The 54,342-nt window shown below is 70.0% G+C and carries 58 protein-coding genes and 1 tRNA gene (1 of these 59 cut by a window edge); 26 read left to right on the top strand and 33 right to left on the bottom strand.

All coding sequences use genetic code 11. The features are described from left to right. From ABSL23_RS13195 to ABSL23_RS13220, 6 genes are all read right to left on the bottom strand, one after another. On the bottom strand, positions 1–9 hold the 5' portion of the coding sequence (locus ABSL23_RS13195) for a DUF63 family protein (protein WP_353634068.1). 1,128 nt of this gene lie to the left of the window's left edge; 9 of the gene's 1,137 nt are visible here — the first part of the coding sequence; the start codon lies at positions 7–9; its stop codon lies beyond the left edge, outside the window. Between the two features lie 54 nt (positions 10–63). Further along, positions 64–513 (bottom strand): Lrp/AsnC family transcriptional regulator, encoded by a 450-nt coding sequence (locus ABSL23_RS13200; RefSeq protein WP_059057098.1) that lies wholly within the window; start codon positions 511–513, stop codon positions 64–66. Positions 514–572: 59 nt separating this feature from the next. Beyond that, on the bottom strand, positions 573–1,361 hold the full coding sequence (locus ABSL23_RS13205; RefSeq protein WP_353634069.1) for an inositol monophosphatase: 789 nt from the start codon (positions 1,359–1,361) through the stop codon (positions 573–575). Positions 1,362–1,505: 144 nt separating this feature from the next. After that, positions 1,506–1,590, bottom strand: a tRNA-Leu gene (locus ABSL23_RS13210). A gap of 58 nt (positions 1,591–1,648) precedes the next feature. Beyond that, the gene (locus tag ABSL23_RS13215; protein WP_353634070.1) at positions 1,649–3,937 is read right to left on the bottom strand and encodes a cbb3-type cytochrome c oxidase subunit I; all 2,289 of its coding nucleotides are present in this window, start codon (positions 3,935–3,937) and stop codon (positions 1,649–1,651) included. A 107-nt stretch (positions 3,938–4,044) separates the two neighbouring features. After that, positions 4,045–5,190: an acyl-CoA dehydrogenase family protein gene (locus tag ABSL23_RS13220; RefSeq protein ID WP_353634071.1), complete on the bottom strand. Its 1,146-nt coding sequence runs from the start codon at positions 5,188–5,190 to the stop codon at positions 4,045–4,047. A 111-nt stretch (positions 5,191–5,301) separates the two neighbouring features. On the opposite strand from ABSL23_RS13220, the gene ABSL23_RS13225 reads away from it, so the two are divergent. The 3 genes from ABSL23_RS13225 to ABSL23_RS13235 all read left to right on the top strand — a co-directional run bounded on the left by ABSL23_RS13225 (position 5,302) and on the right by ABSL23_RS13235 (position 7,658). Then, positions 5,302–6,303, top strand: coding sequence for a pyridoxal-phosphate dependent enzyme (locus tag ABSL23_RS13225; RefSeq protein WP_353634072.1), 1,002 nt, complete (start codon positions 5,302–5,304; stop codon positions 6,301–6,303). 68 nt (positions 6,304–6,371) lie between these two features. Next, entirely contained in the window at positions 6,372–6,974 is a 603-nt protein-coding gene (gene sod, locus ABSL23_RS13230) for a superoxide dismutase (RefSeq protein ID WP_353634073.1), read from the top strand. Positions 6,975–7,058: 84 nt separating this feature from the next. Then, positions 7,059–7,658 carry a hypothetical protein gene (locus ABSL23_RS13235; protein ID WP_353634074.1) on the top strand — a complete coding sequence of 200 codons (600 nt, stop codon included), beginning with the start codon at positions 7,059–7,061 and terminating at the stop codon, positions 7,656–7,658. A 2-nt stretch (positions 7,659–7,660) separates the two neighbouring features. Here the strand turns inward: ABSL23_RS13235 and ABSL23_RS13240 are convergent, their stop codons facing one another. The 3 genes from ABSL23_RS13240 to ABSL23_RS13250 are packed head-to-tail and all read right to left on the bottom strand — an operon-like array spanning position 7,661 to position 10,116. Continuing rightward, positions 7,661–7,888 carry a hypothetical protein gene (locus ABSL23_RS13240; protein ID WP_353634075.1) on the bottom strand — a complete coding sequence of 76 codons (228 nt, stop codon included), beginning with the start codon at positions 7,886–7,888 and terminating at the stop codon, positions 7,661–7,663. A 50-nt stretch (positions 7,889–7,938) separates the two neighbouring features. Continuing rightward, complete coding sequence (locus ABSL23_RS13245) at positions 7,939–8,958, bottom strand: halocyanin domain-containing protein (protein ID WP_353634076.1); 1,020 nt, start codon at positions 8,956–8,958, stop codon at positions 7,939–7,941. A gap of 9 nt (positions 8,959–8,967) precedes the next feature. Beyond that, positions 8,968–10,116 (bottom strand): multicopper oxidase domain-containing protein, encoded by a 1,149-nt coding sequence (locus ABSL23_RS13250; RefSeq protein WP_353634077.1) that lies wholly within the window; start codon positions 10,114–10,116, stop codon positions 8,968–8,970. Between the two features lie 166 nt (positions 10,117–10,282). Between ABSL23_RS13250 and ABSL23_RS13255 the strand changes: the two genes are divergently transcribed. After that, a complete protein-coding gene (locus ABSL23_RS13255; protein WP_059057109.1) occupies positions 10,283–10,651 on the top strand; it encodes a helix-turn-helix domain-containing protein in 369 nt (122 codons plus the stop codon). Here ABSL23_RS13255 and ABSL23_RS13260 read toward each other — a convergent pair whose 3' ends face one another. Then, on the bottom strand, positions 10,652–11,734 hold the full coding sequence (locus tag ABSL23_RS13260; protein ID WP_353634078.1) for a TIGR04053 family radical SAM/SPASM domain-containing protein: 1,083 nt from the start codon (positions 11,732–11,734) through the stop codon (positions 10,652–10,654). A gap of 163 nt (positions 11,735–11,897) precedes the next feature. Here ABSL23_RS13260 and ABSL23_RS13265 point away from each other — a divergent pair, with 163 nt between their 5' ends. The 5 genes from ABSL23_RS13265 to ABSL23_RS13285 all read left to right on the top strand — a co-directional run bounded on the left by ABSL23_RS13265 (position 11,898) and on the right by ABSL23_RS13285 (position 15,639). Then, entirely contained in the window at positions 11,898–12,167 is a 270-nt protein-coding gene (locus ABSL23_RS13265) for an Htur_1727 family rSAM-partnered candidate RiPP (RefSeq protein ID WP_353634079.1), read from the top strand. Further along, the gene (locus ABSL23_RS13270; protein ID WP_353634080.1) at positions 12,164–13,384 is read left to right on the top strand and encodes a TIGR04347 family pseudo-SAM/SPASM protein; all 1,221 of its coding nucleotides are present in this window, start codon (positions 12,164–12,166) and stop codon (positions 13,382–13,384) included. The genes ABSL23_RS13265 and ABSL23_RS13270 overlap by 4 nt, the downstream gene beginning before the upstream one ends. A gap of 52 nt (positions 13,385–13,436) precedes the next feature. Next, positions 13,437–13,730 carry a hypothetical protein gene (locus ABSL23_RS13275; RefSeq protein ID WP_353634081.1) on the top strand — a complete coding sequence of 98 codons (294 nt, stop codon included), beginning with the start codon at positions 13,437–13,439 and terminating at the stop codon, positions 13,728–13,730. Positions 13,731–13,793: 63 nt separating this feature from the next. Further along, positions 13,794–14,525 carry an MBL fold metallo-hydrolase gene (locus ABSL23_RS13280; protein ID WP_353634082.1) on the top strand — a complete coding sequence of 244 codons (732 nt, stop codon included), beginning with the start codon at positions 13,794–13,796 and terminating at the stop codon, positions 14,523–14,525. A gap of 79 nt (positions 14,526–14,604) precedes the next feature. Beyond that, positions 14,605–15,639: a sodium:calcium antiporter gene (locus tag ABSL23_RS13285; RefSeq protein WP_353634083.1), complete on the top strand. Its 1,035-nt coding sequence runs from the start codon at positions 14,605–14,607 to the stop codon at positions 15,637–15,639. A gap of 9 nt (positions 15,640–15,648) precedes the next feature. On the opposite strand, the gene ABSL23_RS13290 is transcribed toward ABSL23_RS13285, so the two are convergent. The 4 genes from ABSL23_RS13290 to nirK form a co-directional block, all read right to left on the bottom strand. Further along, positions 15,649–15,879, bottom strand: a complete 231-nt coding sequence (locus ABSL23_RS13290) for a DUF2249 domain-containing protein (protein ID WP_353634084.1) — start codon at positions 15,877–15,879, stop codon at positions 15,649–15,651. A 50-nt stretch (positions 15,880–15,929) separates the two neighbouring features. Continuing rightward, the gene (locus ABSL23_RS13295; RefSeq protein WP_353634085.1) at positions 15,930–16,103 is read right to left on the bottom strand and encodes a hypothetical protein; all 174 of its coding nucleotides are present in this window, start codon (positions 16,101–16,103) and stop codon (positions 15,930–15,932) included. Further along, positions 16,103–16,639 carry a hypothetical protein gene (locus ABSL23_RS13300; RefSeq protein WP_059057117.1) on the bottom strand — a complete coding sequence of 179 codons (537 nt, stop codon included), beginning with the start codon at positions 16,637–16,639 and terminating at the stop codon, positions 16,103–16,105. The genes ABSL23_RS13295 and ABSL23_RS13300 overlap by 1 nt, the downstream gene beginning before the upstream one ends. Positions 16,640–16,770: 131 nt before the next feature. Then, positions 16,771–17,841 (bottom strand): copper-containing nitrite reductase, encoded by a 1,071-nt coding sequence (gene nirK, locus ABSL23_RS13305; protein WP_059057118.1) that lies wholly within the window; start codon positions 17,839–17,841, stop codon positions 16,771–16,773. Between the two features lie 189 nt (positions 17,842–18,030). Here nirK and ABSL23_RS13310 point away from each other — a divergent pair, with 189 nt between their 5' ends. Next, positions 18,031–18,333 carry a CGCGG family rSAM-modified RiPP protein gene (locus ABSL23_RS13310; RefSeq protein WP_353634086.1) on the top strand — a complete coding sequence of 101 codons (303 nt, stop codon included), beginning with the start codon at positions 18,031–18,033 and terminating at the stop codon, positions 18,331–18,333. Between the two features lie 63 nt (positions 18,334–18,396). Beyond that, on the top strand, positions 18,397–19,272 hold the full coding sequence (locus ABSL23_RS13315; RefSeq protein WP_353634087.1) for a substrate-binding domain-containing protein: 876 nt from the start codon (positions 18,397–18,399) through the stop codon (positions 19,270–19,272). A gap of 12 nt (positions 19,273–19,284) precedes the next feature. On the opposite strand, the gene ABSL23_RS13320 is transcribed toward ABSL23_RS13315, so the two are convergent. Then, entirely contained in the window at positions 19,285–20,607 is a 1,323-nt protein-coding gene (locus tag ABSL23_RS13320; protein ID WP_353634088.1) for a hypothetical protein, read from the bottom strand. Between the two features lie 110 nt (positions 20,608–20,717). On the opposite strand from ABSL23_RS13320, the gene ABSL23_RS13325 reads away from it, so the two are divergent. Both ABSL23_RS13325 and ABSL23_RS13330 read left to right on the top strand, forming a co-directional pair. Beyond that, positions 20,718–20,960: an AbrB/MazE/SpoVT family DNA-binding domain-containing protein gene (locus tag ABSL23_RS13325; RefSeq protein WP_059057122.1), complete on the top strand. Its 243-nt coding sequence runs from the start codon at positions 20,718–20,720 to the stop codon at positions 20,958–20,960. Further along, complete coding sequence (locus ABSL23_RS13330) at positions 20,961–21,392, top strand: PIN domain-containing protein (RefSeq protein WP_353634089.1); 432 nt, start codon at positions 20,961–20,963, stop codon at positions 21,390–21,392. It begins immediately after the preceding gene. 3 nt (positions 21,393–21,395) lie between these two features. Here the strand turns inward: ABSL23_RS13330 and ABSL23_RS13335 are convergent, their stop codons facing one another. Then, entirely contained in the window at positions 21,396–22,049 is a 654-nt protein-coding gene (locus ABSL23_RS13335) for a helix-turn-helix domain-containing protein (protein WP_059057124.1), read from the bottom strand. A gap of 96 nt (positions 22,050–22,145) precedes the next feature. Between ABSL23_RS13335 and ABSL23_RS13340 the strand changes: the two genes are divergently transcribed. Next, entirely contained in the window at positions 22,146–22,424 is a 279-nt protein-coding gene (locus ABSL23_RS13340) for a DUF2249 domain-containing protein (RefSeq protein ID WP_353634090.1), read from the top strand. Here the strand turns inward: ABSL23_RS13340 and ABSL23_RS13345 are convergent, their stop codons facing one another. Further along, positions 22,425–22,883: a pyridoxamine 5'-phosphate oxidase family protein gene (locus ABSL23_RS13345; protein WP_353634091.1), complete on the bottom strand. Its 459-nt coding sequence runs from the start codon at positions 22,881–22,883 to the stop codon at positions 22,425–22,427. A 179-nt stretch (positions 22,884–23,062) separates the two neighbouring features. On the opposite strand from ABSL23_RS13345, the gene ABSL23_RS13350 reads away from it, so the two are divergent. Next, on the top strand, positions 23,063–25,381 hold the full coding sequence (locus ABSL23_RS13350; protein WP_353634092.1) for a cation-translocating P-type ATPase: 2,319 nt from the start codon (positions 23,063–23,065) through the stop codon (positions 25,379–25,381). A gap of 65 nt (positions 25,382–25,446) precedes the next feature. Here the strand turns inward: ABSL23_RS13350 and ABSL23_RS13355 are convergent, their stop codons facing one another. The 10 genes from ABSL23_RS13355 to ABSL23_RS13400 all read right to left on the bottom strand — a co-directional run bounded on the left by ABSL23_RS13355 (position 25,447) and on the right by ABSL23_RS13400 (position 35,308). After that, positions 25,447–26,772, bottom strand: coding sequence for a hemolysin family protein (locus ABSL23_RS13355; RefSeq protein WP_353634093.1), 1,326 nt, complete (start codon positions 26,770–26,772; stop codon positions 25,447–25,449). Positions 26,773–26,900: 128 nt separating this feature from the next. Continuing rightward, on the bottom strand, positions 26,901–28,007 hold the full coding sequence (locus tag ABSL23_RS13360) for a substrate-binding domain-containing protein (protein WP_353634094.1): 1,107 nt from the start codon (positions 28,005–28,007) through the stop codon (positions 26,901–26,903). Between the two features lie 95 nt (positions 28,008–28,102). Then, positions 28,103–30,214: a formate dehydrogenase subunit alpha gene (gene fdhF / locus ABSL23_RS13365; protein WP_353634095.1), complete on the bottom strand. Its 2,112-nt coding sequence runs from the start codon at positions 30,212–30,214 to the stop codon at positions 28,103–28,105. A gap of 93 nt (positions 30,215–30,307) precedes the next feature. Beyond that, on the bottom strand, positions 30,308–31,057 hold the full coding sequence (locus ABSL23_RS13370) for an ABC transporter ATP-binding protein (protein WP_353634096.1): 750 nt from the start codon (positions 31,055–31,057) through the stop codon (positions 30,308–30,310). 2 nt (positions 31,058–31,059) lie between these two features. Continuing rightward, the gene (locus tag ABSL23_RS13375) at positions 31,060–31,887 is read right to left on the bottom strand and encodes an ABC transporter permease subunit (RefSeq protein ID WP_353635384.1); all 828 of its coding nucleotides are present in this window, start codon (positions 31,885–31,887) and stop codon (positions 31,060–31,062) included. Positions 31,888–31,955: 68 nt separating this feature from the next. After that, on the bottom strand, positions 31,956–32,861 hold the full coding sequence (locus ABSL23_RS13380) for an ABC transporter permease subunit (RefSeq protein ID WP_353634097.1): 906 nt from the start codon (positions 32,859–32,861) through the stop codon (positions 31,956–31,958). Beyond that, positions 32,861–33,997 (bottom strand): extracellular solute-binding protein, encoded by a 1,137-nt coding sequence (locus tag ABSL23_RS13385; RefSeq protein WP_353634098.1) that lies wholly within the window; start codon positions 33,995–33,997, stop codon positions 32,861–32,863. Before ABSL23_RS13385 ends, ABSL23_RS13380 begins: the two co-directional genes overlap by 1 nt. Before the next feature lie 108 nt (positions 33,998–34,105). Next, complete coding sequence (msrA, locus tag ABSL23_RS13390; protein ID WP_353634099.1) at positions 34,106–34,636, bottom strand: peptide-methionine (S)-S-oxide reductase MsrA; 531 nt, start codon at positions 34,634–34,636, stop codon at positions 34,106–34,108. Between the two features lie 46 nt (positions 34,637–34,682). Continuing rightward, positions 34,683–35,051 (bottom strand): hypothetical protein, encoded by a 369-nt coding sequence (locus ABSL23_RS13395; protein WP_353634100.1) that lies wholly within the window; start codon positions 35,049–35,051, stop codon positions 34,683–34,685. Positions 35,052–35,110: 59 nt separating this feature from the next. Next, the gene (locus ABSL23_RS13400; protein WP_059057134.1) at positions 35,111–35,308 is read right to left on the bottom strand and encodes a heavy metal-associated domain-containing protein; all 198 of its coding nucleotides are present in this window, start codon (positions 35,306–35,308) and stop codon (positions 35,111–35,113) included. Between the two features lie 129 nt (positions 35,309–35,437). Here ABSL23_RS13400 and ABSL23_RS13405 point away from each other — a divergent pair, with 129 nt between their 5' ends. The 8 genes from ABSL23_RS13405 to ABSL23_RS13440 all read left to right on the top strand — a co-directional run bounded on the left by ABSL23_RS13405 (position 35,438) and on the right by ABSL23_RS13440 (position 43,406). Then, positions 35,438–36,025 carry an AsnC family transcriptional regulator gene (locus tag ABSL23_RS13405; RefSeq protein WP_353634101.1) on the top strand — a complete coding sequence of 196 codons (588 nt, stop codon included), beginning with the start codon at positions 35,438–35,440 and terminating at the stop codon, positions 36,023–36,025. Positions 36,026–36,056: 31 nt separating this feature from the next. Next, on the top strand, positions 36,057–36,266 hold the full coding sequence (locus tag ABSL23_RS13410) for a hypothetical protein (RefSeq protein ID WP_353634102.1): 210 nt from the start codon (positions 36,057–36,059) through the stop codon (positions 36,264–36,266). A 60-nt stretch (positions 36,267–36,326) separates the two neighbouring features. Next, complete coding sequence (locus tag ABSL23_RS13415; protein ID WP_353634103.1) at positions 36,327–38,879, top strand: transglutaminase domain-containing protein; 2,553 nt, start codon at positions 36,327–36,329, stop codon at positions 38,877–38,879. Then, positions 38,876–39,460: a hypothetical protein gene (locus ABSL23_RS13420; protein WP_353634104.1), complete on the top strand. Its 585-nt coding sequence runs from the start codon at positions 38,876–38,878 to the stop codon at positions 39,458–39,460. Before ABSL23_RS13415 ends, ABSL23_RS13420 begins: the two co-directional genes overlap by 4 nt. Then, a complete protein-coding gene (locus ABSL23_RS13425) occupies positions 39,457–40,812 on the top strand; it encodes a DUF58 domain-containing protein (RefSeq protein WP_353634105.1) in 1,356 nt (451 codons plus the stop codon). The genes ABSL23_RS13420 and ABSL23_RS13425 overlap by 4 nt, the downstream gene beginning before the upstream one ends. Then, on the top strand, positions 40,809–42,323 hold the full coding sequence (locus tag ABSL23_RS13430) for a hypothetical protein (protein WP_353634106.1): 1,515 nt from the start codon (positions 40,809–40,811) through the stop codon (positions 42,321–42,323). Before ABSL23_RS13425 ends, ABSL23_RS13430 begins: the two co-directional genes overlap by 4 nt. 62 nt (positions 42,324–42,385) lie before the next feature. Next, positions 42,386–43,054 carry a hypothetical protein gene (locus ABSL23_RS13435; RefSeq protein WP_353634107.1) on the top strand — a complete coding sequence of 223 codons (669 nt, stop codon included), beginning with the start codon at positions 42,386–42,388 and terminating at the stop codon, positions 43,052–43,054. A 109-nt stretch (positions 43,055–43,163) separates the two neighbouring features. Continuing rightward, positions 43,164–43,406 carry a glutathione S-transferase family protein gene (locus ABSL23_RS13440; protein WP_353634108.1) on the top strand — a complete coding sequence of 81 codons (243 nt, stop codon included), beginning with the start codon at positions 43,164–43,166 and terminating at the stop codon, positions 43,404–43,406. Here the strand turns inward: ABSL23_RS13440 and ABSL23_RS13445 are convergent, their stop codons facing one another. Next, positions 43,407–44,357, bottom strand: coding sequence for an AAA family ATPase (locus ABSL23_RS13445; RefSeq protein WP_353634109.1), 951 nt, complete (start codon positions 44,355–44,357; stop codon positions 43,407–43,409). Between the two features lie 200 nt (positions 44,358–44,557). Between ABSL23_RS13445 and ABSL23_RS13450 the strand changes: the two genes are divergently transcribed. From ABSL23_RS13450 to ABSL23_RS13460, 3 genes are all read left to right on the top strand, one after another. After that, positions 44,558–45,985 (top strand): sulfatase, encoded by a 1,428-nt coding sequence (locus tag ABSL23_RS13450; RefSeq protein WP_353634110.1) that lies wholly within the window; start codon positions 44,558–44,560, stop codon positions 45,983–45,985. Continuing rightward, the gene (locus ABSL23_RS13455; RefSeq protein WP_353634111.1) at positions 45,986–46,408 is read left to right on the top strand and encodes a GtrA family protein; all 423 of its coding nucleotides are present in this window, start codon (positions 45,986–45,988) and stop codon (positions 46,406–46,408) included. A 168-nt stretch (positions 46,409–46,576) separates the two neighbouring features. Beyond that, positions 46,577–47,722, top strand: coding sequence for a hypothetical protein (locus tag ABSL23_RS13460; RefSeq protein ID WP_353634112.1), 1,146 nt, complete (start codon positions 46,577–46,579; stop codon positions 47,720–47,722). Position 47,723: 1 nt separating this feature from the next. On the opposite strand, the gene ABSL23_RS13465 is transcribed toward ABSL23_RS13460, so the two are convergent. From ABSL23_RS13465 to ABSL23_RS13485, 5 genes are all read right to left on the bottom strand, one after another. After that, entirely contained in the window at positions 47,724–48,149 is a 426-nt protein-coding gene (locus tag ABSL23_RS13465) for a GNAT family N-acetyltransferase (protein WP_353634113.1), read from the bottom strand. Positions 48,150–48,181: 32 nt separating this feature from the next. After that, positions 48,182–48,934, bottom strand: a complete 753-nt coding sequence (locus ABSL23_RS13470; protein WP_059057147.1) for a helix-turn-helix domain-containing protein — start codon at positions 48,932–48,934, stop codon at positions 48,182–48,184. After that, positions 48,931–52,518, bottom strand: a complete 3,588-nt coding sequence (locus ABSL23_RS13475) for an MMPL family transporter (protein ID WP_353634114.1) — start codon at positions 52,516–52,518, stop codon at positions 48,931–48,933. Before ABSL23_RS13475 ends, ABSL23_RS13470 begins: the two co-directional genes overlap by 4 nt. Positions 52,519–52,681: 163 nt before the next feature. Further along, positions 52,682–53,827, bottom strand: coding sequence for a galactonate dehydratase (dgoD, locus tag ABSL23_RS13480; protein WP_353634115.1), 1,146 nt, complete (start codon positions 53,825–53,827; stop codon positions 52,682–52,684). A 55-nt stretch (positions 53,828–53,882) separates the two neighbouring features. Beyond that, positions 53,883–54,302 carry a DUF5684 domain-containing protein gene (locus ABSL23_RS13485; RefSeq protein ID WP_353634116.1) on the bottom strand — a complete coding sequence of 140 codons (420 nt, stop codon included), beginning with the start codon at positions 54,300–54,302 and terminating at the stop codon, positions 53,883–53,885. Between the last annotated feature and the right edge of the window lie 40 nt (positions 54,303–54,342).

Genomic DNA, 54,342 nt, shown 5'->3' on the forward strand with positions numbered 1-54,342 from the left:
GAAGGTCATGTTCGGAGACGCGGCCGGTGGCTGTTTTATCGTTGTGGTCTGCGCCCGCGCGGGCTACAGGGGGAGTTCGTGGGACTCGTACTCGGTGGCGAGGACGACCATCGTCTGCGAGCGCGCGAACCCGTCGACGTCCGCGATCTCCTCGAACATGAGTTCGCGGAGCGTGTCGGTGTCCTCGGCGTACACGCGCAGGATGATGTCCCACTCGCCGGTCGTGAGGTGAATCTCCTGGACGCCGTCGATGTCCGCGAGGCGGTCGAGGGCGTCCTGCTCGCGGCCCTGTTCGACGCGCAGGCCGACGACCGCGGAGGTGCCGAACCCGGCGGCCTTCGGGTCGACGTCGGCGTGGTAACCGCGGATGACGCCGGCTTCCTCCATGCGGTTGACGCGGTCGTGGACGGTCGCACTCGACATCTCGATTTCGCGGGCGATTTCGCTGAACGGCTTGCGGGCGTCCGCCTGGAGCGCCCGCAGAATCTCGCGGTCCGTCTCGTCTAACTCCATACGCGAACCGTCGGGAGAGGTCCCCAATACGCTTACTGCTCGCCCGAGATTCGCGACGGCTACCCCTGAATCTCCTGTGCCGCCTCCAGAACGACGTCGTGGGCTTCGCCGTTGGACGCGACGAGCCCCTCACAGCCGGGCTCCCAGCGGTCGCCGTGGACGTCGGTGACGACGCCGCCGGCCTGCCGGACGAGGTGGACGCCGGCGACGGAGTCCCACGCGTTCACGGTGACGTTCGTGAGCGCGCCCTCCAGTTGGCCGCTGGCGACCATCGAGAGGACGGCCTGCGCGCAGCCGTACCGCCGCAGGTCCGCGAACCGCGTGACGATGGCCTCGCAGGCGCGGGCGTACTCGTCGCGCGCGTCGAAGTCCCACCAGATTGTGGGCGCGACGGCGAACGTCTCCGGGTCGGTCTTCTCGCTGACCGTCACCGCCTCGCCGTTGCGCGTCACGTCGCCGTCGCCGGCGAGGTAGGTGTCGCCGAGCGCGGGCAGCACGTTCGCGGCGGCGAGCGTCTCGCCGTCCTTCACCGCGGCGACGGAGGTCGCCCAAATCTGGGTGTCGCGCACGAAGTTGTTCGTGCCGTCGATGGGGTCGACGACCCACGCCGCGCCCGTGTCGGGGACCGCCTTCAGCTCGTCTTCCTCCTCGCCGACGATGGCGTCCTCGGGGTGGGTCTCCCGAATCACCTCGATGACGCGGCGCTGGGCGTCCCGGTCGGCCTGCGTGACCACGTCCGTCTTCCCGGACTTCGTCTCCACGTCGATGCCCGTGCGGAACGCCTCAAAGGCGACTTCGCTGCCTGCGAGCGCGGCGCGTTCGGCGACGCTCGCGCGGTCCTCGTTCATGCCCGGAGACGCGGCCCGCCGCCCCAAAGAGTCGTCGGTCCGAAACGTCGCCGTCGCTGTCCGGGCAGTCACACAGAAGCGTTTTTGCGAGGGAAGTCCGCCTCGCGGACTTCCCGCATCCCGCGGCGCGCGAGGCGCCGGCGATGCGAGGGAAGGGATTCGAACCCTCGAACTCCTACGAGAACGGATCTTGAGTCCGTCGCCGTTGGCCGAGCTTGGCTACCCTCGCACGCGGTGCGTAGTCGGCGCGTGCGGGGTTTAGGCGTTGCGAATCCCCACGGGGGCGCTCAGTCGTCGTCGTCGCTGAGCACGCGCGAGGCGACCGGTCCCGTGGAGGCGTCCTCCTCGACGTCGCGGAGCAGGAAGCGCTTGCGGACGACGTCGTAGGCGAAGACGACGGTGCCGAGGATGAGCATCGTGTCCCCGGGGAACCGCGCCCAGAACAGCAACTGGACGAGGTCGCGGTTGTAGAACTCAAGCGACCGCGCGACCGCGTACCCCTCCGTGAACGCGGCCTCCAGCTGGAGGAAGCCCACGGGCAGCAGGGAGAGGCCGACCATCACGGCGAGGCCGGCGTTCCACAGCCAGAACGCCCACCAGAGCCGCTTCCCGTTCCACTTCTCGGGGTCGACGGAGAGCCGCAGCATGTACGTCGCCATGCCGAGCGCGAGGAAGCCGAACGCGCCGAACATCGCGGCGTGAGCGTGCGCGACCGTGAGGTAGGTGCCGTGCTCGTAGTAGTTGATGAGCGGGAGGTTGATGAAGAACCCGAGCACGCCCGCGCCGACGAAGTTCCACGCCCCCGAGGCGATGATGAACGCGAACGGGAGCTTGTAGTGGAACGTCTCGCCGCTCTTCGAGAGCGCGCGGTACTGCCCGAGAGCCTCGAAGAGGATGAGGATGAGCGGGACGAGTTCGAGCGTGGAGAAGACGCTCCCGAACGGAATCCAGACGTCGGGCTGGCCGATCCACCAGTAGTGGTGGCTGACGCCGATGACGCCGCTGCCCATCACGAACAGCACCTGAAGGGCGACGGCTTTCTCCGCGGAGCGCTTGCGCAGCAAGCCCATGGAGACGAGCGTGATGCCGACGATGGCGACGATGAAGAACTCGAAGGCGCCCTCCACCCACATGTGGACGACCCACCACCGCCAGAACTCCGTCATCACGATGTTCGTGTCGGGCGTGTACAGCATCCCGGCGACGAACAGCAGGCCGATGGAGCCGCCCGCGTACAGAATCATGTGCGCGAGCCCGAAGCGCTGCTCGCGGGCGAGCAGCGGCTTGAGGCCGCGGTACGCGAGGAACGCCCAGATGGCGAACCCGAGCAGCAGCCCGACCTGCCAGACGCGGCCGACTTCGACGTACTCCAGTCCTTCGTTGCCGAGCAGCCACCACAGCTGGCCGTCGAAGAAGCCCTTCGAGCCGAGGTAGATGCCGACGAACCCGCCGACGACGACCACCAGCAGCGTGCCGAGTAGGCCGTTGATGGCGGACTCCTGGTGGTCGGGCTCGTGGCCGGTCAGGAGGCCGGGGAGGAACAGCCCGGCGCCGATCCACATCGTGGCAATCCACAGGATGCCGAGGTCGAGGTGGTAGGTCTTCGAGATGGCGAACGGCAGCCACTGGATGACGTCGACGCCGAGCGCTTCGCCGATGCCGAAGAACGCGTCGCGTTCGACGTAGTAGTGCGCGAGCAGCGCCCCCAGTAACACCTGTCCGACGAACAGCAGCGCCGCGACTGGTATGAACCGGGTGGCGGCGCGCTGGCTGGGGAGCAAGTCGACGTCCGCGGGGTTCGGCACTTCGATGCCCTTCGTGGACGGCTCCGGGAGGTCGATGGAGTTGTACAGCCAGACGCCGAGGCCGGCGCCGCCGACGAGCAACACCATCGCGATGGCGCTCCACACCATCGTCCCGCCGGTGGGTTCGTTGCCGGCCAGCGGGTTGTACGGCCAGTCGTTGGTGTAGCTGTGGTCGGTGCCGGGCCGCTCGGCGTGCGAGACCAGCGCCGTCCACATCGCGAAGTCCGCGAACTTGCGGGCGCCGTCGGCGGACTCGACCATGCCCTCGGGGACGCCGCGCTCGGCGTCGCCCTCGTGGTAGCGCTCGACGTACACCTCGCGCACCTGCTCGTGGGCGTACGCCTCGGCGGCGGTGTATTCGGCGCTCTCGCCGGACATCGAGCGGTCGAGGTCGGCGGTCACGCGGCTGTCCACGCCGGCCTGCTGTTCGGCGGAGAGGTCGTCGTACGCCTCACCGTAGCGCTCGTCCGCGTAGTACTCCTGCATGAACTGGGTCTTCAGTTCGAGCGCGTCGGCGGTGTAGTCCTCGCCGAAGTACGCGCCGTTGCCGAGAATCGACCCGTGGTTCATGAGCCCGTTCGACTGGAAGACGGCCTTGCCGTCCTGAATCGACTCGTGGGTGGCGACCACGTCGCCGTCGGGCCCGACGACTTCGTCGGGAATCGGCGGCTGGTGCTGGTAGGAGTAGGCGGCACCGGCGCCCATGACGACGAGGTTCAGGACGAACACGACCGCGAGTATCTTCGCGAGCGTGGACCTAGTGACGTCCATATTGCGGCGTTCAGTGCGACGCAGGAAAAGGCTGCGGCGGATTCTAAGACTGCGGGCACGGAGCCGCTACAGTCGGATATACGGGAGACTGAATATGTTCGGGTCGGCTATTCGAGGAGTTCGCGGGCGATGACGTTCTTCTGAATCTCGGTGGTCCCCTCGTAGATCTGGGTGATCTTGGCGTCGCGGTAGAACCGCTCGACGTCGAAGTCGTCCACGTAGCCGGCGCCGCCGTGAATCTGGACGGCCTCGTCGGCGACCTCGACGGCCACGCGGGACGCGAACTCCTTGGCCATCGACGCGAGCGCGGTGAGCTGGTCGTCGCGGTTCTCGACGCTCCACGCGGACTTCCGGGTGAGCGTGCGCGCGGCCTCGGTCTGGGTGTGCATCTCCGCGAGCTTGTGCTCGATGGCCTGGAAGTCGCTGATGGGGCGGCCGAACTGCTCGCGCTCCTGGGCGTAGTCGAGGGCGCGCTCGGCGGCGCCCTTCGCGATGCCGACGCCCTGCGCGGCGACCATCGTGCGCGTCTCGTCGAAGAACTGCATCAGCTGGAGGAAGCCGCCGCCCTCCGTCCCGACGAGGTTCTCCTCGGGGACGCGCACGTCGTCGAAGCGAAGCTCGGCGGTGTCGCTGGCGCGAATCCCGAGCTTGCCCGTGATCTTCTCGGCCTCGAAGCCGTCGCGGTCGGACTCCACGACGATCTGACTGAAGCCGTTGTACCGGCCGCTGGCGTCGGGGTCGGTCTGGCAGAGCACGACGAAGAAGTCGCCGACGGAGCCGTTCGTAATCCACATCTTGTCGCCGTTGATGACGAACTCGTCGCCGTCGCGCTCCGCGCGCGTGGAGACGCTGGAGACGTCCGACCCGGTGTCGGGTTCGCTGATGGCAGAGCCCATGATGGCGTCGCCGGACGCGATGTCGGGGAGCCAGCGCTCCTTCTGGTCCTCGGTGCCGAATTCGATGATGGATTCGGCGCCGAAGCCGGCGCTGGAGACGCAGAGCCCGACGCCGGGGTCGGCGGCGAACAGCTCCTCGACGATGAGCGCGGACTCCAGCGCGGAGTAGCCGGCGCCGCCGTAGTCCAGCGGAATCGTCGGCCCGAGCAGGCCGGCCTTCGCGGCCTCGTCCATGACGTCGTGGGGGTACTTCTCGGCGCGGTCGTACTCGGAGGCCACCGGTCGAATCTCGTTGTCCGCGAACCGGCGGACCTCCTCCTGAATCGCCTGCTGCTCGTCGGACAGTCCGAAGTCCATGCGGGAGTGTACCGCACACCGCGACAAAAGATCTCCTAAACCCCTGACAATCCGCTCGCGGTTGCTCGGGCGGCCCAACTGCTTTTGTCGCGACCTGTCGAACCCTCTCGCATGGCCGACGTTGACCCCAGCGAGATCGGGCGGACGCCGCTGGTCGAGCTCGACGCCGGGGTCGCGCCGACGGTGTACGGGAAAGCCGAGTGGTTCAACCTAGCGACGCTGCCCCACGGCGGCGGGTCGGTGAAGACCCGCATCGGGAAGGCGATGCTGGACGCCGCGGCCGCGCGCGGCGACCTCAGGCCCGACCGCACGATAATCGAGGCGTCCAGCGGGAACACGGGCGCCGCGGTCGCGCGCGTCGGCGCCGCGATGGGCCACGACGTCGAAATCGTGTTGCCCGACAACGCGGGCTGGGGGAAGGTCGCCGCCATCCGTGACGCGGGCGCGCAACTCCGGTTCGTGGACGCCGATGAGGGCTACGACGCGTTCGTCGCTGACTGCCGGCGGCTCGTCGACGACCAGCCCGACGAGTACCTCTACCCGAACCAGTACGAGAACCCCGCGAACCCGGCGGTCCACGCGGGCACCACCGGCCCCGAAATCTGGGCGCAGACGGACGGCGAGGTGACTGAGTTCGTCGCGGGTGCGGGCACCGGCGGCACCCTCGTCGGTGTGAGCCACGCGCTCCGTCCGCGCGGCGTCCGCGTCCACGGCTACGAGCCCCCGGAGAGCGACCACGACATCGCGGGGCTGAAACACGTCCACGGCCCGGAGGCGTTCGTCCCGGGGACCTACGAGTCCAACGCGCTGGACGCCCGCGAGTACGTGGCGACGGACGCGGCCTACGAGTACGTGCGCCGGCTCCGTCGGCGCCACGAAGACACGGAGATACCGATTCGGGACGCCGGGCAGTGGTCCCGCGAGTTCGTCCGCTCGGAGCTCCGCGTGAACGGCGAGTTCCTCGTCGGCCCCTCTGCCGGCGGCGCGCTCGCGCTCGTCGACCGGCTGGCGACCCGCGGCACGCTCGGCGCCGACGACGTGGTCGTCGTTCCCCTGCCGGACCGCGGCGACCGCTACCCGGACCGGGCGCCGTACGCCGATTACGTGGAGTAGTTGGATTTCCAACTAAAACGCGCTTCCGGAAACCACCAAGAGGCACCGGCACGTTGGGAGTAATTGCAATGGCTAACTACGAACTTTCGCCGCTGCCGTACGACTACGACGCACTCGAACCGCACGTCTCCGAGCAGGTGCTGACGTGGCATCACGACACGCACCACCAGGGCTACGTCAACGGCTGGAACTCGGCCGAGGAAACCCTCGAAGAGGCCCGCGAGGAGGGCGACTTCTCCGCCTCCGCCGGCGCCATCGGGGACGTCACGCACAACGGCTCCGGACACATCCTCCACGACCTGTTCTGGCAGTCCATGAGCCCCGAGGGCGGCGACGAGCCCGAGGGCGACCTGCGAGCCCGCATCGAGGAGGACTTCGGCTCCTACGAAGCGTGGGAGGGCGAGTTCCGCGCGGCCGCCTCCGCAGCCGGTGGCTGGGCGCTCCTCGTGTACGACAGCCACTCCGAGCAGCTCCGCAACGTCGTCGTGGACAAGCACGACCAGGGCGCCCTCTGGGGTTCGCACCCGATTCTGTCCCTCGACGTCTGGGAGCACTCCTACTACTACGACTACGGCCCCGACCGTGGCGACTTCGTCGACAACTTCTTCGAGGTCGTCGACTGGGAGGAGCCCGCGGCGCGCTACGCGGACCTCGTCGAGAAGTTCGAGTAACGCCGCACTCGACCGTCGGCCCGCCGACTCGGCATCACTGCCGCCCCTGAAGACTTTTATCGGTTCCCCGTTTCGGTTCGCGCGATGCCCTCCAGACGCCGCCTCCTCGGCCTCGTAGCCGCCGGCACGCTCCCGTTCGCCGGCTGTCTCGCCGCGCCGAGCGACGCCGACACGACGACCACCGACTCCTCGACGACCAGCGCGACCACCACCGAGCGCGGCCCGGTTCGCGGCGGCGCTGCGGAGGCCACCGTCGAGCGCACGATTACGGACGACGACTACCAGTACGTCGAGTCCAACGACACCGTGCGGTACCCGGCGACGATGGCCGGCGAGGAGGTAATCGACTACGACTACGAGCCGTTCGAGGAGTGGGGTCACGTCGAGGGCGCGTCGGTGGCGGCCGACTACCTCCACGGCCTGTTGGACGAGCGGCTCCCGGAAGCCGAGACGCTGAGCGTCTCGGTCAGCAGTCGAGGCGAACAGGAGGGGGTACGGCTGGTCGCGACGCTGACGACCCACCTCGCTCGCGACGGCGACGTGATTTCGGAGCCAGCGGTGTCCCGCCACGAGGCCGTCCGCGCGACCCCGCACAGCGTCGCCGCGACGATTCACTTCGCCGACCGCACGCACGAGGACAGGTATCCAGTCTACGTGGACGAGCGCACGATTCAGAACGAGTAGCGTCAGCCCGCGAGTTCGACCAGCGACAGCAGGAGGTCCGGGACGACGGCGAGCAGGAGTCCGACGGCGAGTAGCGCCGCGGGAAGCCACAACAGCGAGAAGTCCGCGAGCAGCCACAGTCCGAGCCCCGCGAGCGCGACCACGAGGCCGAGCAGTCGGAACACCCAGACGAGCGCGCCTTCGAAGCCGGCGTCGGCCGCGAGTTCGACGACTTCGAGTGCTTCGTCCATGGCAGCCGGGCGGTCGGCGCGGAGCCACTTATGCGCCGCGGCCGGCGGAGTCAGCGGTTAGCGCGGTTCGACGGCGACGACGAACTCTTGGTCGCGCGGAGCGCGAACGGCGACAGCAGGCCGCCGACGAGCGCGCCCGCGAACGCGAGCACGCCGACGTCGGAGGTCGAGAGGCCGCCACCGCCGCCCCCGCTGCTGCTCGCGCCGCCGCCGCTGCCGACGACGACCGCGCCCTTCATCCCCATCGTCCGGTGGGGGTTGCAGTAGTACTTCGAGACGCCCTCGCTGTCGTAGGTGTGCGTGAACGTGAACCCGGACTCATTGGTGAGTTCGCTCTCGTAGCTGCCGTCCTCGGCGACGACGTTGTGAGTGCCGTTCACCCACTCGAAGGTGACCGTCGTCCCGGGGTCCACGCGAATCGCGGCGGGACTGAACCCGTACGGGCCGCCGTTGGCGTCGGTGCCGACCTCGACGGTGACCTCCGACTGGCCGGTCTCGTCCACGACGCCGTCGAAGTTGCTGACGCCCTCGAACCAGCCGTCGAAGTCCACCTGCTGGCTGCCGGACCCCGAACTCTCCGAGGACCCGCTGGACGAGGAGGCGCCGACGTCGACGTCACCGACGACGACCGCGCCCTTCATCCCCATCGTCTTGTGCGGCGTGCATGCGTACCGGGTGACGCCCTCCTCGTCGAACGTCTGCGTGAACGTGAACCCGGACTCGGCGGTGAGCTCGCTCTCGAAGCTGCCGTCCTCGGCAGCGACGTTGTGCGACCCCTCGACCCACTCCCACGTGACCGTCGTTCCGGGGTCCACGCGGATGGCCGCCGGGCCGAAGCCGTACGGGCCGTCGTTGGCTTCGACGCCGACTTCGACGGTGACCTCGGACTGGCCGGTCTCGTCCACGACGCCGTCGTAGTTGCTGACGCCCTCGAACCACGAGTCGAGGTTGGCGTCTTGGGCGACTGCGGCGCCGCTGAACGCCGCGCCGGTGGCCGCCGCGGCGCCCGCGGCAGCCGTCGTCTTCAGCACGCTGCGCCTCGTGACCGTGGAGGTGGTGTCGGGAGTCATGGTCCTGCGTTACGCTTCGTAGCCCGCGTACTCCATCAGTTGGCCGAAGATGTCCGTGTCCATCGCGTCCCGGTAGACGATGCCCGTGAGCATGCCGCCGGGGTAGAACGAGCCATTCATCACGTGGTTGACCTTGTGACAGTGCATCAGGTAGATGCCGGGCTCGGCGTCGGCCTCGAACTCGATGGTGTGGCGCTCGGCGGGCGCGATGTTCGTGATGTCCATCTCGTGCTGGGCGGCCTCTGGAATCTGCCCGCCGTCTTTCTCCACGCGGCGGAAGCGGTGGTTGTGGAGGTGCAGCGGGTGGTTCATGTAGCCGCCGTTGACGAAGTGGATCCGGACCGTGTCGCCTTGGTCGACGATGATGGGCGAGCCGTCCTCGGGGTGGAGGGTGCGCGGCGCGGCCTTCCCGTTGACCGTGAACACGTCCGGGTTGCGCGTGCGCGGGCTGTAGGAGACGTCCTCGCCGGACATCTTCCGGTTGAGCCGGGAGTCCCAGTCCTTCACCGTCATGAAGTACTCCTTGTCCGCGGGCTCGTAGCCCTCGGGATCCACGCGGAAGATGCCGTACATCCCCATGTCGATGTGGCGGTGGGTCTGGTAGTGGCAGTGGTAGACGTGCGTGCCGGGGACGTTGGCGGGAATCGTGTACGTGTGCTTCTCGCCCGGCGAGACGGTGATACCCGTCGTCGTCGGGACGCCGTCGTCCTCCCAGGCTTTCTGCGTGCCGTGGAAGTGCAGGGTGTGCGGGCGCTTGCCCTCGGTGTTGTCGAGCGTGACCTCGATGTCCTCGCCTTCCTCGGTGCGGACGATGGGGCCGGGGACGCTGGGGTCGCCGTCCTCGGTGGCGAACGCCCACACGCGCGGGAGTTCCACGGGGCCGCCCATGGAGTCGAGGGGGTGGGCCTGGTGGACTGCGGGCACGCTCTTGAGCGTCACCTGGTTGCCCTGTTCGGTGGCGTCGACGATTTCCGGCGGGCTGGTCGTCGGGAGGTCGGACTGCGCGGCCTGCTGGCTCGGGGTCGTGTTCGTCACGCTGGAGCCCTGGTCGGCGGGCGCGGTGCAGCCGGCGAGGGCGGCGACACCGGTGCCGCCGGTCGCTGCGATGAACTCACGTCGCGAGATGCCGTAGCCGGGCGCGCCAATACGGTCACTCATGGGTACACCTCAGCGTAGACAGTCCCCTGTAAAGCACGAGTCGGTGATTCTCGGGGTCGAGAAACGGTTCCCACCGCGTGGGAACCTACCGAACATATTCGCCACTAGTTTGTGGCGAACACGTTCGGCCGTCGGCCTACCCTCGTCGCGGCCCGAGTGCCCGGTGATGCAGACCAACGTCGATCAGACGGACGCCGACGCGCGGCTCCGCGGCCCCTTCGAGGCCGCCGAGGAAACCGACCCCGCGGCCGCCCTCGACGCGCTCACCGACCCGCTCTGTCGGCGCGTCCTCGGGTGCGCCCGCGAGCCCGTGACCGCCAGCGAGGTCGCCGACGCCGCGGACCTCTCGCTGTCTTCGACGTACCGGAAACTCCACACGCTCTCGGACGCCGGCCTCCTCGAAACCCAGACGGAGCTCCGGGAGGACGGCTACCACACCACCCGCTACCGGGCGACGCTCGAAAAGGCGACCATCAGCCTCGGCGAGGACAACGGCATCCGCGTCTCGCTGGACCGCACCGGCGAACGAGAGTAACTAGTCGTCGGCCGGACTCGCCTGCCGCTCGGGCAGCGCGCCCTCGTACTCCTCGGGCACGTACGGGCACAGGGGGTCGCTGGCCATCGGGTCGCCGGTGACCGCGTACGCCCGCGACCGACTGCCGCCGCAGACGTGGCGGAACTCGCAGGCGCCACACTTCCCCTGCAGGTCGTCTTTGCGCCGGAGCGTCTCGAAGAGGTCGCTGTTCCGGTAGACGTCCACGACGGACTGCTCGCGGACGTTCCCCGCGGCCTCCGGCAGGAACCCCGAGGGGTAGACGTCGCCCGTGTGGCTGACGAACGCGAACCCGTCGCCGGCGGTGATGCCGCCGCGGCGCTGCCGGCCGCTCCCGCCGCCGTCTTGGGCGGCCTGAGCGCGCACGCGTCGGAAGTGCGGCGCCTCCGTGGTCTTCACGCCGAACGCCTCCTCCTCGGAGGTCTCGTCGAGGAACGCCATCACCTCCTCGGCGCGCTCCGGCGGAATCGGGTCGAGGACCCGGCCGCGACCCACGGGCACGAGGAAGAACACGCTCCACAGCACCGCGCCCAGCTCGCTGACGAGGTCACGGATGGCCGGCAAGTCGCCGACGGTCTGCTGGCAGACCGTCGTGTTGACTTGCAGCGGCACACCCGCCTCGCGGGCGTCGCGTGCTGCGCGGACGGTCTCCTCGAAGCTCCCGGCTTCCCCACGGAACGAGTCGTGTGATTCCGGCGTCGCGCCGTCGATGCTGACGGCGAGCTGTTTCACGCCAGCGTCCGCAAGCGCGTTCACGGCCTCCGTCGAGAGCGAGCGCGTGCCGCTCGGCGTGACCGTCATGCGGAGGCCGATGTCCGTGCCGTACTCCACCAGTTCGACGGTGTCGTCGCGCGCGAGCGGGTCGCCCCCGGAGAGCACGACCAGCTGACCGTCGCCGAAGCGGCGGACGTCGTCGAGCAGCGCCTTCCCCTCCGCCGTGGTTAGTTCGTCCGGGTGGCGATTCGGCGTCGCGTCGGCCCGGCAGTGCTCGCACGCGAGCTCGCACGCCTGCGTCACTTCCCAGATGAGCACGAACGGGCGCTCGTCGGTGTCTACTGGCGTCATCGTTACAAGCGAGGCGGCGGATGGGCAGGTGACAGGCCAGTCCCAGTACGGTGGCGCCGCCTCACGTGGACGGTCGTTCGGACGGGACTTTGTTCGGCGTGTCCGTTCCCGCGACCTGGGAACGCCCGTGGGCGCCTTTTGGGCGGAGTCGCTAGCCGACGACATGGACTCACAGGACCGAACGCGGGTGCAGGACACGCCGCGGTCGGCGACCGGCCGAGAGTGGGAGGTGTTCGTGCGCGAGGACGCCGACGGCCCCCTGAAGCACGTCGGCAGCGTCACCGCCGGGGACGCGGACGGCGCCCACGACCGCGCCAGCGACCTGTTCGGGTGGGCCGCGCGGGACGTCTGGCTCTGTCCCGCCGACGAGACGCGCCGCTACACCGCGCACACGCTCGGCGAGCCCGCCGACGCCGGAGGTGAGTCGGCGTGATTTCGGTCAGCAAGCTGCTCTGTGGGCTGGACGCCGAGAGCGACGGCCTGCGCTACGACGCCGCCGACGACTCCAGCCGCGAGCAGATAACCGAACAGAAACAGCAGCGCCCGGTGGTCGTCTGGAACCTCACGAAGCAGTGCAACCTCTACTGCTCGCACTGCTACGCGGCCGCCGACACCGAGACGGCGCCCGGTGAGCTCTCCACGGAAGAGGGCAAGGACCTGCTGGACGACCTCGCGGAGTTCGGCATCCCCGTGGTGCTGTTCTCGGGCGGCGAGCCGATGGTGCGGGACGACCTCGAAGAGCTGGTGGCGTACGCCGACGACGCCGGCATCCGGCCCGTGCTCTCGACGAACGGTACCCTGATGACCGAGGAGCGCGCCGAAGCGCTGCGCGACGCCGGCCTGAAGTACGCGGGCGTCTCCGTGGACGGCCTCCCGGCGCGCAACGACGAGTTCCGCGGCGAGGAGGGCGCCTTCGACGCGGCCGTCCGCGGCATCGAGAACAGCCTCGACGCCGGCCTCAAGACCGGGCTCCGCTACACCATCACGGAGGCCAACGCCGCCGACCTCCCGGACGTCGTGGACCTCCTGCACGACGTCGGCGTGGACCGCTTCTGTTTCTACCACCTCGACTACGGCGGCCGCGGCGCCGACATCTCGAACCTGGACCTCTCGCCGGCGGACACCCGCGAGGCCGTGCGCACGGTCTGCGACATGACCCGCGAGTACCACGAGCGCGGCGAGGAAATCGAGACGCTGCTGGTCGGCAACTACGCCGACGCCGGCTTCCTCGTGGAGTACGCCGAGGAGGAGCTCGGCGCCGAGCAGGCCGACCGCATCCACCGCTACCTCGAAGCCAACGGCGGCGACCCGACCGGCGAGCGCATCGCGGACGTCGACTACCAGGGGAACGTCCACCTCACGCAGTTCTGGCAGGGCTACTCGCTGGGGAACGTCCGCGACCGCCCGTTCAGCGAGCTGTGGAGCGACGAGAACAACCCCCTGCTGTCGGGCCTCCGCGAGCGCCGCGACCGCCTCACCGGGAAGTGTGCGGGCTGCCAGTACCAGTCCATCTGCCGCGGCGGGTCGCGGCTGCGCGCGCTGAGCGCGGGCGGCCCCTTCGACCCCGACCCGAAGTGCTACCTCACCGAAGCCGAGCGCGACGGGACGCCCAACGCGACCGGCGGCGCCGGCGACGCGCACGCGGACTGATTCGACCGCTCGCGCAACAAGGCCTTTCGTCCTGTAGGCTGAATGACTGCTTATGGCCGCCGCCAACGACCGCCCTCCGGCCCGTGACCAGTTCGCCGGCCCGGAAGTGCTGGGCGCGTTTCTGCTCGCCGCCGGTCTCGTCGCGGTCGCTCCGCTCGTCGACGCGCAACTCCTCCAAGTCCCGGGCTACCTGCTCGTGGTCGGCTCCGACCTGATACAGCACTCGCTGCTCCCGGGGCTCTCCGGACTGGCCTACTCGGCGTTCTTCGCGGCGTACCTCTACGCCGTGGCTGTCGTGGCCGCGGGCCTGTATCGGCGGGCGCGCTCACTCCGAACGCGGACGTGACGCGAACCCCCGTCGAGTGCCGGCGACGCAACGCCCATCCCGCCGGCCCCCCAACAGCTCTGTATGTCTACGGCCGACACCAGCGTGCAACTGCTCCGCAACGCCACCGTCCTCGTGGACGTCGGTGACGTGACGTTCCTCGTGGACCCGATGTTCTCCGCGCCCGGCGAGAACCCGCCCGTGGAGAACACGCCGAACGAGCGCCGGAACCCGCTCGTTCCGGTGCCGGACGTCGACACCGACCACGACGCCGTCGTCGTCACGCACCGCCACCCCGACCACTGGGACGAGGCGGCGGCCGCGGAACTGGACGACGACGTGCCGCTGTTCTGCCAGCCCGAGGAGGCCGACGCCTTCACCGACGAGGGCTTCACCGACGTGCGGCCCGTCGAGGACGAGACCGCCTTCGAGGGCGTCACCGTCCACCGGACGCCCGGCCGCCACGGCCACGGCGAACTCGCCGAGCAGATGGGGCCGGTGTCGGGGTTCGTCTTCGAGGGCGAGCAGACGGCGTACGTCGCCGGCGACACGGTCTGGTACGAGCCGGTCGCCGAGACGCTGGACCGCTTCGACCCCGAGCTGGTCGTGCTCAACGGCGGCGAGGCGCAGTTCGTGGAGGGCGACCCCATCACGATGGGCGTCGAGGACGTGGCCGCCGTCCGCGACGCGACCGACGCCGCGGTCGTCGTCGTCCACATGGAAGCCATCAACCACTGCCTGCTCACCCGCGAGGAACTGCGAGCACAGACCGAGGACGTTCGCGTCCCCGAGGACGGCGAGCGAGTCCAGTTGTAGCGGCGTCGGACGCTGTTTCTGCCGGTCGAAGCGAGCAGCTTCACCAACGATTAACGTCTCGCCGGTGCTGGCCGGACGTATGCCCCTCGGTGGCCTCCTCCCGAGCACGCCGCTCGTGAACGTGCTCGTCGTCGCCGCTGCGACCGGCCTCGTCTGGTTCGGGAGCGGGTGGCTGGAATCGGCGGCCGAACACCTCTCGACGTACTACGGCCTGCCAGCGGTCGTGCAGGGCTCCATCGTCGTCGCGGTGGGGTCGAGCTTCCCGGAGTTCGCCAGCGTCGTGTTCACGGCGCTGGCGGGCACCTTCGACATGGGCGTCGGCGCCATCGTCGGCTCCGCCATCTTCAACATCCTCGTCATCCCCGCGCTCGCCGGCATCGCCACCGACGGCGACCTCGAAACCAACCGCGCCATCGTCTACAAGGAAGCCCAGTTCTACATGATTGCGGTGTCCGCGCTCGTCGTCACGCTCGCGCTCGCGGTCATCTACGAGCCGGTCGCCGGCCCCGCGCTGGCCGGCCGGCTCACGCGCTCGCTGGCGGTCCTGCCGCTGTTGCTGTACGGGCTGTACCTCTTCGTGCAGTGGCAGGACGTCGGCGACCACGACGCGCCCGCCGTCCCCGAGGGCATCGCGGTGCGCCGCGAGTGGGCGCGGCTCGCGGGCGGCCTCCTGTTCATCCTCGTCGCCGTCGAACAGCTCGTCGGCGCCGTCGAGTCGCTGGGGCACACGTTCGGCGTCCCCGAGTTCCTCGCGGGCGTCACCGTCGTCGCGGCCGCGACGAGCCTCCCGGACGCGCTCGTGAGCGTGCGGACGGCGAAGGCGGGCAAGGGCATCACCAGCCTCGGGAACGTTCTCGGGTCGAACACCTTCGACCTGCTGGTGGCGATTCCGGTGGGCGTACTCCTCGTCGGCGCCGTCACGGTGAACTTCGCGGTGGCGGTCCCGATGCTGGGCGTGTTGACGCTGGCGACCGTGCTGTTGTTCGCCGTCCTGCGTACCGACCTCTCGGTGACGGGCGTCGAGGCGTACGCGCTGCTGGCGGCGTACGCGGCGTTCGTCGCGTGGGTCGTCTCGGAGACGGTCGGCCTGACGAACCTCGTAAGGGGAGTCTGAGCGGACCGGCTACTCGGGCGTGATGTAGACGCGCCACTCGTCGGCGGCGACCTGCTCGGTCTCGTAGGCGAAGCCGCGGTCCGCGAGGACGTTGTACAGCGGTTCGGGCTCGAAGCTGTTGACAAGCAGGAGCGTCTCGCCGTCGTCGAGCGCCTCCAGTTCTGCGACGATGTCGCTGAACGGTTCCCCGTCGATCTCCCGCGCGTCGAGGCGGGCGTCCGTGTCGGCAGTCGTCGCCATACCAGAGCGTTCGGCGGACAGCCGCCAAGCGATTTCCCCGAAGGTGTTCGTCACGCCAGCGCGAGCCGCAGGCTCTCGACGGACTTCGCCGCGAAGAAGCCGACGACCGCGGCGACGGGGACCGCGCCGGCGCCGTCCGCGAGAAATCCCGCAGTGCCGGCGACCGCGACGGCCGCGGCTTCGAGGCCGCGCTCCCCGAACCGGCCGGCGACGGTCGGCGCCATCAGAACGGCGCGCCGGCCTGTGACGCGCCGCCGGCGTCGTCGGCGTCCTCGTCGGGCAGCTCCCCGGTTTCGAGGTACGTCTCCTCGAGGTCGCGCAGCTCCTCGTTGATGGACTCGCTGCGCTGGTGGGAGTCGGCGACCCGTACCCGCACGAGGTCGTAGTCGTGGCGCTCGCTGAGGCCGTTCCACGCGCGGAACGAGCCGATGGTGAGCGTGTGGCTCTGCGGGCAGAACGGCGTCGTCGGCGTGAACTCCGCGCGCAGCACGGAGGGGTCGTCGGCGTCCACGGCGTACCGGTAGCCCGCCTCCGTGTGGCGGGTGTCGAGGTTGAGGTCGGCGAGGTTGTACCCGAAGGTCATGTCGTAGACGCCGCGCTCGTCGAACAGCTCGCGGGTGAGTTCGTGGAACGCGACGTGGTCGTCGCCGTCGAGGACGTCGTGGCCGGCGAGGAACGCGCCGGGTTCGGGGTTCACGTCGGGGTCGAACTCCCCCTCGGGGGCGAGCGCGTCGTCGGACTGCGAGCCCAAGCCGTACATGTTTCACAGGACGGCCCACGTCCCGCTATGCGTAGCCCCGAACGTGTTCGCCCCTCGCGCGAGCGGACGGGAGCGCCGCGGCTACTCGGCGCGGGAACGGAGGATGAGTGACCGGATTGGCGGTTAGCGGGCTATGCGCTCGGGTCGGGGTCGAAGATTTCCTCGTCGGGCTCGCCGCTGACCTCGATTTCGGAGAGCAGCCCCTTGCGAACCACGCGGCTGAGCGCGTGGTCGACGAGCTTGATGGTCTCCGGGACGGGCGTGTCCATCTCCCCGATCATGCAGCTTCCCGGCGGGACCTTCATCGTCTGGACGTACTCCTCGGGCGTCCCGAGGGCGCCGTCGCGGTGGGCCTGCGTCCAGACGTTCCCGATGGGGTGGAAGTTCGAGGAGACGTTCGGGCCGCCGTCCACGAGGTACACCCGAATCGACTCGCCGGTCTCGGCCTGCAGGCGGCCGTAGCGGTCCGGCGTGAACGGGTACTTCTCGCCGTTGAACACGACGTACGTCGGGTCCTCGTTGGCCATCGCGTCCATGTCGAACTGGTGGTGGCCCTCCTCGCCGACGTCCTTGTTCGTGTAGAGTTCGTGCTGGCCGAGGTAGAACTCGCGGTCGACCTCCGGCAGGCCGCCCTCGGGCTCGACGAGAATCATCCCGAACATCCCGCTGGAGATGTGCATGTCCATGTTCGGGACGGCGCAGTGGTAGATGAACGCGCCGGGGTACTTCGCGGTGAAGTCCACGTCGTTGGTCTCGCCGGGATTGACGGTGTTCGCCTCCGCGCCCCCGCCCGTGCCGTAGACGGCGTGGAAGTCGACGTTGTGCGGCATCGCGTTGTCGTCGGGGCTGTTCAGCGTGAACGAGATGGTGTCCCCGCGGCGCACCCGAATCATCGGGCCGGGAATCTGCCCGTCGAAGGTCATGTAGTTGAACGTGACCCCGGGCTCGATCTCCGCGGTGACTTCCGTCACGTCGAGCTCGACTTCGTGGTGCTGGGGCTCCGACCAGTCGACCGGGTCCGGGACGTCCGTGGGGTCGGCGGCGACGCGGTCGACGTCCGGCTGGGTGGTCTGCGCTGCGGCGTTCTGCTGGGGCTGTTCGGTCGCCGGGCTCTCACCGCCGGGAGCGGTACAGCCCGCGACTGCTGCGGTTCCGCTGATTCCGAGACCTTGCAGCACGCGCCGGCGAGTGGTGTCGAACATTGGTGGGCACCTCTTCACGTGGACAATACCGGGGCTACCCCTTCAAGCGGGTCTGCGTTTCCCGTTCTCCGGCGAACCCCCCGAACCAGTTCGGCTACCACTTATAAACGAACGAGCGGGGGTGCTTCGGCGGCCGGAGCGAACGTGTTCGGGGAACGCCTCACCCGCGTACGCGACGAATATACAGGTATGGCATCAGCACACGAGGACGCCGAGAGCGTCGACGGCGTCCACCAGAACTCGTGGTCCGCGAACCTGGAGAAGGACGAACACGCCGGCGAACGGGAGTTAGTCGTCGAGGAGGCCGTCGAGGCCGTCGAATCGACGGCTGCCGGCTACCACGTCAACCTCGTCACGCACGGCGACAACGGCCACCCCGAGGAGTACCTCTACGACGAACTCGACGAGGCGTTCGGCGACAGCGTCGCCTACGAGTACGTCGATCAGTGCGGCTGCGGCGGCCACGTCACGCGCGTCCGCGTCGGCAACTGAGTTGGTGTAACTGATTTTCGTTACCTCGTAATTTCTTTGTAACCGGGAGTGGTTGTCTCGCACATGGACAGACGTGGGTACCTGCGCGCGCTCTGCGCGGGCGGCGCGCTGTCGCTGGCGGGCTGTCTCGGCGGGAGCGACGGCACCGCCCCCGGCGTCGCCGACGGGACGCTGACGGTCGCGGCGGCGACGACGGTCCACGACAGCGGCCTGCTCGCGGACCTCTCCGCCGGGTTCGAGGACGCCTTCGGCGCGTCGGTGCGCGCGGTCGTCCGCGGGACCGGCGCCGCGCTCCGAACCGCCAGCGACGGCGACTGCGACGCCGTGCTCGTCCACGCGCGCCCGCTCGAAGACGAGTTCCTGCGCGCGGGCCACGGCGTCAACCGCCGCGCCGTGATGGGCAACGACTTCCTCGTGGTCGGCCCGTCTGACGACCCCGCGGGAGTGGCCGACCGCGGCCCCCTAGACGCGTTCCGCGCAATCGCCGCCAGCGACACACCGTTCCTCTCCCGCGGCGACCGCTCCGGGACGCACGTCCGCGAGCGACGCATCTGGGAGGCGGCGGGCGTCGAACCCGGCGGCGACTGGTACCGCGAGACGGGGCAGGGGATGGGCGCGACGCTCGTCGCCGCCGACGAGACGGGCGCGTACACGCTGGTCGACCGCGGGACGTTCCTGAACACGGAGACGGGGCTGGCCGCGCACGTCGCCCGCGGCCTCGACGACCCGCCGGACCTGCTGCGCAACGAGTACGCCGTCATCCCCACGAATCCCGCGCGCCACGACGTCGCGTACGCGCTCGCGATGGCGTTCGTCGGCTACCTCACGGGACCGGCCCAGAAGCGAATCGCGGCGTTCCGCGTGGACGGCGAGCCCGCGTTCCGGCCGCTCGCGCGCTCCGAACAGCCGGAGTTCGACCAGTACGCGCCCTCGGAGTGAGCGCGCAGCCCGTCAATCTGCGTTCTCCGGCTGGCTGTGGAAGCGCTTGGGGAGGACGCGGCCGTGGCGGTAGACGACGCCGACGAGGTTCGCGGTGAACGCGACGAAGCCGACGCCGAGCGCGACGCCGCCCGCGAGGCTCGCGGGGGCGGGCGCGACGCCGGCCTGCCCGAGAACCAAAGTGACCGCGCCGAGCGTGACGAGCAGGCCGTCGGCGGCGGCGACGCGGTCGTCGTAGAGGTCGTCTATCATCGGCACCGGCTCGAAGCCGAGGCGGTCGCTGTACCGGTGGACCCAGACGATGAACGGGACGACGTGGTACAGCGACCCCATCACGACGAAGCCGACGACGCCGACGAACAGGAGGTGGACGCCCGCGGTCGGCCCGAACAGCGCGTCCCGGGCGAGCGGCGACGCCAGCCACTCGCGGGCGGCCAGCGGGCTCCACGCCGCGAGCGCGACGGCGACGACGGCGTACCGCGTGAGCATCGGCGTGCGCTCGACGCGGCCCTCGTAGAGCTTCTTCGCGAGCAGGACGGCGAACGCGAGCGCGCCGGCGGCCGTCACGAGGCCGCCCGCGACGGCCAGCGGTCGAATCGCGAACAGCCGGCCGGTCGCGAGCGCGACGACGCCCGCGGGGTAGGCGTACTCGGCGTTCGCGAGCAGCTGGTCGCGGCCCGCGACTTCCGTCTGCGTGAACATCGTCGCGAGCTGGTAGAGCGCGCCGAAGACGGTCGCGAGGATGGCGCCGAACACCGCGAGCGTGGCGTGCGCGCCGACGACCTGCGTCCGGGTCACGCCCGCGAACGGGAGCACGGACATCGAGAGGTCGAACGCCAGCAGGAAGCCGAGCGCGGCGAGCACGACGAAACACGCCAGCGCGAACGCGAAGTGGGCCTCCGTGGCGTCGAACTCCCGGACGGGCGGGAGGGTGCGCGCGAGGTTGTACGCGAACGCCCAGATGCCGAGCACGAGCAGGCCGCCGAAGCCGTGAATCCAGTGCGTGCTGGTGGCGAGGAACGCGCCCGCGAGGCCGGCGACGCCGACGGCGACGAGCGCGAGCGCGAGGTTCGCGAGCCGGCGGGAGTGGACGGGGACGTTCGACCAGACGGGCACGAACTGCGTCATCGCGCCCATGATGGTGAGACACACCCAGCCCGCCAGCAGCAGGTGGACGTGCGCGAGCCGCGCGAGTCCGGGCGCGACGCCGGCGACGTTCGCGAGGCCGACGCCGCCGCCGGCGAGCAGGAACGCGAAGCCGACGAGGAAGTACCGGAGCGGCACCGTCATCGGCGGCTGTCGGTCGGTCGCGAGTCCGGCAGGGACGGCGCTCATGTCTGAACGGTGGTGGTGGCGGCCGGTGCGAGTTCTCCCGAACGTGTTCGGCCCTTCGGGTAGTGTGGGCGCACACTAGGCTTTTGCGAGTGGGCGCCGTACCGACTCGTATGAGCAGCGACTACACCGACGCCGAGAGCAAGGTGTCGGGGAATCAGGCGAACATCCCCGCGCGCATCCGCCGGAAACTCGACATCGACGACGGCGACCGGCTCCGTTGGACTGTCGAGGACGGTGCGGTCCGCGTGGAAGTCGTCCAGCAGGACGCCGGCACGTTCGCGGACTTCGACGGCTACGACGGCGACGCGGAGACGGACGGCACGACGGCACACGACGCGTGGGGCGTCGAGTAGATGCCGCGGGCCGTCCTCGACACGTCAGTCCTGTACGCCGCGGCCTACCGCCGGGACGCGAGACACGACGACGCGCTGCCGATTCTCCGCGGCGTCGACGACGGCACGCTCCCGGAGGGCGTCGTTCCGGAGTTCGTCCTCGCGGAGACGCTGAACGGGCTGACGACCAACGCCGGGCAGGAAGCCGCGGTGGACTTCATGGACCGCATCGAGACGAACCCGCGATTCCACGTCGCGTCGCTGACCGGTGACGCACTCGCGAGAGGGAAAGCCCTGTTCCGCGAGCACGCCTCGTTCTCGTTCGTCGACGCGTGCATCGTCGCCTACATGCAGACCGAGGGACTGGGCTACCTGTACGCGTTCGACGACGACTTCGACCGCGCCGGCGACGTCTACCGGCTCGACACCGCGACCGACCCGTACGGACCGTAGCAGTCAGGCTAGGTCCTTGTCGGCGAACCGCGGGAGGTTGCTCGCGAACTGTTTTATCGCCGTCTCCTCGGCGCGGTGCAGCGTCTCGCTGAGCGTGGACTTGGCGGTGTCCAGTTCCTCCGCGAGGTCGGTGAGCGTGCACTCGCGGGGCGTGTCGTAGTAGCCGGCCTCGATGGCGGCGCCCAGCAGCTCCTGCTGGCGCGGCGTCAGCAGGCGCTCGGAGTCCCCCGACTCGTAGAGGTAGCCGACCTCGAAGTCCATCCCGAAGGCGTCCAGTTGGTCGCGCAGCGCGGAGAGCTTCGCGTGGGGCGCAACGACTTCCAGCGTGGCGGTGCCGTTGGACACTTCGAGCGGCGGCTCCAGCGGGAGCCCGGCCTCCTGGAGCGTCAACAGCAACAGCGGCTCGCTGGTCTCGAACTCGACGAGCACGGAGTCGTCGTCGCGTTCGAGCGGCTCCATGTCCTCGACGCCGTCGGCGTCGTGCATCTCCTTGAGGACGTCGACAACGTCGGGACCGGTGAGTTCCAGCAGCGCGACGCCCTCGTCGTCGTCGGGGAACGCCGCGAGGACGCGGAACAGCGTGTCGGGGTAGCGTGTGGACACCTGAGAGATCCACACCGAGTCGGGCAGGTCGATGGAGAGTTGTGCTCGTGCCATGCGAAGATGTTCGTTCATACTGCCCCCCAGCCTCAAGAAGTATTCCCGAACTTGTTCGGGGGAACGCTGGGGGCGGCGGGGCGCGACGATACAGACATGGCCACGACGACCGACTGGCACGCGCACCTCTCGGAGACGGGCGTGCCGCTGGACCGCGAGCGCGAACTGCTCGACGTCCGCGAGCTGGGGCCGCCGGACCCGCTCGTCGAGACGCTGGAGACGCTGCCGGACCTCGCCGACGACGTGGTGCTCGTGCAGGTCAACGACCGCGCCCCCCAGCACCTCTACCCCAAGCTCGACGACCGCGGCTACGAGTACGCCACCGTCGAGGCCGACGACGCGGTCGTCACGGGCGTCTGGGACGCCGACGGCTGACTACGGGCTCCGCCGCCCGGTCGCGTCCGTCGGGCGGAGTTCGTACCACGTCGCGTCCAGGACCCGCGGGTCGGCGTCGAAGACGCTCATCCCGATGGGCGTCGCCTGCTCGGCGTAGCGCCGCCGGTCGTCCGGCTCCGGCGTCGGAATCTCGGCGAGGACGCCGTCGACGACGACGCTCGACCAGTCGTCGGGCGAGCCGATGTCGTACGCGACGAGAGTCGCCGGCGTCTCCGCGTCGAGGCTGCGCTTCGCGCTCTCCGGCGCGGAGAGCAACTGGAACACGCAGCGGTCGGTGTCCGGGTCGTAGCCGAACGAGACCGGGAACGACTGGGCGTCGTCGGCGTGTATCGTGAGTACGCCGTCGCCGCACGACTCCAGGAACGCGGCGACGTCGTCGGCGCTCATCCGCACCTCTCGCTCGGGGGCGAAGCCGTCGGGAGAAGGCTGGTGAGACATCTAGCGGTGGCCGCTTGTCGGAGACCACGCTTAACCGCCACCGTCGTTCCAACAGTTCGGGAATCGCTCCCGACGGACGAATTAACAACTCGACCGCTCTCGTTTATTACAATCTCCTATCTACCGCCGGAAGAATAACAGCCGAATTAATAACTGGTCGTCTCGTAGCTCCAGCTAACATGACCGACGACTCCCCCGGCGGCGAACCCGCCACCCTGACCGCCCGGCTGTCGGTCCCCGACATGGACTGTCCCTCCTGCGCCGGCAAAGTCGAGCACGCCCTCGAAGGCGTCGCCGGCGTCCAGTCCTTCGATACACAGCCGACGACCGGCCGCGTCGTCGTCACCTACGACCCCGGCGAGGCCGACGAAGCCGAACTGGTCGCGGCCGTCGAGGCCGCTGGCTACGAGGTGACCGGCCGGTCCGGCGAGAGCGAGGGCGAGCGCACCGAGGCCGCCGAACCGGATTCGGTGTGGACGAGTCCGCGCGCGCTGAAGACGTGGGCCAGCGGCGTCCTCGTCGCCGCGGGCTTCCTCCTGGAGTTCCTGCTCCCCGGCTCGAACGCCGCGGTCGCGGAACTGCTCGGCAGCGACGTGTTGCTCTCGGACGCCGCGTTCCTCGGGGGCATCCTCATCGCGGGCCAGCCCATCGTCCGCGGCGGCTACTACTCGCTGAAGAGCCTGAATCTGGACATCGACCTGCTGATGTCCGTCGCCATCCTCGGCGCCGTCGCCGCCAGCGTCGCGTTCGGCGAGCGCCTCTACTTCGAGGCGGCGACGCTCGCAGTCCTGTTCAGCGTCTCCGAACTCTTAGAGTCGTACTCGATGGACCGCGCGCGCAGCTCCCTCGAAGAGCTGATGGAGCTCTCCCCGGACGAAGCGACAGTCCTGCGTGACGGCGAGGAAGTCACCATCCCCGTCGAGGACGTCCGCGTCGGCGACCGCGTGGTCGTCCGGCCCGGCGAGAAGATTCCGATGGACGGCGTGGTCGTCGAGGGCGAGAGCGCGGTCAATCAGGCCCCGATTACGGGCGAGAGCGTCCCCGTGGACAAGACCGACGGCGACGACGTGTACGCGGGCACCATCAACGAGGCGGGCTACCTCGAAGTGCAGGTCACGGCGGAGGCCACGGAGAACACGCTCTCGCGCATCGTCGAGATGGTCGAGGACGCGCAGGCCAACCAGACCGAGCGCGAGCAGTTCGTCGAGCGCTTCGCCGCCTACTACACGCCCGCTGTCGTCGGCGCCGGCATCCTCGTCGGCGTCGTCCCGCCGCTGCTGTTCGGCGCGTCGTGGCCGACGTGGATTCTCCGCGGGCTCACGCTGTTCGTGCTCGCCTGTCCCTGTGCGTTCGTCATCTCCACGCCCGTCTCGGTGGTCTCGGGCGTCACGAGCGCCGCGAAGAACGGCGTGCTCGTGAAGGGCGGCAACCACCTCGAAGCGATGGGCGCCGTCGAAGCCGTCGCGTTCGACAAGACGGGGACGCTCACGAAGGGCGAACTCACCGTCACCGACGTCGTGCCGCTGGGCGACAACACCGACGAGGACGTGCTGCGGTGCGCGCGCGGCCTCGAATCCCGCAGCGAGCATCCCATCGGGGACGCCATCGTCGAGCACGCCGACGACCGCGGCATCGAGGGCCGCGCGGTCTCGGAGTTCGAGAGCGTCACCGGGAAGGGCGTGCGCGCGGACCTCGACGGCACCACCCACTACGCGGGCAAACCCGGCTACTTCGCGGACCTCGGGTTCGACCTCTCGCACGTCCACGCCGCCACCGACGGCGGCGTCGTCACGCAGAAGACCCGCGACCTCTGCGAGCGCAACGACTGCGTGGACCTCCTCGAAGACCTCGTGCCCGAACTCCAGAGCGAGGGGAAGACGGTCGTCCTCGTCGGTACGGACGACGAACTGGAGGGCGTCATCGCGGTCGCCGACGAGGTCCGCCCCGAGGCGAAGGCCGCCGTCCAGCGCCTCCGCGACCTCGGCGTCGAGCACACCGTGATGCTCACCGGGGACAACGAGCGGACTGCCGGCGCCATCGCCGAGCAGGTCGGCGTCGACGAGTTCCGCGCGGAACTGCTCCCCGAGCAGAAAGTCAAGGCCGTCGAGGACCTCACCGACGAGTACGAGGCGGTCGCGATGGTCGGGGACGGCGTCAACGACGCGCCCGCCCTCGCCACCGCCACCGTCGGCGTCGCGATGGGCGCAGCGGGCACGGACACCGCCCTCGAAACCGCGGACATCGCGCTGATGGGCGACGACCTCACGCGCCTCCCGTACCTCTACGACCTCTCGGGCCGCACGAACGGCGTCATCAGGCAGAACGTCTGGTCGAGTCTCGCCGCGAAAGCAGTTCTCGCCGCGGGCGTCCCGCTCGGCTTCGTCCCCATCTGGGTCGCCGTGCTCGTCGGCGACGCCGGGATGACCACCGCCGTCACCGGGAACGCGATGCGGCTCTCGCGCGTGAAACCCGAACTCGACGCGGACGGGAGCGAGTAGCTCCCTCGCGTCTTCGCCGTCTTCGACGGGGTACTGGAGGTGCTGACAGAAAAGTAGCGGCCGCGCTACCCGCCCGTCTCGTCGGTGTCCGGTTCGGAGATTCGGAGCGTGGCGATTCGCGACCCCTCGACGCTCGTCACCTCGAACTCGTAGCCGTCCACCGCGACGCTGTCGCCGACTTCCGGGCCTCGGTCGAGCCGGTCGAGGACCAATCCGGCGACCGTCTCGACGGCCGCGTGTTCGAACTCCGCGCCGAGCACGTCGTTGACGTCGGCCAGCGAGACGCCGCCGTCGATGTCGTAGCTGCCGTCCTCGCGGCGCCGAATCGACGGCTCGCGGTCGTCGACGTCGAACCCGTCGCGGAGGTCGCCGACGACGGCTTCGACGACGTCCTCGACGGTCGCGATTCCCTCGAAGGCGCCCCACTCGTCGATGACCGCGGCCATCTGCTGGTGTTCCGAGCGGAACTGCACCAGCAGGTCGTTGATGGTCGTGGTTTCGGGCACCACGAGGACGTCGCGCGCGATGTCGCCGGCCGTCGTCCCGTCGTCGCGCTCGCTCGCTCGAAGCACGTCTTTGACGTCCACGAAGCCGATTACTTGGGTGGGGTCGTCGGCCTCGACGACGGGGTAGCGGGTGTGCCCCGCCTCGAAGACCGTCTCGCGGAGGTCCGACAGCGTGGCGTCCGCGGGCACGCTCACCACGTCCGGCTGCGGGACCATGACCTCGCGGACGGCGGTGTCGTCGAGCTCGAAGACGCGCTCTATCATCGCGACTTCCGCGACGTCGACGTCGCCCTCTTCGCCGGACTGCGCCAGCACTCGCCGGATTTCGCGCTCACCGAGCGTCTCGTCGGACTCGGAGGCCGGCGGGACGCCGAGCATGTGGGTGAACCGGTTCGCCGCGCCGTTGAAGACGACGATGCCCGGGTAGAAGAGGTAGTAGAAGAACTTCATCGGCGGCGCGAGGTACAGCGAGAACCGCTCGGTCTGCGCGATGGCGAACGTCTTCGGCGCGAGTTCGCCGAAGACGACGTGCAGGAACGTGATGACCGAGAAGCCGATTGCCACCGCGACGAGGTGGACGAGCGTCGCTGGGAGCAGCGACCCCAGAACTGGTTCGATGAGCGCCGCGACGGCGGGTTCGCCGGCCCACCCCAGCCCGAGTGAGGCGAGCGTGATTCCGAGTTGCGTGACCGCGAGGTAGTTGTCGAGGTCCGTCATCACGTCCTGGAGCGCGCCGGCGCCGGCTCGCCCCTCCTCGGCGAGTTGCTCGACCGACGTCGCGCGGACCCGCACGAAGGCGAACTCCGCGGCGACGAAGAACCCGTTCAACACCACGAGGAACAGCGCGAAGAGGAACTTCGCGACGGAGATACCGAGCTCCGCCATCAGTATTCCCCGCTCCGCGAGTCAGTCTCTCGACAGAAAGCCATACCAGACCGTCCGCCCGGCAGTCACAAAAAAGGCCGTGCTGGCCGTTAGTCGTCGGCGGGCGCGTCCGGGTCCGCGCCCCGACCTCACCATCCCGCAGACGAGTCCAGCGGGAGCAAGTCCCGACGGACGAGCGCTCGCTGGCCGAACGGGGAAGACAGGAGGTCGAGGAACGCCCGTTCGCGAGCGTCCGTCTCCCCGACAGTGTACAGGTGGACGTCGTCTACCGTGGGGTAGTCCGCGTCGTAGATGTCCGCGCGCTCGCCGTCGACGACTACGTCCAGCGTCGGCACGCCGCGAGCGCGCGCCAGCCCGACGCCCGAGGCCGGAACGACCCCGAGCGCGTCGTCCCGTTCGGCCGCGACTGTCACTAGCTGGCTCGCCTGTCCGGCCCGGTAGTCGAGTTCGGGGACGGTGTCGCCGGCGAGGAGGAACGCCTCGTACGCGGGGTCCCAGTCGCCGGAGACGTCGGGACCGAGGAAGACGAACGGTTCGGCGTCGGGACCGCCGAACGCCCGCCACGAGGTGACGTCGCCGGCGAACACGCGACGGAGCTGGTCGACGGAGAGAGACTCGATGCCCGCCTCGGCGAGCGCCGGCGAGACGACGAACACCCACCCGTCCCGACCGACGGGGTGGCGAACGACGGCGTCTGCCCGACCGCCGACGTACTCCGTCGGTTCCGCGTCGTACCAAGGTGAGCCGAGCCCCGCCGCGTCAACGGTTCCGTCGGCGAGCGCCCCGCCGGACTCCTCCAGGGCTGCGAGTCCGGTCGCCACGCGGAACGGCGGGTCGGCTCGCTCGCCCGAGCGGGACAGTTCAGCGGCCGCGGCGAAGTGGTCGGCTAGGCGGTCGTCGAACGACGGCTGCGCTCCCAACTGGGCCCAGACGAGCCGGTCGGACGTCGGTTCCGGGTTCGCGTTCCACAGGCCCGCGCCGCGCTGGACGGCGTCTGCGAGCGTCCCGGACGTCTGGACCGTCAGTAGCTCGGCGCTCGACTGGTCGTTCCCGGTAGCCGATGGTGTCGTCGCGGTGCCGGGCCGTCCGTCGGCTTCCGACGAGGAGTTCGTACGCGACCCGCTGCCGAGTGACGAACAGCCCGCTAGCGCGCCGAGGAACGAGGTGCCGGCGGCTACGAGCCCGCGGGGCGTCCGGGCGCGGTCCGAGGACGAATTTGCATCACTGGAGGGCACGTGAGCGGGTACCGACCGAGCGGTATTGAATCTGTGTCCCGATTGAAACGCTCGGCAGCCGTTCGTTCCACCGCCGAACGGAGCGCGTGTGGCAATCAGTCGTCGGCGGGCGCGTCCGGGTCCGCGCCGCTGTCCGCGAGCGTCACGTCGACGGCGGCGGCCTTGTACTCGGGAATCTTCGCGCGCTCGTCGAGCACGTCGTTCGTCAGCACGTTCGCGGAGGCGTCCGCGAAGTGCGGCGTCGTCCACACCACGCCCTCCTTGATGGCCTCCGTGACGTTCGCGCGGAGCGTGATTTCGCCGCGCCGCGACCGGAGCGTCACGCTGTCGCCGTCCGCGACGCCGTACCGCTCGGCGTCGGCGGGGTGGACGTCCACGAAGTTCTCGGGGTGCTGGCGGGAGAGCGTCGCCGAGCGCCGGCTCATCGTCCCCGTGTTGTAGTGCTCTTCGAGGCGCGCGGTCGTCAGAATCAGGGGGTACTCGTCGTCGGGCGTCTCTCTGGGCGGCTGGTGGCGCACGCCCTCGATTTGCCCGCGGCCGCTGGGCGTGTCGAACGAATCAGCGTAGAGGAACTGGTCGCCCTCGTCGCCGGGCTCGTAGCACGGCCAGTGCAGGCCCTCCTCGCCGAGCGCGTCGTAGGTCATCCCGTGGTAGATGGGACAGACCTCGCGTAGCTCTTCGAACACTTCCTCGGGGCCGTCGAAGTCGAAGCCGGCGTCCTCGCCGAACAGCCGCGTGCCGACCTCGGTGAGGATGTCGAGGTCGTGGCGGGTGTCATCGTGGACCTTCTCGACGCCGCGCATGCGCTGGACGCGGCGGTCCGTGTTCGTGACGGTGCCGCCGCGCTCGGCCCACGTCGTCGCCGGGAGCACGACGTCCGCGTACTCGACGGTCTCCGTCGGGAAGATGTCCTGCACGACGACGAACTCCGTCTCGTCGAGGAGGTCGGCCACCCGGTCGGCGTTGGGCTCGCTCATCACGGGGTTCTCGCCCATGACGTAGAGGCCGTGGACGGTGTCGCCGACGCTGTGCGTGATTTCGACGTTCGTGAGGCCGGGCTCGCTGGGAATCTCGAACCCCCAGACGTCCTCGACGGCCTCGCGGGCTTCGTCGTCGTCCACGGGCTGGTACCCGGGGAGGACGTTCGGCATCGCGCCGACGTCGCTGGCGCCCTGCACGTTGTTCTGCCCGCGGAGCGGGTTCACGCCCGTGCCGGGCCGCCCGAGGTTCCCGGTGGCGAGCGCGAGGTTGATCTCGTTCTGGACGTTGTCCACGCCGCAGGCGTGCTGGCTCATCCCCATCCCGGTGAAGATGGCGGCGTTGTCCGCCGTCGCGTACGCTTCCGCCGCGCGCTCGATGTCTTCGAGGGGAACGCCGCACTCCTCGGCGGCGGCCGCCTTGTCGAAGTCCGCTAAGGTCTCCCGGAGGTCCTCGATGCCCTCCGTGCGCTCGGCGACGAACTCCTCGTCCACCCAGCCGTTGTCCAGCACCGTCTTCAGGACGGCGTTCAGCAGCGGGATGTCCGTCCCCGGCTCTAGCTGGAGGTGCATGTGGCGGTCCGACTCCTCGATTTCGAACGACTCCGTGGTCTTGTTCGCGTGCGGGTCCACCTGAATCACGGTCGCGCCGTCCAGCACCGCCTGCCGGAAGTACTGGCTGTTCGCGATTGGGTGCTGTTCACCGGGATTGGCGCCCTGAATCCAGAAGACGTCCGCTTCGTCGCGGAGGTCGGCCATGCTGTTGGTCATCGCGCCCGCGCCGAGGCTCTCGCGGAGCGCGTACACCGTCGAGGCGTGGCACATCCGCGTGCAGTTGTCCACGTTGTTCGTGCCGAAGCGCCGCGCGAGCTTCTGGAGGAGGTAGTTCTCCTCGTTCATCGTCTTCGAGGACGCGTAGAAGCCCATCCCGTCCGGGCCGTGCTCGTCCCGAATGTCCTCCATTTCGGCGACCACGAGCGAGAGGGCTTCGTCCCACGTCGCCTCGCGGAGGTCGCCGTCCTCCCGAATCAGTGGCTCGGTCAGCCGGTCCTCGTGGTCCACGACTTCCGTAGCCGCGCCGCCCTTGATGCAGACGCGGCCCTCGTTGACCGGCGCCTCGCCCCACGGCGCGAACGACACGTCCCCCGGCTCGTCGCCCTGCCGGACGCTGATGCCACAGCCCACGCCGCAGTACGGGCAGATGGTCTTCGTGGATTCGTCAGTCGACACGACACATCGCCCCCGCGAGTGCTCCCGTCATGTGCGAATATCTAGCAAGCGCGGACAAGAATCTTTCCGCGATGCCGAGCCGGCGGGAACCGCTCAGGCGCGGGGCGCCTCCAAGAAGTCGAGGTCGACGGCGTCCACGGAGACGAACTCCGCGACGAACTCGGTGGCGGGCTCGTGGTAGACCTCCGCGGGCGGCCCGACCTGTTCGAGCGCGCCGCCGTTCATCACCGCGATGCGGTCGCACATCGCCATCGCCTCGGCTTGGTCGTGGGTGACGTAGAGGGCGGTGACGTCGAGCCGGTCGAGGAGGTCGCGCAGCTCCGAGCGCAGCCGGGTCTTGAGCTTCGCGTCGAGGCCGGTCATCGGCTCGTCCAGCAGGAGAATCTCGGGCTCGATGGCGAGCGCGCGGGCGACGCCGACGCGCTGCTGTTGGCCGCCCGACAGCGACGCCGGGTCGCGGTCCCGCAGCTCCGCGATGTCCAGCAGTTCCAGCAGCTCGTCGACGCGGCGCTGTCGCTCTTCCTGCTCGACGCCGTGCATCCGCGGGCCGAACGCGACGTTCTCCGCGACGGTCATGTGCTCGAACAGCGCGTACGACTGGAACACCAGCCCGACGTTGCGGTTCTCCGGCGGGACGTGCGTGACCTCGCCGTCGTCGAAGTAGACGCCGCCCGCGTCGGGCGTCTCGAAGCCCGCGACCGTCCGCAGCGTGGTGGTCTTCCCACAGCCCGAGGGGCCGACGACGCCGAGCGTCTCGCCGTCCGGTACCGTCACGGAGACGTCGTCTATCGCGGTCGTGTCGCCGTACGCCTTCGTCACCGAGTCGAGTGTTACACGTGCCATAGTCAGTCGCCTCCGATAGCGTCGAAACCGCGGTTCCCGAGCCGCTGGAGCGCCACGGTGACCGCGACGACGATGCAGAAGAACAGCGACACGGCGGCCGCGGCCTTCGGGAACGCGCTGTTCGAGATGTGGCGCTGGAGGAACAGCGCCAGCGGCTGGGTGCCCTTCGCGTAGACGATGTACGAGAAGTTGAACTCCGCGGCCGCCAGCGTCCAGCAGACGATGGCGCCCGCGAGGATGCCCGAGCGCGCCTGCGGCACGACGACCGTGAGGAACGTCCGCGGCCACGACGCGCCCAGCGACCGCGCGCTCTCCTCGATGCGCCGCAGGTCCATCGACTCGAACTCGCTGCGCACCGCCATCACCATGAACGGCGCCTTCAAGAGCGAGTAGCCGACGACGAGGCCGAAGCTCGTCGCCGAGAGGTCCGGGTACGCGCGCAGGAACGCGACGCCGAGCACGACCCCCGGAACGAGCGGCAGCACGGAGAACGCGTCCACCCACTCCTTGCCGCGGAAGTCGTAGCGCGCGACGGCGTACGCGATGGGGACGCCGACGACGAGGTTGATGGCGACGCCGCCGAGCGCGAGCGCGACGCTGAACGCCAGCTCCGCGGGCACCTGAATGCCCAGCCCGTTCGGCAGCGCGACCAGCGTCGTCCACCCCATGCTGCGCTGGGAGCCGATGGTGTCCGCGAGCCCCAGCACCACCCGCCAGTTGTCCAGCGTGCCCAGTCCCTCGGGGACGACGCCGGTCATCCGCGTGGCGAACGACCCGACGAACGTGTACACGACCGGGAGAATGAGGAACGCCAGCGTCGCCACCAGCACGGCGACGACGGCCGCGCGGCCGAACCGCCGGGAGGGCGCGACCCGGCGCTCGGCGGGCGCGTCGGCGCTCACAGCCCCACCTCCGCTTCGGTGTACCGGAGCGCGAGCGCGGTGAACGCGAACGCGAACACGAAGTACGCCATCGCCATCGCGCCCGCCACCCGGAGGTTGAAGCCGGGCCCCAGTTCCCGGGAAATCTGGAGCGTCCAGACGACGAGGCTCTGAATCACGAGCAGCGTGCCGAAGATGGCCAGCGCGGTGCGGAACGTGAGCACGAGCGCGCCCGTGATGGCGGGCCGAATCGCGGGGAAGGTGACGTACCGGAACGTCTGGAACGGGGTCGCGCCGAGGCTCTGGGCGGCCTCCGCGGGGCGGTCGTCGACCTCCGCGTACGCGCCCCGGAGGATGAGCGTGGCGCGCGGAATCATCGAGTAGAGGTACGCGAGGAACAGCCCGCCGGTGGTCGTGCCGAACGCGAGGTCCAGCGGGCTGGCCGCCGAGAACGCCGCGACGACGCTTGTGGCGAGCCCGGAGTTCCCGACGAGCACGAGCACCATGAACGCCGCGACGATGCCCGGCAGGCTGATGGGGAACGACACGAGCGTCACGAGCAGGTCGCTGGCGGGCAGGTCGTAGCTTTCGAGGGCGTGTGCGATGGGGACGGCGAGCCCGACTGCCGTCACCGTCGTCGCGGCGGCGAACCACAGCGTGTTGACCGCGACGCCGCGGTAGTAGGGGTCCGTGAGCAGCGTCTCGTAGGCCGCGAGCGTGAACCCGACCGAGTCGTAGGTCTGCGTGGAGACGCTGATTCGCGCGACCTCCGCGAGCGGGTAGACGCCCGCGACGACCGCGAGCGCGGCGAACGGCAGGCACAGCGCGATGACGCGGCGGCGCTCGCGGTCGCGCTCCGTGACCGGCGCGAGCAGCCAGCCCGGGACGGTCACGCTGTCGGCGAGCCGACCCGCGACGGACATCAGAGCCCCGCGCCCCGCGTTATCTCCTGGATGATGGACTCCTGCTGGTCGACGAGCGCGCCGTAGTCCACCTGGAACTCCGTGCGGTCGTACTCGGCGCTGTCGATGAACTCGTCGGGGAGTTCGAGCTCGTCGGCGCGAATCGGGCGGACGTACGCGTCGAGGAACTGCTGTTGGCCCTCCAGCGAGAGCACGTAGTCCATGAACAGCTTCGCGGCCTCGGGGTTGGGCGCGTCTTCGAGGAGCGCGTAGCCGTAGGGCATGTTGAGCGCGCCCTGATTGCCGTTCTCGCCGCCGAGCAGCGCGACGCCGACGTTCTCCTCGGCGACCTCCTCGTTGTTGTACTTGAGGTCCAGCCCGGAGTAGTCGTAGCGCACGAACGTCGCGTACTCGCCGCGGGAGAACTGCGCGAGGAAGTTGTCCGTGAACTCCGCGCCGCCGTCCAGAATCTCCCCGTAGTAGTCGATGACGGGCTGGAGGTCGTCCATGCTGCCGCCGCGGGCGTTGTTGATGGACAGCGCCGCGGCGAGCCCGACGGCGGCCTGCGGCGTCTGGAGCGCGAGGTCCTGCGTGATGTCGGGGTGGAGGAGGTCCTCCCACGTCTCGGGCTCGTCGAGGCCGCGCTCCTCGTAGATGTCCTTGCGGTAGGTGACGGCGGTGGTGACGCGCCGGGTGGCGGTGACGTGGTGGTCGTCGGTCTTCAGGGCGTCGGGCACCTGCTCCCAGCCCTGCGGCTTGTACGCCTGCGTGAAGCCGTCGTTGCGGGCGACGATGCCGTACGTGTACCCGCCGTTGTACCCCGAGTGGGTCATGTTGTTCTCGTGGGAGCGCATGTGCGTCAGCGCCTCCCCGGAGGAGCGGTCGTCGTCGTTGACCGCGACGCCGTACTCGCCCTCGAAGGACTCCATGACCGACGGCCAGTTCATCCAGCCGGACTGCACGCAGTAGAAGTAGAGCGTCTCGGGGAACGCCGACGCCTCGACGGTCGTCTCGTACTCCCCGGTGCCGACGGTGTAGGTGTCCGAGCCGCCACCGCCGGACGCGTCGTTGCTGGCGTTCTCGGTGACGCAGCCGGCGAGACCGGCGGCCGCGAGCGCGCCCAGCGAGCGAACCACGTTGCGACGTGTGTCGGGCATCGTCTGGGCGAACTCCGACGCCCCTCAAACGCGTTTATAATAGGCTTGTTGACGTATCCGGGCGGCTCGTCGCCAGGCGTGTGTCAAAAAGTGCCAAACGTAGGGTCGTTACCGGACCTTCTCGGCGAACTCCTCGCGCACCTTCGCCACCTTCGGCGCGACGTTCACTGAGCAGTACGCCTGATTCGGGTGCTTCTCGAAGTAGTTCTGGTGCTTGTCCTCCGCGCGGTAGAACGTCTCAAGCGGTTCGATTTCGGTGACGATGTCGTCCTCGTAGGCGTCCGCGGCTTCCAGCTCCTCGACGAACGCCTCCGCGAGGTCGCGCTGGTCGTCGTCGTGGGAGAGGATTATCGAGCGGTACTGCTCGCCGACGTCGGGCCCCTGCCGGTTCAGCGTCGTCGGGTCGTGGACCTTGAAGAACACTTCGAGGAGGTCCTCGTAGGCGAGCTCGTCCGTGTCGTACTCGACCTGCACGACCTCCGCGTGGCCGGTCGTGCCGTTGCAGACCTCGCGGTACGAGGGGTCTTCGACGTGGCCGCCGGCGTACCCCGAGGTGACGTCGGTGACGCCGGCGAGCTGTTCGAACGCCGCTTCCACGCACCAGAAACACCCGCCGCCGAACGTCGCAGTCTCGGTCATGCGCGAACGTTGGTGGGCCCGGCAGTTAACAGACCCGACACCGGCGTCAGAGCGCGAACACGAGCGCGGCGGTGAGGACCGCCGCCAGCAGCACGCTCGCGGCCGTGATTTTCGCGGCGTACAGTCGGTCGGCGCGGCGGTTCGCGGCGTCCGGGACGTCCCCGCGGTCGTCCCCGAAGGCGTACTGGCCGACCATCGCCAGCCGCACGCAGAACGACTCGTGGGACTGGAACGCCCACTCGAAGCCGACCGCCAGCGGGACGAACACGACGAGCAACAGCGGCTCCGGGAGGCCGCCCGCGAGGTACGCGGCGACCACCGCGGCGGCCGTGAGGAACGCCAGCGCGGCGATGCGAGCGCGCCGCTGGCGCTGCTCGCTGCCGATGTTACACTGGCCGGGACGGTAGTCAGTCACGCTCTCACTTCGCGCGGACGGGGGGAGAAGGTTGCGCCTCTCGCGACGCCTGCTGGTAGTTACGCCGACGCGTCGTAGCCGGCGTCCTCGACCGCGGCGACGAGAGCGTCGGCGTCCGCGTCACCCTCGACGTCGGCGGCGTCGCGTTCGCGGTCCGCGCTCGCGGACTCGACGCCCGCGACGCCTTCGAGCGCGTCTTCGACGGTCGATTCGCAGCCGCCACAGCTCATCCCTTCGACGGTGATGGTACGGGACATACGCGTCCGTAGGTCCCGCCGTCCTAATGCAGTTTCGCCTCACGACGTTCGGCCAGCCGCCCGCTCGGAGTTTGGATTCGAGCGTCGAACGCCGCAATCGCTTTGTGTTCGTGTCTCCGACTCTCGGGCATGTCCGACCTCGACGAGACCGACCGCCGCATCCTCGAACTGCTGGCGGCGGACGCCCGCCGCCCGTACAGCGACATCGCCGACGACGTGGGGCTGTCCGCACCCGCCGTCTCCGACCGCGTGGCGAACCTCCGCGACAGCGGCGTCATCGAGCGGTTCACCGTGGACATCGACCGCTCGCGGCTCCGCGAGGGCGCCAACGTCCTCGTGGAGCTGTCGGTCCCGCCGGGAGACGTCGACGCCGTCCGCGAGGCCGTCGGCGGCGCGGACGCCGTCGAACACGTCTTCGTCACCGCAAGCGGCGACGTGGTGTGTTCGGCCCGGCTCCCGGTCGAGGACGTGCGCTCGTGGGTGACCGAGACGGTCGGCACCGAGCGCGTCCGCGACTACGACGTGACGCTGCTCGCGGACGCGGAGTGGCACCCCAGCGTCGGCGAGGAGTTCGCGATGGCGTGCGCGGAGTGCGGGAACACCGTCACCAGCGAGGGCGAGACCGCGCGCATCGACGGCGACCGCTACCACTTCTGCTGTTCGTCGTGTCAGGCGCGCTTCGAGGAGCGCTACGACCGCCACGACGCCGAAGCCTAACGGCTAAGCCGCCGCGGCAGCGACTCCACCTGTGCGCCGGAACGCGTTCGTCTCCCGTTCGCTACTGTTGTTCGCGCTCGTCGCGGCGAGCTTCGTCGTCCTCGGGTTCGGCCGGCTGGTGCTCCCGTACCGCGTCGCGCGCCTGCTCGCCGCGCCGCTGCTGTTCGCGGGCGCCGTCCTCGCGGTCGTACTCGTCGCGCAAGCGGCGCTGGCGGCGGTCGGGATTCTGGACGTGGACTGACAGCACGCCCACCGCACCCTCCGAATCATATACGTGGCGTGGCGGCCAACGGGCAGACAAATGAGCGACGCCTCCGGTCCCGACGCGCGCCGCGCCCTCCTCGCCGTCGTCTTCGCGGTCGGCCTCGTCACCGCCGCAGCGGCCGCGCCGGCGCTCGCCGGGCAGGCCCCGCTGGGCGGCCTCGACTCGCCGCCCGCGCCCGGCGACGTGCCAGAGCTCCTGCGTCAGATTCCGGGCGCGGACGCGCTCCTCGGGGACGCGAACGGCCAGCCCGGGGACTTCGAGTTCGGCGCGTCCGCGTTCGGCGCGCTCACGCCCGGCGAGACCGCCAGCGTCGGCGGGCCGATGTCGCCCGGCCAGCGCGCGAACGCGACGGAGACGCACTTCGTCGCGGAGGCAGACGAGTCGCGGTACTGGCGGACGGAAGCGTACACCACCTACACGGGGTCGGGCTGGGAGCGCCAGCAGGTCAACCGCGTCCAGCCGCCCCGCCCCGTCACGGAGCGGCCGATCGAGTGGAACGAGGTCACGCTGCGCCGGCCCGCGACCTCGCTGCCCACGCCGTGGCGGCCGATAAACCTCACGTGCGCGGGCGGCTGTCCGTCGGTGTCGCTGACGCCGACCAGCGGCATCAGCGCGAGCGCGGCGTTCACCGAGGGGCAGACGTACCGCGTGCAGAGCATCGAGGCGCTGTCCGCGCCGAGCGTGCTCGACGACGTGCGCGTCGCGGGCAGCGTCGTCGACACCGAGTACACGACCGTCGAGACGACCGACCGCGTGCGCGAGCGCGCCGCCGAGGTAGTCGGGGACGCGGACAACCGCTACGATGCCGCGCGCCGCGTCGAACAGTACCTCGAAGCGAACAAGACGTACTCGCTGACCGACGTGCCCGAGCCCGGCGACCAAATCACCGACCAGTTCCTCTTCGAGCAAGACGCGGGCTACTGCGAGTACTTCGCGACCGCGATGACGACGATGCTGCGCGCGCAGGACGTGCCAGCGCGCTACGTTGTCGGCTATGCCGGCGGCGAGTACGTCGGCGACGGCAAGTACCTCGTGCGCGGCGCCGACGCCCACGCGTGGGTCGAGGTTTACTTCGAGGACGTCGGCTGGGTGCGCTTCGACCCGACGCCCGGCGACGCCCGCGAGAGCGCCCGCGACGAACTCCACGAGGACGAGCGCGACTTCGAGGTGTCGCTGAACCGGACCGCGGTGCCCGGCGAGCGCGTGACCGCGACCGTGACGACCGCCGGCCTGCCCGCGCGCAACGTCGCGCTCGTCGTGAACGGCGACCGCGTCGGGCAGACGGACGCGAACGGTACGGTCGCGTTCACCGTCCCGTACGCCGAGCAGTTGCGCGTCAGCGTCGAAACGACGGTGAACGTCACGGCGTCCAGCGGCTCGCTGGCGTCCGCGCCCGTCGGCGGCGACCGCGCGTACAGCGTCGCGTCGCCGGCAGTCGCCCAGCAGGACGACGGCAACGACTCCGCGCAGACGCTCGACGTGAACGCGGACGTGCGGTTCTCCTTCGACGGCGACGTCGAACCCGGCGCCGAGCGCACGCTCACCGTCACCGTCGCGGGCCGGCCGTTCCCGGACGCCGCGGTCAGCGTCGGCGGCGTCGAGCAGGGCCGCACGGACGAGAACGGCCGCATCGCGGTCCAGATTCCCGAAGACGCCAGCGGCGTGCTCGACGTCACGGCGTCCCGCGACGACCTCAGCGAGACGACGACCTACCCCGTGGACGACCTCGCCGTCGCGGTGTCCCCGTCGCTCGTCGCGCCGCTCCCCGGCACGACCGCCACCGCTCGCGTCACGTCGGGCGGGGAGCCGGTGAGCGGTGCGGCCGTCACGGTCGCCGGGGAGGCCGTCGGCGAAACCGACGCGGACGGCACCGTCGCCTTCGAGATACCGCTGACGCGCGCGCCGGCGGTCGTCGCGACGGCCAGCGAGAAGACCACGACCGCGTACCTCGGGTGGGTGCTGCCCTCGGCCGCGGCCGCCGTGCTCGCGGCGCTCGGCGCGCTCGCCGGCGTCGTGCTGGCCGCGCAGAAGCGCGGTCTCACGCCCCGGAGCATCGCGAGCGCTCTTGTCGCCGCCGCGCGCGGCGCTACGTCCTACGTCGTCGGCGCGCTCGTCGGCCTCACGGACTCGCTGGACGACCTCGCGGCCGAGTTCCGAGCGGCCACGGCGGACGGCTGGCGCGGCGTGCTCGCGTGGTTCGCGTCCCTCCCCGGGCGCGTCCGGCTTCCGGACGTCCGCGGCTGGCTCGCCGGACTCGCCGCGACCGCGGGCGTCGGACGCGAACGCGACGCCGGCGCGGCCGGCGAGCCGCGAGCCGAGACGAACGCGAATACGGATAGAGGACGCCTGCAGGCGGTGTGGCGGCGGTTCGTCGCGGTCGTCGGCGTCGAGCGCTGGGAGACGAAGACGCCCGCGGAGGTCGCCCGGGAGGCCGTCGAGCGCGGGTTCCCGGAGCGGCCCGTGGACGCGCTCACGGCCGCGTTCCGGGACGCCGCGTACGGCGGGCGCGCGGAGGACGCACGGCTCGACCGCGCGGAGGAGGCGCTGGACTCGGTGCGCGGCGCCGACCGCGAGGAGGACGAACCGTGACCGCGCTCCGCAGGACGGTGCTGGCGGCGGTCGGCGTCGCCGGCGTCGCGGTCGCCGTCGGCGTGGTCGTCGGGGTCGCGCCCGCGTCGCTGGTCGGCGCGGCGAGCGGGCTGGACGCGACGCTCGCGACCGGGGTCGTCGGCGCGGCGCTCGTCGGGTACGCGCTCCGGCGGCGCCGACAGTCCGAACCGGAGGCGACCCCGTCGCTGGCGGACGCGGGCAGTGAGACGGCCGCGGCCGACCCCGGCCAGCCGGTCGACGGCGCGCTGGACCGCATCGCGGACGGCGACGACGCCTTCGCTCGGGACGCGCGGCCGCGAGTCCGCGAGCGGATTCGCGAGACGGCGGTGCGCGCGTGCGAGCGGCAAGCCGGGACGCGAGGCGACGCCGCGGCCGCCGTCGCGCGCGGCGAGTGGACCGACGACCCGGTGGCGGCGGCGTTCCTCGGCGACGAGCGCGCGCCCCGGTACCCGCTCCGCGAGCGCCTGCGCGGGTGGGTCAACCCCGGACGGGCGTTCCGGCGGCGCGTCGAGCGCACCGTCGACGCCGTCCACGACGCCGCCACGGAGGGGTCGCGGTGAGCCAGTCGCGGTTCACCGGCGGCCTGCTGGCGGCGCTCGCGCTCGCCGGCGCCGGCGTCGCGAGCGGGCGCGCGGCGCTGTTCGTCGCCGCCGTGATTCCGCTCGCGTTCGTGCTGTACGGCGCGCTCTCGGCGCCCCGCGGCGGCGACCCGATTCGCGCGACCCGCGACCTCTCCGCGGACTCGCCGCTGCCCGGCGACCGCGTGACCGTCGAACTCACCGTGGAGAACGTCGGCGGAAGCGCGCTCCCGGACGTCCGCGTCGCCGACGGCGTCCCCGGCGACCTCCGCGTGGTGGACGGGTCGCCGGACGCCGCGCTCGCGCTCCCAGCCGGGGGCACGGCGACCGTCGAGTACACCGTGGTCGCGGACCGCGGGCAGTTCCCGTTCGACGCGCCGACGGTCCGTATCCGCGGCGCGAGCGCGACGAACGCCCGCACGGTCGAGGCGCCCGTGAACGGCGCGGACGAACTGAACTGTCGGGTGAGTGTCGCGGACGTGCCGCTGCGGCGGCAGACGACCGCGCACGCCGGCACGCTCCCGACGGACTCCGGCGGGCCGGGCATCGAGTTCCACTCGACGCGCGAGTACCAGCGCGGCGACCCCGCGAGCCGCATCAACTGGCGGCGCTACGCGAAGACCGGCGAACTCTCGACGGTGAACTACCGGGAGCGGCGCGCGGCCGCCGTCGTGCTCGCCGTGGACGCCCGCGACGCCAGCGACGCGACCGCGCACGCCGGCACGCCGTCGGGCGCGTCGCTGTCCGCGTACGCCGCCGCGCGCGCGGTGGAGCCGCTCGAATCAGCCGGCCACCGCGTCAGCCTCGCGGTGTTCGGCATCGACGACCCCGTGACCGGCGGGACGGACCCCGCGTGGGTGCCGCCCGGCACGGGCGACGCGCACCACGCGCGCATCGCGGCCGTGCTCGACGCCGCCGTCGAAGCGCGAACGGACGACGCGACGCCGGAGGGCGGCGCGGTCGAAGCCGAGTCGGAGCCGGCCGCCGCGGCCGACGGCGGGAGCCGGCCCGACGCCGGCGACGACGCGCGAATCGACCGGCTCGCCGACCGCGTCCCGGCGGGCACGCAGGTCGTCGTCTGCTCGCCCGCGCTCGACGCGTTCCCGGTGGCGCTGGTGCGCCGCCTCGCGGCCGACGGCCACCACGTCACCGCGGTCAGCCCGGACGTCACCGCGACGGACACGCCCGGACGCACGCTCGCCGCCGCCGACCGCGCGCTCGCGCTCTCCGACGTCCGGGCCGCCGGCGCGAGCGTCGTCGACTGGGCGCCCGACGAACCGCTCGCCAGCGCGGTCGCCCGCGCGACGACGACGATTCGCGGGGGGAAGCGATGAGCACCGAGCCCGTGCGCCGGCCGACGCTCGTCGCCGGCGCCGCGATGGTCGCGGTCGTGCTGTTCGCCGTCAACGACGCGCGCGCCACGTACGGACTGCTGGCGTTCCTCGCGGCCGCGGGCGGCGGCGTGCTCGCGGTGGCCACCGGGCTAGCGACGCGCGAGGAGCCGCTGGCCGTGTTCGCGGCGTCCGTGCTCGCGCCCGCCGGCGGCGTCGCCGTCCTCGCGGCCGCGGGGCTCTCGGCGGCCGACTTCCCCCTGCTCGCGGACGTGCTCGACCCGCTGGTCGTCGTCGCGCTCGCCACCGCGGGCTTCGGCGCGACCGCGGCGTTCACGGGCGGCGTCGGCGGCGGCGCGGTCGGCCGCGCGTTCTCCGTCGTCGTCGCGACCACGATTCTCCCGTTCTTCGCGACGGTCGCCGCGCTCGCGGGGCGCGTCCAGCGGGACGTCGGCGTCCTCGGCGAGTTCGGGGACGCCCTCGGCGCAATCGCCGCGCTCGTCCACTCGCCGACGGGCACCGCGGTCGACGTGGTCGTGTTCTTCGTGCTGGTCGCGGCGACGGCGCGCGCGCTCGCCGCCGGCGCGGCGGCCGCGCCGCTGGTCGAACTCGCACCCCGCGAGCGCCGCGAGGCGGCGGCGCGGGCGAAGCGGCTCGTCGTCGCCGCCTGTCTGACCGTCTGGCGGCTGTTCGCGTTGAGCTGGGCGGTCGTCTTCGTCGCGTTTGCCTCCGGCGTCGCTGAGCGCGTCGTCGCGCAGCTGCCCGCCAGCCTCGTCTCGCTGGTCGGCGCGCTCGCGTCCTCGGGCGTCGTCCGCGCGCTCATGCTCGCCGCAATCGCCGCGTCCGTGCTCGTCGTCGCCGCGCTGCGGGTTGCGCGCCTCGCGACCGGCGACCACCGCGAGAGCCTGCGTCGCGTCGCACCTGCCGCAGGCGGCGGCGTGCTGGCGGTGGTCGTCGGCGTCCTGTTCGCGGGCCGCGTCGTCGCGGCGGTCCGGCGTGCGCTCCCCCAGCAGGCGCGCGCGAACTTCGAGCCCGTCGTCGCGACGTTCGGCGAGCCGGCGCTCGCGCTGGTCGGCCTGCTGGCGCCGCTGGCTGCGCTCTCCGGGCTCCTGCTGGCGTTCGCGGGGCTGGGCTGGCTGCGCGTGATTCCCCAGCGCAGCGCCCCCGCGGCGGTCGCCGCCGGCGGCCTCGTGGTCGCCGCGGCCGCCGCAGGGATGCAGGACGCGCCCCGCGAGTTCGTGTTCGCGCTCGTCGCCGCGGGGATGGTCGCGTGGGACGTCGGCGAGTACGGCGTCGGCGTCGCCGCGGAGGTGGAGCGGCACGCGCCGACCGCTCGCGCGGAGGTGGTCCACGTCGCCGCGGCGGTCGCCGTCGGCGTCCTCGCGTACTACGCGGCCACGCTCGTCGGCGGAATCGCGGCCGGGTTCCAGCCGCCGGACGCGAGCGCGGCGCTGGTCGCGCTCGTCGCCGCCGGCGTCGGACTGGCGGCGCTGGTCGGCGCGCTCGCGGAGTGAACAACTAACACGGCCCCCATCCCACGGGAAGAAATTCTGGAACCCGGGGATAGGACTATTATGTGACAAGAAAAGAACGAAGTATGAATAGGTTTGCTGGTGATATGATACAACAGTATCCTGCGGTTCGTATCCTATCTTCTGGGAAAGGAGTAGATGAGAGTGGGGAAGAGTTCACTGCAGTAAAGGTAGAAGGGAAACTGAAAAACTCTACAATCGACATCAATGGTCCAGGTAACTCTGGTATCGGTGTGGAGAGTGAAGGAGGAGAATTTGATAACGTTTCCTTGGATATTGATGGATTTGAGACAAACCTGAAAACAGAAGACACAGAAGGAACAATATCAAGCTTGGATTCGACAGATACAGACATTGGATGGAAAGCAAAATCAGGAACCGATATCGAAGTTGGTGAGATCAACTTTGAAACCCGGATTGCTGATATTGTCTATACTCACGGGGTCAGAATTGAATTTATAGATGAAGTAGCCAACCAGATTTATAGAGAAACCAGCGGATCCCTGAAGCCTGCTGAGATTGAACTTCACAGTCAAGCTAAGGCAGTCCTTGACTCAGAATCAGAGGAAGAAAAACGGAAAAAGTTCGCCCAGCTACTTAAAAACGGATACAGAGGAATAGATGCGTTCTTGAACGTGTATACCGCGTATAAATTGGTTCAGATATACACGGACTTTGGTGGATCAAGTGTCCCCAACCTGCTACCTTACTAGGGTGAACTCGGACTCAACCACAATACGTCAAGTAGTTACTCTCTGTTGAGGGGCTGGCTGAGGACACCCCGACAGAAGGGCTAACACCGTTCATGTCTAGTTAACTCCTATGCGGACGCTGTACGTCCAGCCGCTGTGCCCGTACTGCCGGAAAGTGAAGCGCGCGCTCGGCGACCTCGGCCTCAACTACGAGACCGAGCGCGTCTCCTTCTTCAAGTTCCGCCGGGACGAGGTGCGCGAGGTCAGCGGGCAGTCGGCAGTGCCCGTGCTCGTGGACCCCGACCACGGCGTCGAGGGGATGTCGGAGTCAGACGACATCGTCGAGTACCTCTACGAGACGTACGGCGAGTAGTCACGAGACGGCGGGCACCTGCACGCTGTCGAGGACATCCCGCACGACGTCCACGGGGTCGACGTCCTCGACGGTGGCCTGCCCGGTGAGCACGAGCCGGTGGACGAGCACGGACTCGCCCGCTCGCTTGACGTCCTCGGGCGTGACGTAGTCCCGTCCATGCACGACGGCGCGGGCACGAGCGACCTCGAACAGCCGCTGGGTGCCGCGCGGGCTGACGCCGACCTCGACGCGGTCGTCCTCGCGGGTGGCGCGGCCGACGTCCACGACGTAGTCGCGGACGCCGTCGCTGACCGAGACCGTCTCGGGGACCCGCTGGAGGTCCGCGAGCGCGTCGTCGGGGACGACCTGCGAGACCTCGGGGGTGGTGGTCTGACGGTCGGCGCGGCGGTCGATGAGCTCGCGCTCGCCGGCGCGGTCGGGGTAGCCGATGCCGGCCTTCACGGCGAAGCGGTCGCGCTGGGCTTCCGGTAGTCGGAACGTCCCCTCCTGCTCGACGGGGTTCTGGGTCGCGATGACGAGGAACGGTTCGGGGAGCTGGTGGGTCTCGCCGTCCACGCTCACCTGTCCTTCCTCCATCGCTTCGAGGAGTGCGGCCTGTGTTTTGGGGGGTGCGCGGTTGATTTCGTCTGCGAGCACGACGTTCGCGAACACCGGGCCGGGGTTGAACTCGAAGGACTCGGTGCGGGCGTCGTAGACGTGCGAGCCGGTGATGTCCGACGGGAGGAGGTCGGGCGTGAACTGCACGCGCGTGAACTCCAGCCCGAGCGCGGTCGCGAGGCTCCGGGCCGTGAGCGTCTTCCCCGTCCCGGGCACGTCTTCGAGGAGGACGTGGCCGCGGGCGAGCGCGCCCGAGAGGACGGTTTCGAGGAACTGCCGGTCGGTGACGACCGCCTCGCTGACCGCGTCTATCACGTCGGTGCACGTCCGGGCGGCGGTGTCGACGTCCATTCGAGTCGTGGGTCGCCGGCGCCGGCCTTGTAGTTGTCGCCTACACCCGGTACGCGACAGTAACCGCTCAGTTAATACCGCGTCAGCCCGTCACTTCGAGTAACCGAGCGAAACGCATACACCGCTCCCACCGAGAGGAGTGCGTGACAGCGCCGTTCGAGACGGGCGCGCCTCGAACGGAACGGGGGCAACCGACGACCATGGGACCTGACACAGAGCTTTCGAACGTCGTACTCGTCACGGTGGACTCGCTGCGAGCGGACGCCATCGGCGCGTACGACCAGACGCGACACACGCCGGTGATGGACCGCCTCGCGCAGCGAGGGACCGTCTTCGAACGCGCGTTCGCGAACGGGAACTGGACGCCGTTCTCGTTCCCGTCGATGCTCTCCTCCCGGCCGGTGTTCTCCGACTCCGACGAGGTCGGCGTCAGCGAGTCGCCGACGCTCGCCTCGGCGCTCTCGGAGGCCGGGTTCGCCACGGGCGGGTTCAACGCCGCCAACGGCTTCCTCACCTCTCACTGGGGCTACGACGACGGGTTCGACGAGTTCGAGCCGTTCGTCGCCAGCGTCGGGTCGAGCATCTACAGCCGCTACCTCGCCACCCACCCCACGGTGGAGGCGTGGCTCCAGCTCGCGACGTCGCCGCTGCGCCGCGCCGGGTCGTGGCTGCGCGGCGACAGCGACGACCGGCCGTTCCTCGACACCTCGCGGATGTTCGACGTCGAGCACGCCGCCACCGAGTTCGTCGAGGAGACCGACGAGCCGTTCTTCCTGTGGGTCCACTACATGGACGCGCACACGCCGTACGTGCCCGCGCCGCGGTACATCCGCGAGGTGTCCTCGAACGTCCTCGGCACCCACCGGATGCTGCACGCGCACACCCGCACCGGCCTCGGCTGGGAGGTCGGCGAGCGCACACTCGGCGACCTCCGCACGCTGTATCAGGCGGCCGTCCGGCAGGTCGACGCCAGCATCGGCCGCCTGCTGGACACCCTCGACGCGGAGGGCGTCGCCGACGAGACGGCGGTCGTGCTCGCGGGCGACCACGGCGAGGAGTTCCAGGAGCACGGCCACCTCGCGCACTACCCGAAACTCTACGACGAACTGATTCACGCGCCGCTGGTCGTGGACGTGCCGGGCGCGGAGCCGCGGCGCGTCGAACAGCAGGTCGGGCTGGACTCGATTCCGCCGACGATTACTGGCCTGCTGGACGTGGACGCGAACGCCGAGTGGCAGGGCGACTCGCTGGCCCCCGCGGTCCTCGACGGCGACGAACCCGACGACGACCCGGTCGTGTCGGTGACCGTGCGCGGCGAGTCGGTAACCGCCCAGCCTATCCCGCGCTCGCTCGACGACGGCGACCTGCTCGTCAGCGTCCGCGACAGGGACTGGACGTACATCGAGAACGTCGACACGGGCGCGACCGAACTCTACCACCGGCCCTCTGACCCCGACCAGCAGGACGACCGCTCCGTGGACCCGACGCCCGAGGAGCGGGCGGTCGTCGAGCGGTTCGCGCCGCTGGTCGACGAGCACGCGGCCGTCGTCCGCGACCACAGCGGGACGACGGAGACGGCGGTCGACGAGGACCTCGGCGCGCGACTGGAAGCGCTCGGCTACAAGTAGATGGTGCGGCGCTACCTCCGCGGCCTCTACGAAGGGCCGTTCGCGATGCAGTTGCGGCGGTTCGTCGCCGTCGGCGCGTTCACCGCGGGCGTCCAGATGGTGTTGCTGTGGGCGTTCGTGGACGTCGGCCGGCTGAACTACCTCGTCGGCGCCGTCATCGCCATCGAGATCACCATCGTCCTCTCGTACGTCCTCAACAACGCGTGGACGTTCCGCAAGTACCGAAACACCGGCACCGTCGACTACCTCGTCGGCCTGCTGAAGACGAACGTCATCCGGGGCTCCGCGATTCCGCTGCAGGTCGGCGTGCTGTTCGCGCTCGTGGAGTGGCGCGCGCTCCCGTACCTCCTCGCGAACGCGTTCGCCATCTTCGTCAGCGGCCTCTACCGCTACGTCCTCGACGCGAAGTGGACGTGGGGGTGAAACGGGGCGCCCGCGGCGCTCACCGGCAGTTTCGGCCGACCGCTCGTCACGTTCGGCGGTCTCGCAGTCGCGTTCTAGGGTCGCCGACGCCGTGGAATCACGAGACAGAGTGGTGACGGCAGCCGGTACGCGACAGTATTTTTACACGCCACGCCGTCGGTTCATTCTATGAGGTCCCCGACACGACGCGCGGCGCTGGCCGTCTGCGTCGCCCTCCTCCTCGTCACTGCCGGCTGTACCGGCGGAACGAACACGTCGAACACCACGGCACCGACGACCGCTGAGACGACGACCGCGACCGATGCGTGGTCGCCAAACGTCAGCGTCGAGCAGTACCCGCCGGGCGTCGCCGAGAACGGCACGCTCACCAACGCCTCCACGCTCGCGGACGCGCACTTCGCCGCGACGGCCGACGAGACGCTGGTGCTCACCATCGAAGGGACGGGTCCGAACGACACGAGCGTCAGAACGTACGCACACGGCGACGGCCCGACGCCGTTCTACGCCACCACCGACCGCACCGAGGACGGCACGCGCATCGTGAGCGAGTCCTACCAGACCGAAGAGCGCGGCTTCGTCCGGCACGAAGTCGAGAACCGGAACACGACGCTGTACCGGGTCACGCAGAACACCAGCACCCCCGGGACGGACAGCTGGCTGAGCAACCACGGACCGTTCGACGTGGAGTATAGACTCGGGACGCAGTTCGTCCTCGGGAACTACACCGTCAACGGCACCGTCGAGCGCGACGGCCGGACGTTCGTCGAACTCACCGCCGACGAGCCAGCGGACGAGGACTTCGCCCCGGCGTACGACGGGACCGCGCTCGTCACGCCCGAGGGCGTCGTTCACAGCGTCGAGGCGTCGTTCGCCTCGGGGACCGGCGACGACCGGGAGTTCCGCGAGGTGTCGGTTTCGCTGGACACGGACGCCGAGTGGACGGGCGCGCCGTCGTGGATTGACGACCGGCCGAACCTCTCCGTGTCGATAGTGGAGGACGGCCGCGCGCTCGAACTGCGGAACAGCGGCGGAGCGACCCTCCCGGCGAACACCACCTTCGAGGTCTCCGGGATGAACGCCACCGAGGGGTGGGAGGCGCGCATCTTCCCGGACGTGACCGGGACAGTCACCACCGACGCGGCGCTCGAACCCGGCGAGGCGATGTACGTGACGGCCGACGAGAACGGGACGTCGTTCGCGCTCCGCGACGAACCCACGCGCGGCGAGTACGCGTTCGCCGCCGCGAAACTCCACCACAGGAACGAGGGCACCGTCTACTCGCTGGTGACGGGTCTCGACCACCAGCCGGAGTAGCCTACGAGAGCCGTTTCCGCATCGCGACGTGCGGGATGCCCGCTTCCTCGAACTGTTCGCCCTCGCGGACGTAGCCGCGGTCGTCGTAGAAGCCCGCGGCGGGCAACTGGGCGTGGAGGTAGAGTTCGTCGTAGCGCTCGCTGGCAGTCGCTTCGAGTTCGTCCATCAGCGCCGCGCCCCAGCCCTCGCCCCTGCGTGATTCGCGGACCGCGACGCGCTCGACTTTCCCCACGCCGTCGTCGTACTCGCGGAGGCGCGCGGCCCCCACGGGCTCGCCGTCGTCGTAGGCGACGAAGTGCGTGGCGTCGTCCTCGTGCTCGTCTACTTCGAGGTCCTCCGGGACGCCCTGCTCGTCCACGAACACGGCGTACCTGACGCTGAGGGCGTCCTCGTAGCGGGCGTCGGTGTCGGCTCGCACGACCGGCATAGGAGAGCGTCGGGCGGCGAGCCGGAAAACCCCTACTGCTCGCCGGCGACGTCCGCGACGAACTCGCCCAGAAGCGACGACAGCATCGCGGCGAAGCCGGTATCCCGGCTCCAGAACGCGGTCTCGGTGCCGTCGTCGCTGGCGACGCTCACCAGCACCGCGGCGTCGTCGACCATCACGACGCGCTCGGCGCCCATCTCCGGGGTCGGCTGGTGGGCGACGGAGACGCCGCGAGCGCCGAGGTCCCGCGCGACGTCGAGCACGGCCTCGGACTCGCTGACGACCGTCACGGCGACGCCGGCGTCGGCGGCCGCCGCGAGCGCGTCCCGCACCGCGGGTTCGAGCTGTGAGACGTCGTCGGTCCCGTAGACGACGTGGTCGTCGGCGGACTCCACGAGCTGGGCGGTCCGGGAGACGACGTTCGCGTCCCCGCGGACCGTCCAGATGGACTCGCTCTCCTCGGTGGCGCCGTACTCCTCGCGGACCGATTCGAGGTAGTCGAAGGCGGCGTCGCTCTCCGAGCGGAGCTGGCGGTAGAGGCGCTCGCGCGCCTCCTCGACGCCGACCGGCCGGTAGCGGGTCGGGTTCGACTGCTCGACGTCGACGAGCCCGCGCCCTTCGAGGTCCTCGGCGGCGCCGTACACCTGCGAGCGCGGCACGTCCGCGATGTCCGCGACCTCGCTGGCGGTGCCGGTGCCGAGCTTCTGGAGCGCGACGAACACCCGGGCTTCGTACGTCGAGAGGCCGAGGCGCTTGAGCGCGCCGACGGCGTCCTCGTCGTTCATTCGCCCTCCGGGCGCTCGCGCGCCCACTCGCGGACCACGCGGTCGTACTGGTCGGCGGTCAGCTCGCCGTCCGCGAAGGCGGCGCTGGCTTCCGCGAGGTCGTCGTCGGTGACGTCCGCCTGCGCGAACACGCGCTCGAAGATGTCCGCGACGACCGCGGCGCCGTCGTCGCCCGCGACCGTCCGCTCGTCGCCGTCCGCGAGCACGCGGCCGGAGAGTTCGACCTCGGAGCCGTCGGGCGCCGTCTCGGCGACGGAAACCTCGTAGCTGGCCGAGGCGTGCTCGCCGTCGAGGCGCCACGCGACGTAGACGGTGTCGTCGTCCGCGACGGCCTCGACCGGCTCGGGGTCGGTGTCGAGGGCTTCGACGGTGCCGCCGCGAACCGTCTCCGTGAGCACGACGCGGCCGTCCCGCGCCGGGACGGTGACGGTCGCGGTGAGCGTGCCGCCGGGCTGGACGAGGTCGCGGCTGAGCGTCCGCGTCGGTTCGTCGGTGCCTGCGTCGGCTGTCGCGGCGGCCGCCGGCGCCGTCTCCGCGTCGACGACCGGCTCGGCGCTCGCCGTCGTGCTCGGGTCGTCACCGTCGTCCGCTGGCGGGTCGGGATCGTCGCCGTCACCGCCGAAGTTCGCGTCCTCCGGGCCGAGGTACTTCGTCCAGAGGACGAGCAGCGTCGGCAACACCAGCACCGCCGCGAGGAACGCGTAGACGATGGTGAGCCCGGTGATGATGCCGAACTGCTGGAGCGGCGGCAGGATGGCGAACACGAGCACGCCGAACCCGCCGACGGTGGTCGCGGCGCTCCCGAGGAGCGCGCCGCCGGTGCCGGTGACGGCGGTGCGCATCGCCTCCCAGACGGTGTCGGTGCGCTCCAGCTCCTGCATGTAGCGCTCGCTGAGGTGGATGCTGTACGCCACCCCGAGCCCGACAGTGAGGCTCGTGATCATCCCCGTGAGCACGTTGAACGGGATGCCGAAGACGTACATCGTCCCCAGAATCCACGCGACGCTCAGGACGACGGGCAGCAGCGTGACCGCGCCGAGGGTCGCGCTCCCGTCCGTCAGGCGGTAGGTCGCCATCAGGAACGCGAACACCGCCACGAGCGTCACGAGCAGGCTCTGGATGACAGTGTCCAGTAGCTGGTCCTGGACGATCTTGTTCAGGATGGCGCTGCCGGTCGCGGTGGCTTCGAGGCCGTCGCCGGAGGCCACGTCCGCGACGTCGCGCATCTGCTCGGTGACTTCGCCGCCGGACGCGCCGCCCTGCGTGGAGACGACGAGGCGCGCCGCCGCGTAGTCGCCGTCGTCGGTCTGGTGGATGTACGAGCCGGCCTGCTCGGGCGCGGTCTCGTAGAGCGCGTCGTAGACGGCTTCGACGTTCCGGTCGGGGACGCCGTTCCCGTCGGTGTCCGCGGCGTGGAACGTCTCGTTGAACGACTCGTTGGACGCCGCGACCGCCTGCATCGTCGACAGCGGCCCCTGCACGCCGGGCTCGCCGTTCGCGAGCGTGTACGTGACGTTCTGCTCGGCGGCGGCGTCGCGGGCCGCCTGTATCCGCTCTAGAGACCTGTCGCTGGCGACGTCACCCTCGATTAGGATTTGCGCTTGGGAGTTCTCCGGGGAGAACCGGTCGTTGACGTACTCGAGGTTCGCCTTGGCGGTGTACTCGCCGGGCGCGAACGGCTCGGGGAGGTCTTTCATCCAGTCGGCGGGGTCCTCCGCGAGGAAGTCCTGCTGATTGAACGACGTGTCGACGTTCGTCGCGCCGTACGCGCCCGCGGCGGTCACGAGCAGCGTGAGCACCAGCACGATGGCGGGCGCCTTCCGGGCGGCCTTCGAGCCGAACGACAGCACCTCGCTGAACCGGCCGCCGCCGGTGCCGAACGCGCGCTTCTTGCGGTCCCAGCCCCGCGATTCGAGGAAGGCGTCGAGTTCGACCTTCATCGCGGGAATCAGCACGCCGAACACCAGCAGCGCGGCGACGATGCCGACGCTGGAGACGACGCCGAAGTCGCCGATGGGCGGCACCGGACTGGTGAGGTTCGACAGGAACCCGATGACCGTGGTGGCGGTCACCCACACGAGCGCGACGCCGACGCCGGCGAGCGCGACGCGCATCGACCCGCGCGGGTCGGCGGGGCGGTCGGGGTCGTCGACGGCGCCGAGGCGTTCCTCGCGGTGCCGCATGAAGATGTGAATCGCGTAGTCGATGGAGAGCCCGATGAGCAACACGGGCACCGCGATCATGATCTGGTTGAACGAGATGTCGGCCAGTCCCATGAAGCCGAACGTCCACGCCAACACGGCGCCGATGCCGAACAGCCCGAGGAGGATGTCGAGGACGTCGCGGTACGCGACCGCCAGCGCCACGAGCACGAACAGGATGGCCAGCGGCCCGACGATGAGCAGGCTGTCGGTCATCGAGGAGTCGATCTCGTGGGTGATGATGCCGCCGCCGAACACGAGGAACTCCTGCGCGCGGTCGTCGCCGAGGTCCTGCATCGCGAGCTGGGCGTCGACGATGGTCTCGCTGCCGGTCGGCCCGCCCGCGGGCGCCTCGCTGTCGGTCTGCTGGGTGGCGACGAGCATCGTCGCCTCCGCGGTGGTCGAGCCGGGCTCGTAGGACGTCGGCATCAGGCCGAACACGGACTGGCCGTTGCCGCCGTTCTGCCCGCCGCCGAGGACGGTGGCGACCAGCGACTCGACTTCCGAGTCGTTCAGCGACTGGAGCTGGGCGAGCTGTTCGTCCAGCGTCGCGTTACTGGCGTTCTCGTAGGTCGCGCGCTGGGTCTGTAGCTCCTCGCCGAGCGTCTGGAGGCGCTGGGCCTGCGACTCGAGTTCGTTCGAGCGCTCTTCGAGCGCCGCGTACTCGGCTTCGAGGACGCCGCGCGTGCCGAGCCGGTAGGCGGCCTCGACTTCGGACTGGCTCTGCGCGCTCCGGAGGTCGCCGGCGGCCCGCTCGAAGGTCGCGTAGTGGCTGTCGGTGAGGTTCACCGAGGAGTTCGCGCGCACCCGGTCGAACGCCGCTTCGACGCTCGCGTCCGGGTTCTGTCGGAGCACCGTGAGCTCCGCGCGCAGCGACTCGGCGGTCGCGTTCAGCGCCGCGGACCGCTGTTCGAGCGCCGCCCGCTCGGACTGGACGGTCTCGTTCAGTTGCTCGAACTCCTGGAGGGTGGCCTGTAGCTCGCGGCCCTCCTCCTGTTGGATGGACGCCGTCGCGACGACGTTCGCGATGCCGGTGATGGCGCCGTCGTCGGCGAGCGTCTCGTTGACCGTCTCGTTGTCGTAGAGCGCGCGCTCGTACTCCAGCGTCCCGACGAGCGCGTCCTTCGTGAGGACGTTGTCGTCGCGGACGACGACTTGGACGGTCGTGGCGTTCTCCGCGCCCGAACTGAAGTTCGACTCGATGTAGTCCAGTTTCTGTGACTCGTCGCTCTCGGTCTGGAACTGGTCCAGCGACGACGACTGCTGGACGTCGCCCGCTCCGGCGCCGATGAGGACGGTCAACACCAGCATCACGGCGATGATGGCTTTGCTGTGGTTCGTGACGAAGGCGGCGGCGTCGCCGATGCGGCTCACGCCAGCCACCCCCGGTGTTCTGTTGGTAGTATCATACTGACAGCGTGGTTCTCGGGCTATACTGACAGCTACGTCGTACATAAACACACCGAAAGGAGCGACGACTGCTCGCGGCACGCGAGGCTCGGCGACTGGCCGGCTGACGCGGCCGAATCCCGGCGCTACCTCCTGTCTACCACTCCGCGACGCCGCCGTCCTCGTGGCGCCAGACCGGGTTGTGCCAGTCCGGTTCGTCGGCCGCGCGAACCGCGTCCTCATCCACGTCGATACCCAGCCCCGGCCCCTCCGGGAGGTCCACGTAGCCGTCCTCGTACTCGAACACCGACGGGTCTTCGAGGTAGTCCAGCACGTCGCTGCCCTCGTTGTAGTGGATGTCGAGGCTCTGCTCCTGAATCAGCGCGTTCGGCGCCGCGGCGTCCACCTGCACGCACGACGCCAGCGCCACCGGCCCGAGCGGGCAGTGGGGCGCCAGCGCCACGTCGTAGGCCTCCGCCATCGACGCGATCTTGTTCACCTCGGTGATGCCGCCGGCGTGCGAGAGGTCCGGCTGAATCACGTCCACGCTCCCCTGCTCGAAGACCTCCTTGAAGTCCCACCGCGAGTACATCCGCTCGCCCGTCGCGATGGGCGTCGTCGTCTTCGCCGCGACCTCCGGGAGCGCGTCGTTGTGCTCGGGGAGCACGGGCTCCTCCACGAAGAACGGGTCGTACGGCTCCAGCGCGGCGACCAACTGCTTCGCCATCGGCTTCGAGACGCGACCGTGGAAGTCCACGCCGATGTCCACCTCGTCGCCGACCGCCTCCCGGACGGCGGCGATGCGGTCGACGGCCTCGTCGACGGCCTTCGGGTTGTCCACGCGGCGCATCTCCGGGGTCGCGTTCATCTTCAGCGCCGTGAACCCCGACTCGACCTTCTCCGCGGCGGCCTCGCCGACGTCGTCCGGACGGTCGCCGCCGATCCACTGGTAGACGCGGACCCGGTCGCGGGCCGGCCCGCCGAGCAGTTCGTAGACCGGCGCGCCCAGCGTCTGCCCCTTGATGTCCCAGAGCGCCTGATCGACGCCCGCGATGGCGGACATCAGGACGGGGCCACCGCGGTAGAACCCCCCGCGGTACATCGCCTGCCAGTGGTCCTCGATGCGCGTCGGGTCCTCGCCGAGCAGGTAGCTCTCGAACAGCTCCTCGACGGCCGCCTCGACGGTCTTCGCGCGACCCTCGACGACCGGCTCCCCCCAGCCGACGGTGCCGTCGCTGGTCGTGACCTTCAGGAACAGCCACCGCGGAGCGGCGTGGAACAGCTCGTAGTCAGTGATTCGCATTACGTCGAGGACTGACCGGACGCCCGTTAGTGGTTCCGGTCAGGCCCGCGAGCGCTCAGAACGACTGGCCGCTACTGGGGCCGGAGCCGCCGGGGCCGCGGTAGTCGTAGTCGCCGAAGCCCAGCACGGGGAAGAAGACGACCGGGAGCAGCCACAGCCCGATGCCGAACAGGACGCCGCAGCCGAACGACTTCGCGACGTCGATGGACATCTTCACCGTCACGAAGACGTTCACGAGGGGGACGAACAGCAACAGCAGCCACCACCACTCGTTGCCGCCGATTTTGAGCATCACGTAGACGTTGTAAATCGGGACGATGGCCGCCCAGCCGGGCTCGCCGGCCTTCGAGAACGTCAGCCACATTCCGCCGACGACGGCGACCAAGACAACCAGCGCGAACAGCAGTGCGAACAGTCCAGCGACCGCGTCGCCGGCGCTCGACTGGAGGGGCAACAGGAGCGTGTCGAATGTCATTCAAGCCTACTACAGCCGTACCCACGGAAAAAACTCCGGG

The organism is Halobacterium sp. NMX12-1 (genome assembly GCF_040435975.1).
In the GTDB taxonomy this organism is placed as follows: Archaea; Halobacteriota; Halobacteria; order Halobacteriales; family Halobacteriaceae; genus Halobacterium; species Halobacterium hubeiense.

Coding starts and splice junctions, on each gene's coding strand:
- ABSL23_RS13200 (WP_059057098.1), bottom strand. CDS start 513: ATGGAGTTAGACGAGACGGACCGCGAGATTCTGCGGGCGCTCCAGGCG.
- ABSL23_RS13205 (WP_353634069.1), bottom strand. CDS start 1,361: ATGAACGAGGACCGCGCGAGCGTCGCCGAACGCGCCGCGCTCGCAGGC.
- ABSL23_RS13215 (WP_353634070.1), bottom strand. CDS start 3,937: ATGGACGTCACTAGGTCCACGCTCGCGAAGATACTCGCGGTCGTGTTC.
- ABSL23_RS13220 (WP_353634071.1), bottom strand. CDS start 5,190: ATGGACTTCGGACTGTCCGACGAGCAGCAGGCGATTCAGGAGGAGGTC.
- ABSL23_RS13225 (WP_353634072.1), top strand. CDS start 5,302: ATGGCCGACGTTGACCCCAGCGAGATCGGGCGGACGCCGCTGGTCGAG.
- sod (WP_353634073.1), top strand. CDS start 6,372: ATGGCTAACTACGAACTTTCGCCGCTGCCGTACGACTACGACGCACTC.
- ABSL23_RS13235 (WP_353634074.1), top strand. CDS start 7,059: ATGCCCTCCAGACGCCGCCTCCTCGGCCTCGTAGCCGCCGGCACGCTC.
- ABSL23_RS13240 (WP_353634075.1), bottom strand. CDS start 7,888: ATGGACGAAGCACTCGAAGTCGTCGAACTCGCGGCCGACGCCGGCTTC.
- ABSL23_RS13245 (WP_353634076.1), bottom strand. CDS start 8,958: ATGACTCCCGACACCACCTCCACGGTCACGAGGCGCAGCGTGCTGAAG.
- ABSL23_RS13250 (WP_353634077.1), bottom strand. CDS start 10,116: ATGAGTGACCGTATTGGCGCGCCCGGCTACGGCATCTCGCGACGTGAG.
- ABSL23_RS13255 (WP_059057109.1), top strand. CDS start 10,283: ATGCAGACCAACGTCGATCAGACGGACGCCGACGCGCGGCTCCGCGGC.
- ABSL23_RS13260 (WP_353634078.1), bottom strand. CDS start 11,734: ATGACGCCAGTAGACACCGACGAGCGCCCGTTCGTGCTCATCTGGGAA.
- ABSL23_RS13265 (WP_353634079.1), top strand. CDS start 11,898: ATGGACTCACAGGACCGAACGCGGGTGCAGGACACGCCGCGGTCGGCG.
- ABSL23_RS13275 (WP_353634081.1), top strand. CDS start 13,437: ATGGCCGCCGCCAACGACCGCCCTCCGGCCCGTGACCAGTTCGCCGGC.
- ABSL23_RS13280 (WP_353634082.1), top strand. CDS start 13,794: ATGTCTACGGCCGACACCAGCGTGCAACTGCTCCGCAACGCCACCGTC.
- ABSL23_RS13285 (WP_353634083.1), top strand. CDS start 14,605: ATGCCCCTCGGTGGCCTCCTCCCGAGCACGCCGCTCGTGAACGTGCTC.
- ABSL23_RS13290 (WP_353634084.1), bottom strand. CDS start 15,879: ATGGCGACGACTGCCGACACGGACGCCCGCCTCGACGCGCGGGAGATC.
- ABSL23_RS13295 (WP_353634085.1), bottom strand. CDS start 16,103: ATGGCGCCGACCGTCGCCGGCCGGTTCGGGGAGCGCGGCCTCGAAGCC.
- ABSL23_RS13300 (WP_059057117.1), bottom strand. CDS start 16,639: ATGTACGGCTTGGGCTCGCAGTCCGACGACGCGCTCGCCCCCGAGGGG.
- nirK (WP_059057118.1), bottom strand. CDS start 17,841: ATGTTCGACACCACTCGCCGGCGCGTGCTGCAAGGTCTCGGAATCAGC.
- ABSL23_RS13310 (WP_353634086.1), top strand. CDS start 18,031: ATGGCATCAGCACACGAGGACGCCGAGAGCGTCGACGGCGTCCACCAG.
- ABSL23_RS13315 (WP_353634087.1), top strand. CDS start 18,397: ATGGACAGACGTGGGTACCTGCGCGCGCTCTGCGCGGGCGGCGCGCTG.
- ABSL23_RS13320 (WP_353634088.1), bottom strand. CDS start 20,607: ATGAGCGCCGTCCCTGCCGGACTCGCGACCGACCGACAGCCGCCGATG.
- ABSL23_RS13325 (WP_059057122.1), top strand. CDS start 20,718: ATGAGCAGCGACTACACCGACGCCGAGAGCAAGGTGTCGGGGAATCAG.
- ABSL23_RS13330 (WP_353634089.1), top strand. CDS start 20,961: ATGCCGCGGGCCGTCCTCGACACGTCAGTCCTGTACGCCGCGGCCTAC.
- ABSL23_RS13335 (WP_059057124.1), bottom strand. CDS start 22,049: ATGGCACGAGCACAACTCTCCATCGACCTGCCCGACTCGGTGTGGATC.
- ABSL23_RS13340 (WP_353634090.1), top strand. CDS start 22,146: ATGGCCACGACGACCGACTGGCACGCGCACCTCTCGGAGACGGGCGTG.
- ABSL23_RS13345 (WP_353634091.1), bottom strand. CDS start 22,883: ATGTCTCACCAGCCTTCTCCCGACGGCTTCGCCCCCGAGCGAGAGGTG.
- ABSL23_RS13350 (WP_353634092.1), top strand. CDS start 23,063: ATGACCGACGACTCCCCCGGCGGCGAACCCGCCACCCTGACCGCCCGG.
- ABSL23_RS13355 (WP_353634093.1), bottom strand. CDS start 26,772: ATGGCGGAGCTCGGTATCTCCGTCGCGAAGTTCCTCTTCGCGCTGTTC.
- ABSL23_RS13370 (WP_353634096.1), bottom strand. CDS start 31,057: ATGGCACGTGTAACACTCGACTCGGTGACGAAGGCGTACGGCGACACG.
- ABSL23_RS13380 (WP_353634097.1), bottom strand. CDS start 32,861: ATGTCCGTCGCGGGTCGGCTCGCCGACAGCGTGACCGTCCCGGGCTGG.
- ABSL23_RS13385 (WP_353634098.1), bottom strand. CDS start 33,997: ATGCCCGACACACGTCGCAACGTGGTTCGCTCGCTGGGCGCGCTCGCG.
- msrA (WP_353634099.1), bottom strand. CDS start 34,636: ATGACCGAGACTGCGACGTTCGGCGGCGGGTGTTTCTGGTGCGTGGAA.
- ABSL23_RS13400 (WP_059057134.1), bottom strand. CDS start 35,308: ATGTCCCGTACCATCACCGTCGAAGGGATGAGCTGTGGCGGCTGCGAA.
- ABSL23_RS13405 (WP_353634101.1), top strand. CDS start 35,438: ATGTCCGACCTCGACGAGACCGACCGCCGCATCCTCGAACTGCTGGCG.
- ABSL23_RS13415 (WP_353634103.1), top strand. CDS start 36,327: ATGAGCGACGCCTCCGGTCCCGACGCGCGCCGCGCCCTCCTCGCCGTC.
- ABSL23_RS13430 (WP_353634106.1), top strand. CDS start 40,809: ATGAGCACCGAGCCCGTGCGCCGGCCGACGCTCGTCGCCGGCGCCGCG.
- ABSL23_RS13440 (WP_353634108.1), top strand. CDS start 43,164: ATGCGGACGCTGTACGTCCAGCCGCTGTGCCCGTACTGCCGGAAAGTG.
- ABSL23_RS13445 (WP_353634109.1), bottom strand. CDS start 44,357: ATGGACGTCGACACCGCCGCCCGGACGTGCACCGACGTGATAGACGCG.
- ABSL23_RS13450 (WP_353634110.1), top strand. CDS start 44,558: ATGGGACCTGACACAGAGCTTTCGAACGTCGTACTCGTCACGGTGGAC.
- ABSL23_RS13455 (WP_353634111.1), top strand. CDS start 45,986: ATGGTGCGGCGCTACCTCCGCGGCCTCTACGAAGGGCCGTTCGCGATG.
- ABSL23_RS13460 (WP_353634112.1), top strand. CDS start 46,577: ATGAGGTCCCCGACACGACGCGCGGCGCTGGCCGTCTGCGTCGCCCTC.
- ABSL23_RS13465 (WP_353634113.1), bottom strand. CDS start 48,149: ATGCCGGTCGTGCGAGCCGACACCGACGCCCGCTACGAGGACGCCCTC.
- ABSL23_RS13470 (WP_059057147.1), bottom strand. CDS start 48,934: ATGAACGACGAGGACGCCGTCGGCGCGCTCAAGCGCCTCGGCCTCTCG.
- dgoD (WP_353634115.1), bottom strand. CDS start 53,827: ATGCGAATCACTGACTACGAGCTGTTCCACGCCGCTCCGCGGTGGCTG.
- ABSL23_RS13485 (WP_353634116.1), bottom strand. CDS start 54,302: ATGACATTCGACACGCTCCTGTTGCCCCTCCAGTCGAGCGCCGGCGAC.